This window comes from Methanoregula sp. (assembly GCF_003170075.1).
Lineage (GTDB): Archaea > Halobacteriota > Methanomicrobia > Methanomicrobiales > Methanospirillaceae > Methanoregula.
Map to the genome: position 1 here is coordinate 1 of NZ_PMZU01000042.1, position 52,190 is coordinate 52,190.

Here is a 52,190-nt window from a genome sequence, read left to right on the forward strand (position 1 = left end):
ACTGGGAATGAGAATTATTCCGAATGATAAGATAAGAATCCCTATTAATAGGTCATTTGGAATTGAACTTCCATTTACGTTACGGAGTAACTCAAATGTTGCATTCACAAACATGTTCCCAAAAATTCCAAGAGTAACACCGATTGCTATTGGCATTAAAAAATGAATGTCTTCCCTTAAATTTGCATTAAGATCCGGTAAAGGTCGTTTCCCTTCTGTTTTTTGACCATTTGACATAATTTTCATGGGGTAAATGATTATTAAATAATTTCCGACAAGATTGAAAATCGTCAATATTTTTACAATAATACACAATTGGCTGTGAGTTCAACTAAAAACTATAATGTAACCTTGCCATTGAGTTTCTTTTGGCGTTTCTCCCGTTCTATTACGGTCATCTCCTCTTTTGTACAGTAACACCTTCCGCCGTAATATTTGTTGATAATCTCCGTAAAATACTGTTCCGAGTGCTCTCGATTATGAATAGTTTTTGTATGGCATGATGGACATAGGGGGACGAACAATGGAACCCTATCATTGCAGCAACTTTGCTTATCGAAGTTCACATGATGAACTCCTAATTTAGTTTCTTTTTGGGGAGTGCCACATTCTACACATTTATAGTCAAAGAATGCTCGAACTCTCTCTTTAAATTCTTTATTAAATTTTGGGCAATATGGCTCAAATGACTTCCCCCCTCTCCAGTGAACACTCTTTTCACCCTTTGGCATATTCTCTCTCATTTTCCTAACTGTTTCTTCGGAACGGGGTTTTCCAATTCGAGCTGCGCTTAGTTTCCTGCGAGTTTCTTCTGAAGGGGGCGCACGTGACTTCCACGCCTCTTTTATTTTCCTGCGAGTTTCTTCAGACGCCGGTTGACGATGCTTCTGCGCTTCGCTTAGTTTTCTGCGAGTTTCTTCAGAATGCTTTCTTCCTTTCCAAACCTCGCTTAGTTTTTTTCGAGTTTCTTCTGAGGGGGGTGCACGTAGTTTTGCAGCCTCGCTCAGTTTTCTACGAGTTTTTTCAGAATGTTTTTTCCCGAAAAACGGGTTTTTTTCACCTTTTCCCGCCACGCTTAGTTTTCTACGAGTTTCTTCGGATGGATTTTTATGGGATTCGCTCATTTTTCTACGAGTTTCTGCTCCTTTAATCGGGTCTTCAAACAGTTTCCTGATTGCCTCACTATGTTTCTTACGAGATTCTTCACCTTTGATCGGGTCTTCAAACAGTTTCTTCAATGACTCGCTCTGTTTCCTGCGAGATTCTTCTGATTTGGGAGCACGTAGTTTTGCAGCCTCGCTCTGTTTCCTGCGAAATTCTGCTCCTTTAATCGGGTCTTCATAATGTTTCTTCTGCGCCTCACTCATTCTCCTACGAGTTTCTTTCCCTCTAATCGGGTCTTCAAACCGTTTCTTTGCTGCCTCGCTTATTTTCCTGCGATATTCTTCATATTTAATCGGGTCTTTTGGTGGCGGCATTTTATCACCATACAATAGTATCTAGTATTTTTTCTCTCGTGACTCTTTCAATTTACGGGCTCAATATTCGCGTTGCATCTGTTTGGTGTATTCTTTTTGTGCTTCTTCAACATTATGATGATTTTTGATTTGCGGACTCCCCTGCAACAAAGAACCGCCTGGTTGTGGGGTAGTTCGATTTGTGGGGGTTGGGGGGCGTTCCTATCTGTTACCAGACAAGCGAGCTAAAGACGAGTTGCGCGTTTGTCCAAGTGCTGTCCCGGCAGATTGAGGCGACAGATGCGGCGAAGGATAAACTTGTACATAGTTTATACGGGCTGATGGAAGAGGAAATTAAGATCGTGGAAGGATCGGGGAAATGATAATCCTCTTCTGAACAAAACACAGTGACCCAATCCTTTACATGAACAAACGGCTGCAAACCGCACGACCGGGACGCGTTGTATGAAGAAGGCCGGGTGAGCACCCCACAATGATGTATTTATGCTCCCTGCGGACAAACATATCAGAAAGATCCAGTTACCCGCAATGGAGAAAGGGAGGCAGAAATCTTGGTAGCATCACAACCCATGGACCAACGCGAATTTGAGACACTCCAGTACTACCTCAAGGAATACGGACAGCAGGCAGAGGTTTTTGCCGGCCAGCTCGAACTCATGGAGAACGGGCGCATGGAGGCGCTCGCCGCGATCGAGGCGCTTGAAGCGCTTGTGGCTGCGGACGACGGTACCGTGCTCCTCCAGATCGGAGGCGGGGCAAGCCTCCGGGCGAAGATCCTCGAACCGGAAAAAGTGCTTCTCAATATTGGTTCCGACGTGATCGTGGAAAAGACAAACCCGGACGCAGTCGGGTACCTCAAAGACCGGATCACCGAGATGGAAGCCTCGCAGAAGAAAGTCGCCGAGGCACTGGAGAAACTACAAAGCCAGATGAACGAGATCGCAAAACGGCTCGAACAGGGCTATTCCCAGGCATCAGCGGCAGAAAGCCATGCCGGCCATGCTCACAACCACTCGCACGACCACGAAGAGAATGACGAAGAATAACCGGGGAACTTATCTACATGTTTTCGGGTCTTAAAGAACGTCTGCAGGCCGCACGGAACCGGCTGACCGGCAGCATCGGGGCAGCAGCGGAAACTGCACCACTGGCGGCTGAACAGCCTGTTCCCGAAAAAACGGGTGCCGCCCCCTCCCTCCCCATAACCCCGCAAAAGAGCCCGACCCTTGCCGACAAGGTCAAGATCCTCATCATCGACCGCGAACTGGTCGTCTCGGAAAAGGATATTGCCGCGGCTCTCGATGAACTGGAGATGACGCTCTTGGAAAGTGACGTTGCCCTGCCGGTCGCCGATGCGATTATCACAGATATTCGCACCGGCCTCGTGGGAAAACACCGGAAGATCGGCGAATCTGTCGATGCAATTGTCGTCCGGGCCCTTAAAACCGCCCTCTTGAACGTGCTTGGTAATGGTCTGGACCTTCCCGCCTATATCCGGGCCCACGAGCGGCCGGTAAAAATTCTCTTTACCGGGGTGAACGGGACCGGCAAGACCACGACCGTTGCAAAGATCGGTGCGTATCTCAAGAAGCAGGGCTTCTCGGTCGTGATCGGGGCTGGCGACACCTACCGGGCCGGGGCCATCGAACAGATCGGGGTGCACGCCGAACGGCTCGGTATCAAGATCATAGAGCACCAGACTGGCGCTGATCCCTCTGCGGTGCTCTTTGATACCGTGCAGTACGCCGTCTCCCACAAAACCGACGTGGTGCTTGCGGATACCGCAGGCCGGTTCCATACCAAGGCAAACCTCATGAGTCAGCTCGACAAGATCCGGCGCGTGATGAAACCTGACCTCATCATCTATGTCGACGAAGCGGTGGCGGGAAACGATGCGGTCGTCCGGGCGGCGGAGTTTGACAGGACGGTCGGGGCCGACGCCATCGTGCTTACTAAAGTCGATATGGACTCCCGGGGCGGGGCGGCGATCTCGATCGCCCACACCATTGGAAAACCGCTGCTCTTCCTGGGCACCGGGCAAGCCTATGAGGACATTGTGCCCTTCGAGCCCGGCGCGGTTGTCGAGGAACTTCTCGGGAGTGGTGCCTGATGATGGACACACTCTCCTCCTCGCTCAAGGACGCACTCAAGAAGCTCGCCGGCAAAGCCGTGGTCGACCGGGCAGCAGTCGATGAACTGGTCAAGAACCTCCAGCGGGCGCTTCTCTCATCGGATGTGAACGTCAAGCTCGTCATGGAACTCTCAAAAGCGATCCGCACCCGCTCGCTTGACGAGGAACTGCCGAAAAATACCAATGTCCGCGAACACGTCCTCCGCATCGTCTACCAGGAACTTGTCCGGCTTGTCTATGCCACGGCGGACCTGAAACTCGAGCCGCAGGTCATCCTGATGGCAGGCCTCCAGGGAAGCGGTAAGACCACCACGACGGCAAAGATCGCCCGCTACTTCCAGAAGAAGGGTATGAAGGTCGGCGTGATCTGCGCCGATACCTTCCGGCCCGGTGCCTACGATCAGCTTGCGACACTCTGTGCGAAGATTAACGTTCCCTGTTTTGGCGACCCGAAGGCTCCCGATGCAAGGAAACTAGTCCGGGAAGGACTGGTCGCACTAAAAGATCTCGAAGTGATCATTGTCGATACCCAGGGGCGTCACGCACTGGAGCCTGATCTCATCCAGGAGATCATCGACCTCAATGCGATCACGAAAGCAAACCACCGCTGGCTCGTGATCGACGCCGCTCTCGGCCAGCAGGCAAGTGAACAGGCACGCCGGTTCCACGAAGCGATCGGGATCGACGGCGTGATCATCACCAAGATGGACGGCACCGCAAAAGGCGGCGGCGCCCTTTCAGCCGTTGCTGAGACAAAGAGCGGGATCGTCTTTATCGGCGCCGGGGAGACCATCGAGAACCTCGACCGTTTCGATGCCAATGGCTTTATCTCCCAGCTCCTCGGGATGGGTGATATCCAGGCCCTCGCCGAGAAAGTCCAGGAAGCCCAGATGGCAAGCGAAGTTGACATGGAAGCGATGATGAAGGGCCACTTCACCCTCCGCGACATGTACAAGCAGCTCGAAGCCCTCAACAAGATGGGCCCCTTAAAGCAGATCATGAACATGCTCCCGATGGGCAACATGCAGCTCCCCGAGGGAGTCTACGATGTCACGAGCACCAAGATGGTCAGGTACCGGATCCTCATGGACTCGATGACGCCAAAGGAGCTTGACGATCCCGGTCTCATCAACAGTTCGAGAATGCAGCGGATCGCCCGGGGTGCAGGCGGCACTCCCGAGGAAGTGCGGGAACTTTTGAAATACTACAAGATGATGCACAAGACCCTCAAAGGCCTGCGGGGCGCCGGCAGCGGCGGGAAATTCAACATGCAGCGCCTGATGAAACGCTTCTCCGGAATGCAGTAACATGTCCTCGTTTGCCATTGTCGGGCATCTTGCCCGCACGGACGGGGACTTTTCCTTAAACGATCTCCCCGGGGCAGGGCGCATGGACGTGCTCTGCCGGTGCGCGAATGCGTCGCTCTTCCTCTCGCACGACCTGCGCAGGGATGTGGACTGCTACCTTGTCCTCCTCGGCGGGCCAAAAGTGCCAAAGACCGTGCTGTTTAAGGGGAGCGAGATCCGCTCGCTCTCGCCCGATGAACGGAGTGCCGGGGCGCTTGTTAAAAAGGCGCTTTCCATTCCCTGCGGGAGCGAGTTCCGCGAAGCATCGCCCGGGGTGTATGTGAGAAATGGCGGCCTTGAACGCCTGTTTACGGAGCACGCGTTTGTCGTGCTGGACGAGAAGGGCACCGATATCCGCACGGTTCCGGTTGTCCCGGAAGGATTCCTGCTCTCGGATCATCAGAACTTTTCAGACTCCGAGGAGGCGCTCATGAAGGACGCTCCCCGGTATTCGGTGGGGCCGGTCTGCCTGCATGCCGATGATACGATTACGGTCATCTCAAACGAGATTGACCGGAGGAAGAACGGATGGAAATAAACGAACAGGTCGAAAAGATCCTCGCATACGGGGACTGCTGTGACCACTGCCTCGGGCGGTTCTTTGGCAAGCGCTCGCATGGTCTCACGGACGATGAACGGGGTCGTGGGCTCAGGATTGCACGGGCGCTGACCCTAAACCAGCCGTACGAGCGGTTCTCCGGCACCTGCTGGATCTGTGGCAACTTCTTTGACGCGGTGCCCGAATGGGCAAAAAAAGTGGTTGCCGCGATGGAGGGATACGAGTACTCGACCTTCCTTGTCGGCTGCCGGGTCCCGCCGCTGGTCGCGGAAAACGAGGAGATGGTCTGGAGCGACCTGTCCCTCGGTGAACCCGAACCGTTCAAGTCTGAGGTGAACCGTGAGGTGGGAAAGGCGGTATCGGCGCTCACGGGAAAGACCGTGGACTTCAAAAAACCCGATATCGTCGCGCTGCTTGACCCGGCATCCGGCATGGTTGACATCCAGGTTAACTCGATCCTGTTCTACGGCAGGTATCAGAAATTCGAGCGTGGCATACCGCAGACACACTGGAATTGCCGGGCCTGCAAGGGAGCCGGCTGCGAGAAATGCAACTATACCGGCAAGCAGTACATGGACTCGGTGGAAGAACTGATCGGCCGGCCGGTGATCGAAGCATTCGACGCGGAAAATGCGGTACTGCACGGGGCTGGCAGGGAAGATATCGACGCCCGGATGATCGGGACCGGCAGGCCGTTTATCCTTGAAGTCATCGCCCCCAGAAAGCGTACGATGGACCTTGCCGCCCTTGAAGCGGAGATCAACCGGACCGCAGAAGGACGGGTTTCGGTCGCCATTTCGCGCTGGAGCGACCGGGCGGAGGTGGAAACCCTTAAATCAAGTAAAGCGCATAAAAAATACAGGATCCTGGTCGAGGTCGAAGGGCAATTATCTGCGGGAGAACTCGCAAATGCCCTGAAAACCTTAAAGGGCGTCATAATACAGCAGCGCACGCCCATACGGGTCGCTCACCGGAGAGCTGATAAGATCCGGGAGCGTAAAGTCCTCGATATTGAGTGTGTAGGGGAGCAGGACGGAAAGTTCGTCCTTGAAGTCCTTGGCGAAGCCGGCCTCTACATCAAGGAACTCATATCCGGCGATCAGGGTAGGACCATCCCGAGTCTTGCCGAGATCCTGCAACGATCTGCGCACGTCACCAGTCTCGATGTCGTGCTAGTAGAAGGACCAAAGGAGGGAGATTAATATGGCACACCACAACGGACCCAGAAAGAAGACTCGGTATAAATTCAAGAAAGAATTGAGACAGCGCGGGCTGCCGCCAGTCACCTCCGTTATCCAGAAGTTTGAGGTCGGCGACAAGGTTCATATTGTTGTGAACTCAAGCATCCAGAAAGGGATGCCGCACCGCCGCTTCCACGGATTAACCGGCACGGTCATTGGCAAACGCGGCCGTGCATGGATGCTCTCCATTCATGACGGCAATGCGGAAAAGACGGTCATTGCACGACCGCAACATCTAAAAGCACAAAAGTAAACTCATTTGTCAGGTGATTGGCATGAAAGTTAAGGGTATACTTAGCGAAGAGAAGGTTACGCTTCCCGAGCTCCGCGCAACTCTTTTAGGCGTGGAGGCAGAACGGATAGCTGCGGAAAAGGAGATGTCATATGAATTCCGGCGCAGCATGGATCATGCCAATCAGCTTGCGAAGACTACTCCTGAGAAATCCAAGGATCTCGTGGATAAACTCCTCAAGCTTGAGAAGATGAAGCCGGAGATCGCCTACCGGATCGCAAATATCATGCCCAAAAGCCGGGATGAAGTGCGGGCGATCTTCGCAAAGGAGCGATACACGCTCGCTCCCGAAGAGATTGATTCTATTATCGACTTAGTCATGGCACACTTCTGAGGTGTTCATTATGAAAGTCGAGAAAAAAGAGGTCAATGCGATCGTACTGGATGTGCTCATGAAAGGGCATGCCGACGACCCACGACCCCAGTTTAAGCGTGAACCTGTTGTGCAGGCGATGGGGCTTGAGCAGTTCAAGTTACTCGAGCTGATTCCCAAACCCGGCGTGGTCATCAACCTCCATGACAAGGTCTATATCGGCGACTCCGAGCGGGAAAAGATCGAGCGCGTGAAGCGCCGGATCAGTTACGACGAACTGACCCCGACGGCAAAAGGCGAACTGCCGTTCATGATCGAGCAGGTGGTGACTGAACGGGAACCTGATTTTGTCACGTTCTTTAACAAGGCGATATCGATCACGCCCAAGCTCCACATGCTGCACCTGCTGCCCGGTATCGGGAAGAAACTGATGTGGGAGGTGCTTGAAGCCCGGAACAAAAAGCCGTTTCTGAGTTTCACGGATATCTCCACACGGATCAAGTCAATCCCCCATCCGGAGAAGATGATCCAGGCACGGATCCTCGAAGAACTGCAGGACAAGGACGTCAAGTACCACCTATTCACGACGAAATGAAAGCGTATCACGACCAGCACTTCCTCATCGATAAAAACGCGATAAAACGGATCGCGGATCTTGTGGACGTGAAGGGGAAGATTGTTCTTGAGGTCGGGCCGGGGAACGGTGCGCTGACCCGGGCCCTGCTTGACCGGGGCGCCACTGTGCATGCGGTGGAACTTGACGGGCAGCTCTGCGAAGAACTGGCTGAACGTTTTTCCGAAGAGATTCATACGGGGACGCTCACCGTGACGCATGGGGATGCAACCCGGTGCGATCTCCCGCCATTTGAGATGGTCGTTTCCAACCTCCCCTACTCGGTCTCATCGAAGATCACCTTCCGGCTCCTCGATATCGGGTTTGAGGTGGCGGTTCTGATGTACCAGGAGGAGTTTGCCCGGCGTATGGTCGCCCCGGCAGGCACAAAGGAATGCGGCAGGCTCTCGATCATGGTGCAGACCTATGCGGCCGTGCAGCAGTGCTTTACGCTCCCGCCCACTTGTTTCTCGCCAAAACCGCAGGTGCACTCTATGGTTGTGAAGATCTTCCCCCGCCCGCCGATCTTTGGGTTCAACAACAAAAAACGGTATGCTGATGTCGTACGGGCATTGTTTACTCACCGGAGAAAGACGGTGCGAAATGGCCTCCGGGGATCTTCGGGGATGCTCGACCACGAATGGGCAACCCGGGTGATCGACGCACTGCCGGGTGAGATCCTCCAGAGCCGGCCGGAAGAACTGTACCTGGAAGATTTTGCGACTATTGCAAATTTTGAGTAAGGTACTTCTTACCGGTTTTTTCCCGGCGGGAATCTTTGCAAACAAGCTCATTTTTGAGACGCATTTTCCGGGGAATTGGATCCCCCACAATCCACAGGTCATCCCACGATCTCAAGGAGATGCGTGGGAAAACCACACTATCTGGTGTTTGCACCCGCTTGTATGATGAGAACGACATTTTTCAGAATATCCTCATTTTGTGTTAAAACGGGGTCATTGGCCCGCCGCGGGGGCCGCCCCGTCGGGGGCAGCGGAACCCCTCACAACCGGGGGTATGGGGGCATCAGCCCCTATCCATATTGCATAGAGAAAAGGAATCCAATTGAAAAGTACGAATTTTTCCCGTATAAATTGCCGGTGGGTTTATGATAATCCGGAGTTTGTGAAAGTTTGTCACGACGTTTGGCACCCCCTACTGGCGATCCCTTTTCAACCTCCCCGCCCCACTCTTTTCAGTTATGCCTTACGATCCTGCACAGGTATACCAGCCCGAGGCCGATACGTTCCTGCTTCTCGCGGCAGCCCAAGCCGAGGTGAGGCCCGGGGACCGGGTGCTGGAGATCGGCACCGGTTCCGGTCGTATCGCTGCGGCGCTGGTGCAGGACTGCGATGTCGTGGCAACCGACATCAACCCCCATGCGGTCTTCTGTGCACGGGAAAAAGGTCTTGATGTGGTGCGAAACGATCTCTGCTCCGGCCTCCGGGGTACCTTCGACCTGATCATCTTCAATCCTCCTTACCTTCCGACACAACCGGAGGAGCGGATCGATGACTGGCTGGAGTATGCGCTGGATGGCGGTGCCACCGGGCGGGCGGTAATCGGGCGGTTTGCCGATGCAGTCCGCGGGGTGCTTGCCCCCAAGGGAAGGATTCTGCTCCTTGTCTCATCGCTGACCGGGCTGTATGAAGTCAGGGAGTTGTTTGCCGATCGCGGTTTTATTGCAGAAGTGGCGCGGCAGCAGACCCTGGAAGGTGAGGAACTCTACGTCCTCCGGATTGTCAGAAAACAAGACGGATCCGTTCCAGTTTAACCGCAGTGCCGGTTTTTGTGCAATGGAGTGTCCGGTCCCTGCGTCGTTAAAATTATTTAAGGAAAAACCGGCAATGGTTAAAGCAGTTTTTCAATCCATTTCCCGTTTTACCCCGACACATCAGCGAAGGTAATCTCATGGATACAACCACCATCGATGATATCGGGCACCGAATGCAATGGTACGGCACTGCCGTGCAGGAGATCCGTGATCACGCATCTGAACGCAGCAGTTTCGGCAGGTACCGGGCCGGTGCGCCTTATTTTGAACAATATCCACTGCGTTCGGTTCTGGCCTCTTTTAAGGGTGACGCCGCGCTCACGGGGGCACCGGCAGAATACGAACGCATTACCCGTGAACTAAAAATCGTGGAACGTATGGGCGGCCGGGCCTGCCGCGAAGAACTCTTCCGTGATCTCTTTTGCGTATACGGAAGCGTACCGTACGATGCTATGCTATCACGAACTGGGTATGTACGGTACCGGGGGGATCACCGGTTTTCAGATCAGGGAGGAGATCGGCATCCTTCTTCTGGAGCTGCAGAGGGATTTTTCCCTGACCGATATAGAACGGGAGGTTGCCTTTCTTGACGAAGCGCTCCGGAACATACGTAAATCTGAACGTGCTGAACGTACGGTAACACCGGAGCAGGACACCTCCGGCAAAGCAACCGGCCCGTCCGGTATCCTCTGGCAGCAGTATCCCTCTTCCCGCCAGCAGAAGGAACGGGCCGGGCTCCGGTAATATTCTTTTGGACTCCCCAAACGTTACACGATCAGCCGGCGCCGCATAAGGTTGATCGAGATCACGCAGAAGATCACGGTAGCGACGAGTATCCACGCGAGGTGCAGGGGGAGCAGTGCACCTGCCGAGGGAAGCGTCGCCATCCGCATCAGCGCCACCAGATGGGCAAGCGGGAAGATTGCAAGGGCGATGTACTGGAAGATCGCGGGGAGGACTGAAAGGGGAAAGAAGGTACCCGAGAAGAGCATCATGGGCGTAATGAACAGGAATGAGGGGTAGTTGAGCGTATCGATACTTGGCGTGATCGCGGTAAAGCACATCGCGAGGCTGGCAAACGTGAGCCCGGCGAGGAATGCGAGCGGGATGGCAAGAAGTGAGAACGGAAGCGAGATGACCCCGAACACCACGAGCACCGGCAGCATGATCGCGACCGAGATCACACTCCGGGTCGCGCCCCAGAGGAGTTCTCCTGCGATCACGTCCTCGATAGAGAGCGGCGTCGCGATGATCGCGTCAAAACTTTTCTGGTAATACATCCTCACGTACGAGCCGTACGTGCACTCGAAGAACGCAGAGTTCATGACCGAGATCGCGAGGATGGCCGGCGCGATGTAGGTGATATACGGCACGCCATCTATCGCGCCAACGTACATCCCGATCCCCAGGCCAAAGGCAGCGAGGTAGAGAAGTGCCTCGATAAGCGGTGGGAAGAAATTCACCTTCCATGTCTTCCAGAAGACATTGAGGTTGCGCTGCCAGACCTTTATCGCACGCCTGCTGACCCGTGGAAGTGAAAAGACGGATGCCATGTTATTCCCTCAGATTCCTCCCGGTCAGTTTCAGGAAAACGTCTTCGAGTGTCGCGGGCCGGGTGCTCACCCGGCTTGTTTTGCACCGGTCGAGCAGGGTCTTTGCAAGCTCCCGGGACGCACCCGTTGCCACCTGCACCTGATCGCCAATGGTTTCATATGGTATGCCCATCTCAGTAAGGCAGGCGATCACGTCCGGGGTGTTATCCATCTCCACGATCTCGCTTCCTATCTGGTCCCGGACGAGATCGGCGGGTTTTCCCTCGACAAGGAACGTACCGTTGTCCATGATCGCGAGCCGGTCGCAGAGCCGGGCCGCCTCGTCGAGATAATGGGTGGTGAGCACGATGGTGTGTCCCTGCACCTGGAGGAGCCGGAGGCGTTCCCATATCAGGTGGCGTGCCTGCGGGTCGAGGCCGATGGTCGGTTCGTCCAGGATAAGCAGATCCGGGTTGTTGATGAGCGCCCGGGCAAGGATGAGCCGGCGCTTCATGCCCCCCGAGAGCTTGTCGATGGACACATCACGTTTCTCGGTAAGCGCCACGAACGCGAGCAGGTTATCAGTCCGTTTTTTTGCCTCGGCTGCGGGGAGATCGAAGTACCGGGCATAGGTGAGCAGGTTTCCCGCGCATGTGAAGTCCGGGTCGAGGTTACTCTCCTGAGGGACGACGCCGATCCGTTGTTTGATTTCGGCCGGATTGTCATCGGGATCCATGCCGAACACCCGCAGCGTTCCGGATGTGCGGGGCGAGACGCACGCGATCATCCGCATGGTTGTGGTCTTCCCGGCGCCGTTCGGCCCAAGGAATCCGAAGATCTCACCTTTTTTCACGCAGAACCGGATGTGGCTGACGGCAGCCGCACCGCTGTAGGTCTTGGTCAGATTGTCCGCTTCGATGATACCGGGCACCGGCACTCCTCCTCCGTATCCCTCAGTAGAGCATGCATCTATAAAATTCCCGTGATGGGACAAACAGTTGGTCGGTTCTGTGCATGTCGGGTGCACGAAAAAAGATCAGACCGGGGGTGATGTCACTTCGCTTTTTACAAGGACGATGCCGGCGATGAGAACCGCGAGCAGGGCTACGGCGGCAAACATCTGGAGTGCATCGGTTGTGCTCGATATGTTGAAGATCAGGATATGCCTGACCATACCCGTGAGGCCGGCGATGAGAAGCGCCCGCACCTCGACGTGCTTCGTCCGGAAATAGACGGTAACGGTCTCAAAGAGGACTATGATGGTGATCGTGAGGAGCAGGGCGTTGATCACCGCAACGATACCGTCTGCAAGGTCGTGGGTGACGATCATGGTAACGATCAGGTGCGCCGCATCGTAGACCGAGAAAACCGCGATGATTGTGAGCAGTGCAGCGACGATCATGTAGAGCGCCATCGGAACAAGCGCGAAGAACCTGATGACATACTCGACACCGGGCGGGTTTACCGGCGTCATTGAAGAGGGAGGATTTTCTGACATGACAAACACTCCATGGACAGGTACCAGTAGGTAGTCAACAGGGGGTTAAAAATTGTGTGCTGGTGCTGGTGTCCGGGCCTTATGCCTTTTTTTTGATGCGGGCAAGGGCGCGGCAGGCTGCCTCCCGGACAGCGTCAAAGGGATCGTTGCTCGCGTTCAGGAGCGGTCCTGCCGCCCTCTGGTCGCCAAGACTGCCCAGCACCTCCGCCGCCCCGGCCCGGATCCGGTCATCGCGGTCGTCCAGGCAGACGGTGAGCGGGATGACTGCCCGCCGGTCCTTCAGCCTGCCGAGCGCGGCGATCGACCCGGCTCTGACTTCCGGGTCTGGATCGGCCAGTAGGGTGATGAGGCCCGGCACCGCCCGTTCATCGTCCAGCCTGCCGAGCGCTTGTGCCACTTCCCGGCGGACGGCCGGGTGCGCATCGGAAAGCGCCTGAACGAGCGGCGCCACTGCCGAAGGGTCACCGGATCTGCCGAGCCGGGCGGCCGCATCGCGTCGTGTCTTTACCGTGGGTGAGCCAAGGGCCGCAAGCAGGGGGGCGATATCGGTCATGACAGGGATCGTTCCGGTAGAATGATCAGCGATCGCATTCGGCGCCGGACTCGTATGCCACGATCACTTTTTGGGCAATCTCCGGGGAGATCCGGTCGTGGATGAGTTTAACAAGCGCTTCTGCATCCTCGACCTCAACGCACCCAAGCCCCTCTTCCCCGGTCAGGATCTTTTCAGTGATGTAGGCCAGTTCCTCGTCGGAAAGTTTGCTGATCCGCCCGGTAAAATCCTCGGCACTCTCTGCAAAATGGTTGGAGACCGGGGGCAGGATCGCGTGGAACTGGTGTCCCGATCCGCCGCAGGTGAGATCTCCGCATTCGGGTGCGAGTTTTTTTAAGATTTCAATATCCTTTTCGCTGAGTTCGCGTGCCATAAAAGATCGTGCTTCCCGGGAAAGTATTTCCCGGTATCTCCAGATTAGTCTTTTTACACGTTTGCGGGTATACCCCTGCCCGGCGCCCCCCCATTCTTCCTTTTGGACCGTAAGTACCGGACCGCGCCGATTACACTGCGATATTAAAAAGAAACACGCCGTAAAATCTGCCGGTTTACCGGCTCTCTCTAAAAAGGAAGGATGAAGATCAGAAATATTTGTTGATCCAGTTTTTGATCCCTGCAATAATACCGTTCCCGCTGCCGGATGAAGATTTTTTCTGGGGGGACCGGGTTGGTTGGGGCTGCGGCCGGCTGGCCTGGATAGGCGGTGGATGGGACACCGTCCGCCTCTGGACCGGGTCTGCCCGTTCGGGAACATCTTGGATCATGCTGTGCTGTGCCTCTGCCTCGGGTTCAAAGCCCCATGAGAAACCGACCTTGTACGCATTTTCGTTCTGCCGTATCCAGTTTGCTGCCGCCATGTATCCCCGGTCTTCTGCCCGCCGTACTGTGTCCTGGGTGTCCAGCGTGAAATGGATCTCACGCTCAAGGGCGACCAGCTCTTCATACACATTACCTGGAACCTTGATCTTCTCCCTGCTCATAGTTCTTCGTATAGGGATATGCAGGGATACGATATTTAATGCTTCCTCAAAAAAAGTCGCAGATATGCGTTAAATCCACAAACCGGGTTGAAAAATGACTGTTAAAGACCCCAAAAACGATCCCCCGCAGATAATTGATACGTGCACCTGCGAAACAGTAGATATCCCGTGTGCATCTCTGATACAGGGAATGCCTGATGGGGAGTGTTCAAGGCAACAGTCGTTTTTGTGGATGATGATCTCCGGCGGATGTTCTGTACGGATATGGCAAAACTCGAGAGAATTATAGCATCTGGCAAATATGGCGTGCACAAGGTTTCGATTAAGGACAAGCACATCAGTGTGGAGATAAAAAAATAGGGCGATAAGATCCAGGTAAAAATCTCAAGGGTGACGTAAACCCCTTGAAAAATTATGCGCTGCACCATCACAATGCTTATAGCACTCTCAATATAACATCTGAATTATATACCGGCCGGAGGATGGGCTGGATGAAAGGCAGAAAGGTGCAGTATTTTACCGAGAATGAAACGGAGTTTGTCAATCTCCTGATCGGGATCGGTGTTCCTCGGACCGTTGCAAAAGTGCTGGTATTTCTGGCAAACACTCCCGAAACCACCTCCCGCGATATCGAACGGGGTGCCGACCTCCGCCAGCCGGAAGTCAGCATTGCGATGCAGTATCTCAAAGAGCAGGGCTGGATCACGAGCAGGCTGGTCAGGACAGAATCGATTGGCCGACCGCAGAACGTTGTCAGCCTTTCCCGGCCCATCGCTGAGATCATTGACCGCATCCAGACCGAGAAGGAAGGCGAGATTCAGAAGGAACTGGCCCTCGTGCAGAAAATCCGGGATTACATCGCTTAATGTCGGTGTGCCGGAGCGTACGGTGGGTTTTTTTCTATTCCCGTGGAGCCAGGTACGGCTTACAGGTCGGATTCGTGCTCCGCAGAATACAGCAGGGCTTTTACCAGAAAATAGGAGAGTACGGCAGCAATGCAGAGAAGGGCGATCGCAAGCAGGATCCGGTCCTGCGGAGGGATCACAAGGGAGAGGTATGCATGGTTGGACAGCATCAGATATTCATCTGCCGTAACGTTCTCTGAATGGTTTTCTCACTGTCTCTATCCTAAAAAAAGTGTTGATTGCACCAGCCGTACTCCCTCCCCGCTTACGTATCTCCCCTCGTCGCGCCACAATCTGGAACCCTGATTGGAACTGACGCGAAAACACGTCACTTCAGGGAAACCATACATACCGTTTAAGGAGTATAATACCCAAAATCCAGTACACGAACGGGAAATCCGTAAAACGGGAGCGTGGCAGCCATGAGTGCATTCATTATTTCCGCCGGTGTTTTTACCTTTGTTATCGTACCTCTCCTGATCTTTTGTGCGCGTATCTGCGATATGAGCCTGGATACGATCCGGGTCATCTTCATGTCGAAAGGGATCAAGTACCTCCCGTCGTTTATCGGCTTTTTCGAAGTGATCATCTGGCTGGTGGCCATCGGCCAGGTCATGAACAACCTGACCAACGCCGTCTGTTACATCGCGTACGGCGCAGGGTTTGCCACCGGGACGTTTGTCGGCATGGCTATCGAGGAGAAACTGTCGCTTGGCCTTACGAGTGTACGGATCATCACCAAGGAAGATCCCTCGGTCCTGATACAGTATCTCCGGGCCCAGAATTACGGTGTCACGAGCATTGATGGGGAAGGTGGAAAGGGCCCGGTGAAGATGGTCTTTACGATCATCAAGAGGAAGGATCTCGCCCACGTAGTCAGTATCATCAAGGAATATCACCCGAAAGCGTTCTATTCGGTCGAGGAAGTAAAATCGGTTGCCGAAGGGGTGTTCCCCGAGCGGAGGGCGTCGGGGATCTTCGGGTGGATCAGTTCGCTGCGGCTCCGCCGGGTAGGGAAGTAAGCCGGTGAAACGGTGGCCTGAACCCGGCTATTACGTTCTGACCTGCGGATATCTCATCCCCATTTTTCTGTAGGATAATCTTCCCTGCCCGCCCGTTGAGCCAGGATAAGGTGGGGTGGATGGAACCGCTTTTTTCAGGCATTCTGACGGAGATAAAAACAGCCGGCAGCGGTGCGTAAAAACGTGCCGATACGATAATAAAAAAGCATTGGCCCGGGAAAACTCCCTACCTTACTTTGGGTAGTTCTTCCCGACCGAGAACGCTTTCTCAACCTGCTTGCCCACACCAAAATAGGTGGCCTGGGCATAGACGATCGGATTGATCTTTGCGATATCCGGTTTCCCTTCTGTGAGGCAGGACTTGTCAGCATGAATCTCCACGACCTCGCCGATGTATAGCAGGTGGCTCCCGCAGTCAACGGATTTGAACAGCCTGCACTCGATATTGACCGGGCACTCTTCCGCGAGGGGAGCGGTCTTGAGTTTGCCATAGGTCGACCGGAAGACTGCTGACTTGTCCACCTGCGTACCGGAAACAAGACCGCAGTGGTCGGTCTCGACGACCTGCTTGAGGGACGGCACGTTCAGGCTGAAGGTCTTGTTCTCTTCGATGCCCTTTACGGTGTACCGCGTCTTGTTAAGCGCAACGCAGACCATCGGCGGCGCCATACAGGCGACCGTGGCCCATGCGGCGGTCATGTAGTTCGGTTTACCTTTCACGTTTGCGCCCACGAGCACGGTGGGCATGACACTCATGTACGGCATCGGGCCGACTGTTACCTTGGCCATGTGGATTCACCGGATTCAGGTTCGCGAGGGAGGGTTTTAAGGGTATCTCTGCGGTAACTTTCTGCTTTCGATAACAATCCAGAAAAGAGGATTTGACCATCAGGGTAAAAGTGAGATGGTAAAATTATTTGTCATTATCAGAATCCGTGGTGGGGTCATTCCGTATCACTTGCCGCAACAGCGTACGAAATTCATCATCATGACGTGCGAGATTAAAGAATACATTGCGCATCGTTTTAGGAAATCGCTCACTGTTCATATCACAGAACTGGCAATAATAGGCACACGCATCAATAATAATATCATCACGATTCAGGAACTTCTGTTTTGCAATAGTATCCAGTTTTTCAACCAACTCGGTTGGTATTTTCAACGAAACAGCAGTATCCTTATGAGTCATGTATTGTGTTATTTTTCAAGGGATTATTAAAACTGTTGCTTAAAAGTTCATGTATTTTTTTGTCTGTAGAATAGAACCATCGTCGAAAAGTGCTGCTAAGGGGATTCGAACCCCTGTCGCGAGCGTGAGAGGCTCGCATGATTGGCCGGTCTACACTATAGCAGCGTAATTGCCCAGTAACATAGGCGAGGGACTTACTTAAAGTTTGTCAGCTTTACCCCTGCCTTTTCAGCTGAAGGATCGGGCGGGTAAACCACATTGGGAAACGGGACGGGCAAAGCAGGGAATTTTATCAATCCGGGGGTTTTGCGGCTTTTTGGGCGGGATCGAAAGGATTCCCCATAAACAACTATATCCCGAACATGCATCGATTAATATGAGAAATGGTTAGTAGTCTTGAAGAGCAGATAGCTGAACTGGAAGCAGAGCTGTCAAAGACACCTTATAACAAGGCTACTTCCAAGCATATCGGGCGGATAAAAGCGAAGATCGCAAAACTCCGCGACGAAGCAGTCGCCCGTGCGATGAAGTCCGGCGGGGGTGGGGAAGGTTACTCCGTCAAGAAGTCGGGCGATGCGACCGCAGTGCTCGTCGGTTTCCCGTCGACCGGTAAAAGCACGCTCCTCAACAAACTCACCGGTACCGAGAGCGCGGTGGCCGCGTACTCGTTTACCACGCTCACCGTGGTGCCCGGCGCGCTCGAACACAAGGGTGCGAAGATCCAGATGCTCGATATCCCGGGACTTATCGCCGGCGCAGCCATGGGCAAGGGGCGCGGCAAGGAAGTCATCGGTGTCGTGCGGAGCGGCGACATCATCATCATTCTCGTGGACGTCTTCAACGGCAAGCACGTGAACGTCCTCATCAAGGAGCTTTACGATGCGGGCATCCGTATCAACGTCCCAAAACCCGACATCACCATTAAGAAGACCTCGGTGGGCGGTGTCCGGCTCTCGGCGGTCGGGACGCTTGACCTCGACATCGAGGACGTCCGGTCGATCCTCTCCGAGAGCAAGATGATGAACGCGGAAGTGCTGATCCGTGGCAACGCGACCCAGGAAGATTTAATCGATGCGGTACAGGGCAACCGTGTCTACGTGCCGGCGTTCATCGCGGTCAATAAAGTGGATCTCATCGACAAGGAGGCATACCTCGATATCGAGCACGATATCAAGGACCGGTTCGAAACCTCGCCGATCATGATCTCCGCCCATTCCGGGTACCACATGGAGGAGCTCAAGGACGCGATCTACGACTGCCTCGGGTTTATGCGAGTCTACCTCAAACCCCAGAGCGGCGAGGCCGATCTCGAAGAGCCGCTGATCGTCAGGACCGGGAGTACGGTCGAGACGGTCTGCACCAAGCTCCACCGGGATTTCGTCCGCCGGTTCCGGTATGCCCGGGTCTGGGGAAAATCCGTGAAGCACGGCGGCCAGCGGGTCGGCCTTACGCACAAACTCCTCGACGGGGATATCCTCACCATCATCATCGAGCACTGACCGTCCGCACGGGCGAGAACAGCAAAGACCGGCGGGGAATACTGCCGTTTGCAGAGAGAACGAGAACCCCTCACCTTTAAGTGATGTGGATCCTATCCGGTCTTCATTCCTTCTGGGATGGGATTTTACCTTTTTTATCCGGTGTACCGATTACTGCAAGAAGTGCAGGGAGCGGGGCGTTGGTTTTTACCCCGGTGCCGGAGAAATGGGTACGGCTTGCGGCGTACCCGGCAGAACGCAGCCGTTCAAGGACGGTCTCAATAGGCAGCGGGGATGTGGCAAGCGACCGGGCAAGGTGATGGTAATCGTAGTGGCTGGAGAGCGGAAGTTCCTCCCGGCAGACTGTTAGCAGTTTTGTAAGTTCCTTTTTTGTACCCAGGTCGCAGCCGGCAAGCCGGTCCTGCATCTGCCCGAGGATCTCGTCATTGACCAGTTTTCCCAGATAAAGCGGGCCGATGGGGTCGAGCGGTTTCTTGCAGTGCGGGCAGGTGGCAGAGGTGGGAAACATCCCGGGCTGCTCTTCCCGGTAGGCACAGGAGGGGCACTGCATCACAAAGCCGATCTTTGCAATCGTCCGGTCCGCAGCCTGTGCGCCCCGGGTGATCCTGAGGTTTAAGCGGACGAAGTGCTCCCGGGCAAAGCAGAAGAGCGGTTCGATACCCCGGTCGTATTTTACTGTTTCACGGACGACAAACCCAAGGAGGATACGGAGTCCAACCTCGCTATGGTACTCGGTGTTTTGCGGGTGGGCGAAGTATCGGCGGATGCCGGCCCGGAGATGCGCCCCGCAGAGTGGCGCCGTATCTGTGGCTGTCACGAGCAGGAACCTTCGGCAGCCCCGTACCCCGGCATCCACAAACGGGGCTGGCGTCCCGAACGGGTCAAGGTCGACCGCGTCAAAGGACCGCTCGGACAAAAGGGAACTGATATCACGGCAGGTGACCTCGATGGGAAGACCCGAACGGGCCACGTTTTTTTCGATTAAGGGGATTGCCTCCGGGTCCCTGTCGTTGATCGTGACCGGGATCCCACACTCGTTTGCGACCCGGAGCCCCCGGACACCGGTTGCACCCATCGCGTCAACGTAATCGGATGGTTTGAGTGCCGAGAGGAGAAGGACGGTGGCATCCCGGTTGAGCTCCATACGGCGGTTAAAAAAGACCGGGGCGGTGCCGGGTGGGAACTGCTCCCGGTTGTCCTGGACCGGGACAAAAAACGTTGTCTTTCCTTCCGTTGCCTGGATTACGTCCATTGCGGGAGAGATGTTGAAGCGCGCAAAACTTATACATATTCCCCTGCAATTGGTATGAGCAGTGGGCGAGTGGCTTAGTCCGGATAGAGCGTTAGCCTCCTAAGCTAATGGTCGGGGGTTCAAATCCCCCCTCGCCCGTAGGGGCATTTTTTAGGGCAGGTTAATTACCAAACGGCCAGATACGTGATCCTGCGTATGGGCATTGCAGGATTTTTCAGCATTATCCGGCCGGCAAACTCGGTTGTCGCCGGGCTTGCGGCTGTCGTCGCATACCTTATTGCCACCGGCACGCTTGTGCCCGGTGTCATCCTGCTCATGGCCGTTGTTACCCTTATTACCGCCGCCGGGAACGTGATCAACGATTATTTCGATGCGGAGATCGATGCGATCAACCGCCCGGAGCGTCCCATCCCATCTGGCACGGTAAGCCGGAATTCCGCCCTGGTGTACGCAGGGGTCCTGTTTTTACTGGGTATCCTGATCAGCGCGTTTACTGTGCCGCTCTGCCTGGCAATCGCCCTCTTTAATGCCTTCCTCCTGGTCGCCTACGCGGCCCGGCTCAAGAGCACGCCGTTTTTTGGGAATGCCGCCGTCTCGTATCTCGCGGCAAGCATCTTCCTCTTTGGCGGGGCGCTTGCCGGAGGGAACCGACTGCTGGACATGCTGCCGGTTGCCACCATCGCGTTCCTTGCCATGCTGGCCCGGGAACTCTTGAAGGATGCCGAGGACATTGACGGGGACCGTGCCGGGGGTGCCGATACCCTGCCCATCCGGATCGGCGTACAAAAGACTGCCCTCCTCGCATTTGTCTTTGCGATTGCGGCCGTTGCGGCAAGCGTGCTGCCCTATCTCTGGTGGGGGATGTGGTATCTCGCCGGCATCGCCCTTGTCGACATCATCGTCATCATTGCCGCGTTCAGTGCGCTCGGCTGCACGGATCCCGACCGGCTCAAAGCGGCCGGATCGACCGGCCTTCTCAAGATCGGGATGTTCGCCTCCCTTGTGGTATTCACGCTGTCAGCCGTGTACCTGTGAAGTACCGCCACAACAGGGGACAACAACCTTTATGCACAAGGTCATGCCTCATCTACCTTGATATTCCCATGGCAAACGTCATCCGGAAAGGCAGCACGTATTATGCCCCCAAAGGGTCGTATTACGAAGGCAATGTCAGAATTGATGGCGATTTTATCGTTCCCGCGAGGACCCATTTCTGGGGGCGACTTGTCGTGACCGGGAGGCTTGAACTGGGGATGAAGTCAAGTGTTGCCCTTGACGTGGAATGCAGGAGCGCGATCATCGGGAGCCATGCCCGGGTCAAGGGCCCCCTCGTTGCATCCGACGATGTTATCCTCCTCGATCACTGCGTAGTCTATTCGGTACAGGCCGGTGGCAAGGTCATCATCAGGCCCGACGTCCATGTAGGCGACGTAACCAGCAGCGATGCGATCGTTGTTCACGGCAAAATAAAAAGCGGGAAATTAACCGGCAAGAGCATGAAGGTCATCGGGAACTGATGCCGGATCGAGTCCCAGCGTTGCAACGTCATAGATATCCTGCCAGTTGACCAGCGTTTCCACGCACCCTTCCTTTAAGGTCACCACGCCCATCGCAATCAGGCCGATCTTATCGGCCATGTCCACCCCTTCTTTTACCTCTGCCAAGCATCCGACGCCGATGATCGCCTTCGGGTGGTATTTTTTAACCATCCGTTTGATAAACGACGATCCCGGTATAATGAAGACCCGGTATCCCATTTTTTCCAGAAGGAGCCGGGCCTCACCCACCGTACACTGCCCGCAGTTCACGCATTTGAGCCCCTCTGGGGTAAGGTGGGCCGGGCACTTTGCGGATCTCAGGCACTGGGGGACAAAGACCGCCCGTTCGGTCAGGGGAACACGGGAAAATTCATTCGCGTTCATCGTGTTGTGGATCTTGATTAAAAACGTGAGCATCTCCTTGTCTTCGAGGCCGAGAAGACGGAAGAACCCTTTCATGAATCCTTCAAGAAAAACGATACCTGCCTTGATGAGCCGGGGGCAGTACAGGCGCCCTTTTCTTATCGAGTAAAGGGAGATGATGACAAGGACAAACGATACGAGGATTGCCCCGAGAACAAAAATAACGGTCGCTTCCCCTATGATATACACAGCGCTGTGCCAGGGGCTGAGATCGAATGCCATGAGAGGTGTCCTTTTATGGTTCGTTATTGGATGCAGTGCGTGATAAGAGTGCGCTGATATTGAACGGCGGCCGGACGACGCCCCGTTCGGTGATAATCGCGCTGATGAGTTCCATGGGAGTTGCATCGAACGCGAAGTTCTTCACCGGCACGCCGTCCGGGATCAGGGTCCGGTTTCCCATAACCGCGAGTTCCTCGCGCCCCCGCTCCTCGAGAGGGACTTCCTGCTCTGTCCGGGTGGCATCGAAGGTGGAGAGCGGGGCGGCGACGTAGAACGGGATGTCGTGGTGAGAGGCGCAGACGGCATGCATGTAGGTGCCGATCTTGTTGAAGACCGCATCTCCCGTGATCCGGTCAGCCCCGACAATCACAGCGTCGATTTTCCCGGTGCGCATGATATGCGCCGCTGTGGAATCGGTGATAACCGTGACATCGATCCCGTCCCGGGCAAGTTCCCACGCGGTGAGCCGGGCGCCCTGAAAGAGCGGCCGGGTCTCGCAGGCGATCACCTTTACTTGTTTCCCTGCCTCCACCGCAGAACGAATCACGCCGAGCGCCGTACCCCACGAGGAGCAGGCGAGTGCTCCTGCGTTGCAGTGCGTAAGCACAGTGCATTGATCGGAGAGAAGTGCTGCCCCGTAGTTACCGATGGCATGGCAGCAACGGGGATCCTCAATGGCAATTGCCCGGGCTTCGGCAAGTGCGGCAGTTTTGGCAGAATCCGTTGCGGCCAGAAACCGGGCGAGCACCCGGTCGACCCCCCAACTGAGGTTGACTGCGGTCGGGCGGCTCTCCCGGATGCGCCCGGCCTCGTGCCGTACCGCCCGGACAAACGCGTCAGACGATGCGCCGGTACAGGTAATTGCCGCAAGGGCGACCCCGTAGCCACCGGCAACCCCGAGCGCCGGTGCGCCCCGGATCTCCAGCCGTTTGATAGCGGTGATCAGCCGGTCGACCGTGGTGCATTCTGCAATAACATACTGCGTGGGAAGCAGTGTCTGGTCAATGAACCGGATCCCCGCAAGCGTATCGTCCCACCAGAGCGTGGTTATCTCCTTCACCGGGATCGCGCCCTTGCTACCGTAGTTTTTTTCGTGTCAATAAACGCCCGCATCGCCGCCGATTCGCCCGAGGCTACGCTGTCGGGGATATCCTTTGGGGCAATCGCGGTACCTGCCACGTAAATACCCGGCCTCATCGTGCCCACGGTATCCATCGCGTCGTGCACTGACCGGATAAACCCGGTCTCTTCAAGCTGGAGGCCGAGTTTTCCGGCGAGCGCAGCGGTCGCATCCGTGGGCTGGATGCCCACCGAGAGCACGACAAGGCCCGGGTGGAGGATCTGCACCTCCCCGGTCTCGGTGTTCTCTACCTGGAACCGCAGGCTGCTACTGTTTTTGTCGGCAAGCACATCGGAGGGCATCCCCCGCACGAACCGGACACCGACGCCCTTTGCCCGCTCGTAGTACTCCTCATAACCCTTGCCGTAGGAACGGACGTCCATGTAGAAGATGGTCACCTCGATCTCCGGGTGTTTTTCCCTGATAAGCATCGCGTTTTTTATCGCCTGCATACAGCAGACGCAGGAGCAGTAAGGCCGGGAGAGGAGTATATCCCGTGAACCCACGCACTGGATAAAGACAATGCTTTCCGGCTCTTTTCCGTCACTTAAGCGTCGGATCTTCCCGCCGGTCGGGCCGCTCGCATTGATCATCCGCTCGAGTTCGAGGCTGGTAACCACATCGGGGAATTGCAGGTACCCGAGCGGGGACTTTTTCCGGGCATCGAAGACCTCGTAACCGGTGGAAACGACAATACTTGCGGCCTCGATAACGAATTCCTTTTCCGCATCCTCGTGCAGGATCGCCTGCGGTCCGCAGATATCGAAGCAGAGCCCGCACTCGATACAGTGCTCCTTGTCCTTAACCACCCGGTCGGGAACCGCCTGGGGATGGGGTTTGTAGATTGCCTTCCGGACACCCACTCCCGCATCGAACCGGTTGTAGACCTCGACCGGGCAGATCTCGATACAATCGCCGCAGCCGGTGCAGGCATCCGTGTCGATGTAGCGCGGGTGCTCGCGGATGGTAACCCGGAAGTGCCCGGCCTCGCCTTCGACTTTTTCCACTTCTGAAAGGGTATGGATCCGGATATTTGCGTGCCGCTGGACATCCACCATTTTCGGTGAGAGGATGCACATGGAGCAGTCGTTTGTCGGAAACGTCTTGTCGAGCTGCGCCATGTGGCCGCCGATGGTGGGCTCCCTTTCTACCAGGTGCACGATAACACCGTGGTTTGCGAGATCGAGCGCTGCCTGGATACCGCTAATCCCGGCCCCGATGATGACAACGTTACCCATGGACATATTCCCCGGCGAGCCTGACGTAAGACTGCGCATTTTCAAGGGTGTGCGCACGCTGGGCAGGGGTGGTCTCCTTGAGCACCCTTGCCGGGATCCCGAGCACGACCGATCCGGGCGGGACCTGCATGCCTTCGGTGACAACGGCCCCTGCACCGATCAGGGAATCCTCCTCTACCAGTGCGCCATTTAACACGATCGCGCCCATCCCGACCAGCACCCGGTCGCCGATGGTGCAGCCGTGGAGGATCGCCCCGTGCCCCACGGATACATCGTTCCCGAGTATGGTGGGGAAACCCTTGCTTGTGTGGATGACGCAGTTGTCCTGGATGTTCGTCCGGTCTCCGATGGTGATCCTGTCCTTGTCGGCCCGGATAACCGCACCAAACCAGATGCCCACATCTTTTCCGAAGGTGACGTTTCCCACCACCGTTGTATTGGATGCAGCAAACAGCGGTGTGCCAGCGATCTTCCTATCCATACCCATAATACTATAGGAACTTAACGTACAGACAGCATGAAGGTTATGGTAGGGGGCACCTTTGACCCGCTTCACGACGGCCATAAACGGCTCCTGACACGGTCGTTTGCTTTGGCCGGGCCTGAGGGGCAAGTCGTGGTTGGGCTGACGACGGACGCTTTTGCCAGAAGAAAAACACACCCGATTCATCCTTTTTCCGAGCGCAAAGCCGACCTTGAGAAGTTTATCACCGAAAGCATCGCCACAAACGCCGCAGGGAACAAGTATACGACGCACTGGGAGGTCGAGCCGCTCAGCGACCGGTTCGGCTCGGCGCTCGATGCAGATTTCGATGCGATTGTCGTCTCTGAAGAGACGCTTCCGGTCGCTGTCGAGATCAACCGGATGCGGCGCGAAAGGAAATTACGCAAGGTGGATATCCACCAGATCACTTGTGTGCTCGCCGAGGACGGCCGCTGGATCTCGTCCACTCGTATATGGCGCGGCGAGATCGACGTCCATGGCCACTTGATCCCTACGGCAAAATCCGGATAATAAAACACGGGAAAACAGGATGCATCAGGGGCGGGCTATCCTGCACGGACACCCCGTCATATGATATAACTGGGCAGGTCTTTTGTAATGACTGAATCGCAGTAAAGGCAGCGCAGGCCTTTCCCGTCGGGGAGTACCTCGAACCTACTCTTGATCGGCTCGTTTGTCCGGGTGATGCAACCGGGGTTCGGGCACCTTACGCTTCCCACAATCATCGTCGGGATCTCGACGCCCTGTTTTTCGCAGACCTTGAAGTTCCTGATAATATTGATGGTTGCCCGGGGGGAGATAAGCGCGATCCTGTCCACCTCTTCTTTTGAGAGCTCCCTGTTGGAGATCTTGACAATGTCCTTTTTGCCCATGTTCCGGCTGGGGACATTGGTCGCGATCGAGAGCGCCTCCGGGGTCGTTCCGACGATTCCGAGGATTTTTATCACATTGAGCGCCTCGCCACCGTCAATGTGATCGATCACGGTACCGTTTTTGATCCTCCGTACAAGGAGGCCCTCACCCTCGTCATCGCCGGTCTCTGCGGGTACGATGCGTTTCATCCCATCACATCCAGCAGCATGGCCATCCGCACCGGCACGCCGTTTTTCGACTGCTCAAAGTACCGGGCATGGGGCGAGGCATCGAGCCTTGGGTCGATCTCGTCCACCCTCGGGAGAGGGTGCAGGACGATCAGGTGCTTTTTTGCCCCGGCAAGGAGTTCGGGAGTGATCCGGTAACTGGAGGCGACGTTGAAGTACGAGGCCGAGTCCGGGAACCGTTCCCGCTGGATCCTCGTGACGTAGAGGACGTCCACATCGTTAATTACCTCGGCGATATCGGTGTGCATGATGATCTCCATGCCTTTTTCCGCGAGACTTGCGGCAAGGGAGGGTGGCAGTTCGAGCCCGGGGGGAGAGATCGTGTGGAGCCGGACGCCATAGAGGGAGAGGGCGGAGGCAAGTGAGTGGGCCGTCCGCCCGTACCGCAGGTCTCCCACCAGCGCCACATCGATCCCATCGATCGGCATCGAATGCCTGATGGTGTAGAGGTCAAGGAGCGTCTGGGACGGGTGCTGGCCGGCGCCGTCCCCGGCATTTATGACCGGCACTTTTGCAAACTCCGCAGCAAGCCGGGCCGCGCCCTCCTTGGGGTGGCGGATGACGATCGCGTCCGCGTACCCGCTTACCACCCGGATCGTATCGGCAAGAGTCTCGCCCTTTGACATCGAGCAGGCCTCGACACTGCTCACCGAGATGGAGGTGCCGCCGAGGCGCGCCATCGCGGCCTCAAAGGACATCCGTGTACGGGTACTGGGTTCAAAAAAGAGGACGGCAAGAATTTTACCGTCGAGGGCATTTTTGTTATATTTCTTCTTCTCGATCTGTTGTGCATGATCCAGCAGACGATCGATTGCGCTGCGGTCAAAATCCCCGATGGAAATGATGTGATGCGTGGCAACTCCTCCCGCGCGAGCTCCTTTCAGGATTATATGCACATCCAGACCTAATGTACCTATCTTCCAGAAAGCCGGTTTCCTGTATGAGAAGATCGTTTTTGATGTGGGTAAGAACGGGCATGCGATCCGGGAATAACCGAAAAAAAAATCATCTTTTTACACTGTATCTCTTACTTCCTCGAAATCGTGATATACCCCGAATGACTGATACTCGTCGAAGGCCGGGTCCCCCGCTTCGACCGGGTCATCTCCCGCTCGATCAGCTCGTGGGTATGAACTTCCGGGAACCGCTCCTGCGCCGCATCGACCACGATTGCCATCTGCTCCAAAAACGGCGTGTAACAGGCCATGTATCCCCCGGCCCGCAGGTGGTCGAACGCGAAGGCCACGTGCTCGGTTGCGATCTGCAGGTCGAGGTGGATCACGTCATAGATGCCTTCAGCGGTGAGGACATCTGCGGCAACCGCTTCCACGTTGTCGAGTTTTGCTTCCTTGATATTTTTCTGTGCCAGTGCGGAGAAGTCGGGCCTGACCTCGTAGGTCTTCACGTGCGCCGCGATCCCGCCAAAATAGATCGCCGCGATCCCGCTGCCTGTCCCCGCATCGAGCACCTCGTCGTTCCGGTTCATGCCGGTATACGCGATCACGAGACCGATGTCTTTTGGGAGCATCGGGGCGCCTGAGCGCTTCCCGTGCACGAAAAAGTCCGTGGGCCGGGGGATGCGGAGCACGAACCTGGCCCCGGTGTGCGTGGTAAACACGTCACCGGCCGCTGCCCCGACAACCGGCCCGAGATCCAGCTGGCCCTTATCGGTCGAGAGCGTGCCCTGGCCCGCCCGGACAAAAAATTCTCTTCCCTCGCCAACCAACAGGACGCGGTCCCCTGCCTCGATCATGGCGAGGAGAGTTTCACGATCGCTTCGGCGATATCGCCTTTTGTCGCGACAAGCGCTTCCTTGGCCTTCTCAATCGAAACCTGCGCCTGCTCGGCGACCATCGCGACATCATCTGCGGGGATCTCGACGGCTGCCGGCTCAAAACGCGGCGTTCCCGTGACCTGGTAGGTCGTGACCCCCTGCATGGTCATCGAGCTCACTTCGGCGGAATCAAACGTGTATGTTCCCTTCGGTGTCTTGATCACGATACTCTGGACGTCTTCAATCGGCTCGACCTGCATGCCGAGCTTCTTCATCATCGCCTTCATCTGGCGCGGGTTGATGTTTCCCGGAAGCATTTTTTTCACTCCCTTGTCGTACTCTTACCGCTACACCGTAATTAAATGCAAGCATCTCCGCGCCTGAAAGGAGCGCAGCGCCGCAGGCAATGAGCCGATCTCCACCTGCGACCACCAGCACGTCGTCCCCCGCGCGGATCTGCGGGTCCGCGGCGACCATGTGCTTTGCAAACGCATTTTTTCCCTGTGCCACAAACTCCGCGACATCGTCACGGATCACGACCCGGTAGCCGGGTGCAGGGAGGAGCGCGTGGAGCCGTCGTGCTCCCTCGATCCCGAGGGTGAGTCGGCCGTCCGATGCCCTGACGGTCGCAAGCCTCGTTCCGCCATAGATGATCTGGCGGATACGTCCCGTCGTCGAGAATAAAAACTCGCAGCCTTCGGGAAAGAGCCCGGTTCCTGCGAGGTTCCCGAACTGGTAATCAGCGATTGCCTGCACCCGCGCAAGCGAACTGTTCTCCGAGTATCCTGTTGACACGGTTGACAAACTCCTGTTCAGCGGACTTGGGGATAAACGCTCCGGCAGCGATCTTGTGCCCTCCGCCCCCGCCGCCATATTCTGCCGAGGCATCGCTGATCGCTTTCTGGAGATCGATGCCCTTTTCGATGACCCTCTCGGTCGTGCGCATCGAGACCTTGGTGAGATTCTTGTCCTCAGGCACCTCGCACATGATCAGGATTGGTTTCTGGGCGTTGAGCTTCGAGAGGGCCATGCCCGCCCCGATCCCGACAATGGTGTCCGGGAACTTATTCCCAACACTGATGTACTGGACGTTCTCCAGTTCGGTGACACCGGTCTCGATGATATACTGGAGCAGGTTCCGGATAATTGCCCGGTGGTTGCCGAGCATGTGCTCGGCCTCGCGGTAGGCCTGGCCCCGGTCACCCCGGAGGATCGCGCTCCCGATGCCGGGTTTTGTCCACCTTCCGCAGGCGTTAAGGACCGTCGCGTATTCCTGCGCATTCCGCAGGGGGGTCCTCGGGATCTCGTCCGGGAACCGGTAGGTCTCCGCGAGAAGACGTTCGACGCTATCGCCGTTTGCGATCAGCTGCTCGGCAAGTGCCGATGTGATCGTCCGCCGGTCATCGTCGCCGAGTTCCTCCCAGACATACCAGCGCCCGTTCTGGGTCTGCTGCACGATCCCGAGTTTCTTCAAAAACTGCTTTGCACCCTCGGGGTTGTTGCTAATCCCCTTCACAAACGGGTCGTCGTTGTACGCGAGCGAGAGGTAGACCGGCCGGGTCGCGGTGCCGTAGCAGTTGAGGTCTTTTTTACAGACCTTTACCGACCGGTGCCGGACGCCATCCTCGACAATCAGCTCCCGGGCCGGGCCGACAAGTCCGCGGGTCTCCCGGGCCATCATGTCACCGACATTTCCTACCACCGCGAGTTTTGCAAGGTCGATGTTTGCCTCGTCCATCTGCTTTGCGATGAAATAGGCGACTCCTGCAGCGCTCATTTTTGTGTACCCGTACGGGAGGCAGTTGACCTGCAGGAATGGGACATCGCCGGGCTGGCTTACGTGGTGGTCGACGATCAGCAAATCCTTCTCTCTGAGACCTCGATCGGCTAGGAGATTCTGCTGGCCGGCCCCGAGGTCGGTGAAGACCTTTAAGGAAGGATCGTCAGGCACTTGCGGCATGGTGAGCGGTTCGAGCTGCCGGACAAAAACGGAGCGGACGGTGATCCCGTGCCGGGAGATCGCCTGCGAGAGGATCGCTTCACTGGATATGCCATCCGCATCGATGTGGGAGATGATGGTTATCTCGTGCGCAGCCGTGATCTGTTCGGCGGCCGCCTTCACATCATCAGAGAAACCCATTACCTATTATTTATGGAGTCAATACAGATGAAGTGTGTCATAATGCCCGACCTGACAGCCTGTGCAGAAGAGTTTCTTGAGGACGGAATCATTACTTATGAGCGGATGCGTGCGGTGGATGCAAACGCACAGGCGCTCGGGGTAACCGGCCTTCAGTTAATGGAGAGCGCGGGAAAGGCCCTTGCGGCATCCGTGCTCGCACTTCGCCCGAACGCGGTGTTAATCCTCTGCGGCCGGGGCAACAACGGGGGGGATGGGATGGTGGCGGCCCGGTACCTCCAGCGCGGGGTGGATACCACAGTTTGTTATCTTGATTCAGGAACGCGCAGCCCATCCTGTACCCACCAGCTGGCGGCGCTCAAAGGCTGCCGGGTGACGCTCCACCCGTTTGTGTCCACCGATGATCTACGGGCACTCTCTTCCCTGTTTTCGAAGGCTGATGTGATCGTCGATGCCCTGCTCGGGACCGGGGCTGCCGGGACGCCAAAGGAACCCCTTGCGACCTGCGTGGCGATGGTAAACGCATCTAGGGCAAAGATTATCGCGGCAGATCTCCCTTCACCCGGCATGCGGGCCGACAGGATCTGCGCGTTCCACCGGCCCAAGGTGGACGGGTCGGAGGTCGTGGATATCGGTATCCCCCTTGAGGCGGAGATATGCACCGGGCCCGGGGACCTGACCCTGATCCCGGTGCGGAAGAGGACAAGCCACAAGGGGGTCGGGGGCGAAGTGCTCGTGATCGGCGGCGGGCCGTACCAGGGCGCACCGTACCTCTCCGGTCTCGGGGCGCTCCGTGCGGGAGCCGATATCGTCAGGATCGCGTCACCGGTCTTTGAGCCGGTGCCGGACCTCATCTACGAACGGCTGTCGGGAGACCGGATCGGCGATGAGCATACGGAACGGCTCATCGCGCTCGCGGAACGTGTGGACGTTGTCGTCTGCGGGAACGGCATCGGGACGGAGAGCCACGAGGTCGTGCTCGCGGTCGCCCCGCACTGTAGGAAAGCGGTCTTCGATGCCGATGCCCTCCGGCTCCCGCTCCCGAAAGCCTGCGGCGAGACTATATATACTCCCCATGCAGGGGAATTTACCCGTATCTCCGGCGTCCGGCTTTCGGGGGATGCGAGCGATGCCTGCGGGAGGGCGCGGGCGGCCAAGGCTGCGGCGGCTACCCTCAGCGGCACTATCCTCCTCAAGGGGCCGGTGGATGTCATCACCGATGGCAGCCGGGTCAGGTTTAACCGGACCGGCGACCCGGCGATGAGTGTGGGCGGGACCGGGGATGTGCTGGCCGGGGTAACGGGTGCGCTCCTCTGCCACCTGCCGGCATTTGAGGCAGCCTGCATCGCCGCGTACGCGGTCGGGAGAGCAGGGGAGCGCGTAGCAGAAGAGTGGGGCGAGGGGATGCTTGCGTCAGATCTCGTTGACCGGATCCCCGGAGAATTGTTCAGGAGGCAGATGTAATGGTCGAGTTTACCCATATTTCCGATGGCAGGGCACAGATGGTGGATATCAGCGCAAAGACAGATGTCGTGCGCGAAGCGGTGGCAACAGGGAGGATCTACCTGCGGCCGGCGACACTTGAGGCCATCCGGGAGGGAACGGTCATCAAGGGAAACGTGCTTGCCACGGCCCGCGTTGCCGCCACTCTTGCCGTCAAGGAGACGCCCCGCATCATCCCAATGTGCCACACGATCCTGCTTGGCGCCATTACCGTTGACTTTACCGAAGGCGACGGCTTTATCGAAGCGGTGGTCAGGACAAAATCCACCGGCAAGACCGGCGTGGAGATGGAGGCCCTGACCGGCGTCTCGGTCGCGCTCCTCACCATCTGGGATATGGTCAAGTCCGCAGAGAAGGACGAGCACGGCCAGTACCCCGTCACCCGGATCGAAGGCATACGGGTTGTGGAAAAGCGCAAAGGGGTAACACCGGCTGCCGCGTGATGGTGCAGTAATTTCCCATCCCCTTCCGTGTTTGCCCGCGCAGTGCCCGTGTACTTTAATACTCCCCCGGATCCATTTTATAAGAATGCGGGATTCGTCCCGTTAGAAAAGGAATGTAGCCTGTAATGGGCCGAACCTTGAGGTGTTATAACACATGGTAAAATCGATGTATGCGTATGTCAGGGACGCATGGGCAAGACCTGACAAGTCCGAAGTAAAAGCAATGCTCTGGGACCGGATGCAGGAGTGGCGCCGCGAGGGCAGCGTCACCCGTCTTGAGCACCCGACCCGTATCGACCGCGCCCGCTCGCTCGGATACAAGGCGAAGCAGGGTATCGCAGTCGTCCGCGTCCAGGTACGCCGCGGTGGCCGCCGTGCTTCCCGGTACGTCCGGGCACGCCGGTCCGCACGCATGGGCAAGAACAAGCTCACGCCGGGTAAAAGCATCCAGCGGATCGCCGAGGAACGCGCATCCCGTCGGTACCCGAACATGGAAGTCCTCAACTCGTACTGGGTTGGCCAGGATGGGAAACTGAAGTATTACGAGGTTATCCTCGTTGACGGCCACCACCCATCCATCCGGGCAGACAAGAACCTTGCATGGCTCGCAAACCCCGCCCACCGTGGCCGTGCAGAGCGCGGCAAGACCTCTGCGGGACGCAAGGGACGTGGTATGAGGACCCGGGGACGGGGCACCGAGAAAACCCGCCCGAGCATCCGCTCCCATGCCAACCAGGGCAAATAATCTTATCTTTTTTATGGCAATGGTATCTTCATGAAGATCACCGATGCCTGTGTTTATCCGTATCCTGTCGGTGACTCGTCGATCCGCAGGTTTGCGCTCGAAGCGCGCTCGTTTGGGTATGACAGTATTGTCGCAGCAGACACGCCGGCTGCCGAGGTCTGCGGTATCACTGTGATCCCCGGTATCTTCCTTGCCGGCATCCCGGCAAAGGACGTCCAGAGCCGGGTGAAAAAGTGCAGGGGCTCCGGGGCGGTCATTGCCGTACAGGTCGGGGACAACGGGTTCAACCGTGCCGTCGCGAGCACAAACGGCGTCCACATCCTGCGGGGCATCCATGCCGCCGACAAGCGTGCGTTCGATCACGTGGCGGCAAAGATTGCGGCGGACAACAACACTGCCCTTGACATTGACCTGTCCCCTCTTATTTTCGGGCGCGGGCACCTCCGGCAGAAAGCGATCCACCGGTATATCGACCTGATGATCCTGTACCGCAGGTTCGAGTTCCCGCTCACCATCTCGTCTTCGGCACGGTCGGTTCTCGGCATGAGGGCCGTGCGTGAAGCCACCGGCCTCTGCTCGCTCTTTGGCATGGATGAGACTGACGTCCAAGCGGTGCTTGCCGGGGTTAGCCGGGTGACCGGACCGACCGAGAGTGTCGTGAAGGTGATCACATGAGCATCCGACCCCCGACGCTCCGGGAAAAACGGCGGTATCTTCTCGCCCGTATCGACCCGGCAGGCATGCCTGTTGAGACAAAGGATCTCTATTACGCGGTGTACGAGGCGGTGGTCTCGCTCTTCGGCGATATGGCGGCGGCAGCCATGCAGCCTTCGGTGCTTGCGATTGAGAGTGGGCACGCGATCCTGCGCTGCCGCAGGGGTGCCGAACGCGAGTTTGCGATCGCCCTCTCGACGCTTTCCACATGCCGGGACTGCACCCTTGCCGTGAGAGTAATCGCGGTATCGGGGACGATCGAGAGCCTGCGGGAGCGGATTGCAACGCTCGTGCCGCAGGAACCCGATGTCCCGGCTCACGATGGTGCCGGTGAAGGAGTGCCTGACGCCGATCCCTGCGAATACCGGTTCGGCACGACCCCGGTCGAACCGGTCGTATGGCACGGTCATAAGGTTGATGTCATAGAAAAGGGATTTAAAAATACACGCCGATTGTTCTTAACAACAGAAGATCTGGAGAAAATACATGCAACCACAATACCAGATGGGCTATGACCGGGCGATCACCGTTTTTTCGCCTGACGGCAGGCTGTACCAGGTGGAATACGCCCGGGAGGCAGTAAAGCGCGGTACCACTGCGGTCGGTATCAAGGCACAGGACGGGATTGTCCTTATCGTCGACAAACGCATCAGTTCCAAGCTGCTTGAAGCAGCATCGATCGAGAAGATCTTCAGGATCGACGATCACATCGGGGTTGCATCCTCCGGTCTTGTCGGCGATGCACGTGCGCTTGTGGACCGGGCACGGGTCGAGTGCCAGATCAACCGGGTCTCCTACGATGAGAAGATCGAGGTCGAGGCGCTCGCAAAGAAACTCTGCGACCACATGCAGACTCTTACCCAGTACGGCGGCATCCGCCCGTACGGCACGGCACTTTTGATTGCCGGCGTCAGCGATGGCGAGTGCAGGCTCTTTGAGACCGACCCCTCCGGCACGCTCCTTGAGTACAAGGCGACCGGTATCGGTATCGGCAGGCCGGCGGCAATGAAAATCTTCGAGGAGGAATACACGGCAAGCCTCTCTATTAAGGATGCGATCCTTCTCGGCCTCAAGGCACTGCACTCGGCGACCGAAGGCAAATTCGATGTCGACACCGTGGAGATCGGCATCGTTGAAAAGAGCGATGCAGCCTTCAAGAAGATGACAAAAGAAGAAGTCGCATCGTACGTCGAACAGTTCAAACAGTGATCCGGTATGATCTCTCTTGAGAACGCGGTGGTAGCCCGTCTGGAAAGTTTCGGGGAACGGTTTGAAATCCTGGTCGAACCCCACCTTGCCGCCCGCGTACGACAGGGAGAGAACCTCAACATTGAGGACGTAGTCGCGGCCCTCGACATATTCGGGAATTCATCAAGGGGAACCCGGGCATCCGATGAATCGCTTGAAAAGGTCTTCCACACCACGGACTTTGCAACGGTGGCAAAGAAGATCATCGAAAAAGGTGAGATTCACCTTACTGCTGACCAGCGTAAGGAGATGACCGAGGAGAAGCGCCGGCAGGTCATCACGTTTATCGCCCGGAACTCGATCAATCCCCAGACCGGCCACCCTCACCCACCGGCCCGTATCGAGAGAGCGATGGAAGAGGCCCGGGTCAATATCGATCCGTTCAAGCACCTGGACGAACTGGTCAAGGAGACCGTCAAGGCGCTGCGCCCGATCCTGCCGATACGGTTCGAGGAACTTCGTCTTGCAATACGGATCCCCCCCGAAAACGCTGCCCGCGCATACGGGGATATTGCGGCGGCGTGCACTATGGAGAAAGACGAGTGGCAGAAAGACGGGTCATGGGTCTGCGTCGTGCGGATCCCGGCCGGCATTCAGGGCGAATTTTACGATCTGATAAACAAGATCAGCAAAGGCGAAGGACAGGTAAAGATCCTCAATCAAGTATATTAATTACGAGGACAAATATAGAAAGTCAATTCGGTGGATACTCATCATGGCAAGCTCTGAAAAATCAGCAAAAGGAAAAGTAACCGGTAGTGCAGGGCGTTTTGGCTGCAGATACGGAAGATTTGTGCGCAAGCGAGTCGCAGAGATGGAAAAGATCTCCCGGGCAGATCACCTGTGCCCGAAGTGCGATACGATGTCGGTTCAGCGCAGAGGCACGGGTATCTGGGAATGCCGGAAATGCGGGTTCAAGTTTGCCGGCGGCGCATACCAGCCCGAGACCCCGGCCCTCCGTGTTGCCCTCCGTGCCATCGACCGCACTAACGTCGTTGAAGGAAAGACCCAGTAAGTGGGATTTATAATGGCAAGTACCTACAAGTGCGCACGGTGCAAACAGAAAGTGGAGATCGACGTCAACGTCCGGTGTCCCTACTGCGGCCACCGCATTCTCTTTAAAGAACGCGGCGCAGCAATAAAAGAGCTGAAAGCCAGGTAATGTTATGTAGTGCCGGAAGAACCGGCAGTTTCCTTTTTTATCCTTGTTTTTCCCATATACCTTATGAGGTAATCCTGTGCCGCAGCATGAAGCCCTGTTCAGGTTTACGACCGATCACGCCGATCAGATCTACCGCTCGCTTCTTCCGGAGTTACAGGAGGATGTGAATCCCCGTTCTGCGACGCAGGCCTGGGTCGAGGGGACCGATACGCTGGTCCTGCACGTTGAGGCGCAGGATCTCGCGGCGCTCCGGGCGGCGCTCAATATGTTCCTGCGCCTCGTAAGCGTTGCTGACGAGATGCAGCAGTTCTCCTGAAAATCCCTGGTATCTGCGCAGTTTTCGTCCTGAACGGAAATTTCTGGATATTACCGCTCCAATGACACGTGCGGAATCATTTTTATCGCTGGGAAATGAAACTTGATACGGAAGATACGATTATGCAGAACATTCCCCCAAAAGTCCAGAACCAGTTTGCGATGCTCCAGCAGGTGCAGCAGCAGCTCCAGACCGTCCTTTCACAGAAAACCCAGTACGAGATGGCGGTACGCGAGGCCAAGCGTGCACAGGAAGAGGTCACCGACGCTGGCGACGAAACCCCCATGTACATGAGCATCGGGACGGTCATGGTGCAGAAGAAGAAGGAATATGTCACCACAAAACTCACCGAAAAGGTGGAGACCCTCGAACTCCGGATTAAATCGTTAGAGAAACAGGAGAAGATGCTTCAGGGCAAGTTCGAGCAGCTCCAGAGCCAGATTAAGGCAGCACTCGAGGGCAAGAGCGCCCCGAATGCCGCATAACTTTTTTACCGGCGTGTGACCCGTCACAGGGCAGCATTGGTTTTTTCAGTCATCTTCATGTGCAGGATCTTCTGATAAGCGGGTGGCTGCTGATCCTGCCGTACCTGTCTGAACGCCGTTTTATAAAAAAGGAGACGGGTGGTTTTAGTCCCTGTTGGTCAGGTTGATCGCGTTCACGAGCGCATCGACCGAGGCGAGCACGATATCGTCGCCGCTCCCGCTTGCATCATAGATATGCCCGTGCTCGTCCTCGACGGCAATCGTCACGTGGCACATCGCGTCCGAACCCCCGCTGATCGCCTCGATGTTGAACTCGGTAAGCCGGATCCTCACCGGCAGGATCCCGATGATCGCATTGAGCGCCGCATCAACAGGACCATTCCCGACACTTGAGAAGACATGCTCGGTGCCGTTGACCTGCGCCCGCACGCTTGCTGTCGGGATCACGTGGTTGCCGGTCATGATCGCGATATCGTCGAGCTGGAGCACCTTTTTCCCGATCTCGATGCCCATGATACTCTCGGCGATCTCGTAGAGATCGGCATCGGTCACCCGTTTCCCCTTGTTCGCGATTACTTTCACGCGCTCGACAATTGCATCGAGCTGTGCATCGTTGGGTTCGATGTGGACATCGACAAGCATCTGGCGCACTGCATGCCTGCCCACGTGTTTGCCGAGCGTGAGCCGGCGCCGGTGCCCGACCATCTCCGGGGTCATGATGCCGGGCTCGAACGTCGCGGAGCACTTTAAGACGCCCTGCGTGTGGATGCCGCTCTCGTGCGAGAAGACATTCTCCCCGACAACCGGCTGGGTAGGCGGGATGCCAAGCCCGGAGAACCGGGAGACAAGGCGCGAGGTCTCGACGAGACGCTCTTTTGTGATCCCGGTATGGATGCCGTAGATCGCCTCCATGATCATCACGGTCTGGGCGAGGTCTGCGTTGCCGGCCCGTTCCCCGAGGCCGTTAACGGTCACCTGCACCTGAGAGGCGCCGGCTTCAACCGCTGCGATCGTGTTTGCGACCGCAAGGCCGAAGTCGTTGTGGCAGTGGACATCAAGCGGGCAGTCAACCTCACGGGCGAGCCGGCCCATCAGGGTTTTCATGCCCGACGGGGAGATGACCCCCACGGTGTCCGGGATGTTGATGATCGTCGCCCCGGCCGCGGCTGCGGTGCGGCAGACCTCGACAAGGTAGTCGGCATCCGTCCGCGTCGCATCCATGGGCGAGAACATGCACTTGTCCACATGCCCGCGGATGTACCGGATGATCTCGCTTGTGATCGCGAGCACCTGCTCCCGGCTCTTGTTGATGGTGTTCTCCCGCTGGATGTCCGATGTCGGGATGAACACGTGGACCATGTCGACATCGCAGTCGATGCATGCATCCACGTCGGCCACAACCGACCGGGCGAGTCCGCAGACGTTCGCGGAGAGGCCGAGCTTCTTGATGGCAGACACGGTCTCTTTCTCGGCCGCTGACGACGCAGGGAATCCTGCCTCGATCGTATGCACGCCGATGTCAGAAAGCTGACTGGCAATCTCAATTTTTTGTTCAAATGTGAAGGCAATCCCCGGGGTTTGTTCCCCGTCACGGAGTGTCGTATCAAAAACGGTCACGTCTTCATGCGCACGGCTATCGGTGAAGAAGACGATCCCCCGCAAAATCCTTGCGAGCCATACTAACTCATAGGCCCCCGGATTATTTAAAGAAACCCTGCATCGCCCCGGTTTTTCCCGTTTTCACCCCATGAAAATGGGCGATCGTACGATATGTTTAATAGGAAACTATCCCTACATTATTAGGCAGAGTGCCCCGCCTTAACTCAGCCTGGTAGAGTGCGCGGCTGTAGTATGGTTTGCCTATAAGAGGCAACTGCGCGGCTACCGCGATGTCCCCGGTCCGAATCCGGGAGGCGGGATAACTGTAAATGAGTGCCCAGGTAGTGTAGCGGCCTATCATGATTGCCTGTCACGCAATCGACTCGGATTCGAATTCCGACCTGGGCGTCGCTTTTCTCGGGTTAGAATCCCGACAGATCCACAAAGTCCGTCGGCATCCGCTACCTTTTTGAATATGCCGGGGGCACCCATCCGGCATGCAACCAAAAAAACAACCGTCAGCACGCACCCACCACCAGGGACCGTGCCTTTCACATTCTGAAGCCGAATGCGGTAGAGAAACGTCTCGATTTCGCGATCGAGAAACAGTGGATCACACCGTACGACTGGGCCCTGATCACCAAGTACATCGACGAGCAGAGAGTGGTTGCCAACATCCAGGCCCCCCGGGCCTTCAAAATCATGTCCGTCCTCGTGAACTGGCGCCGGTATATCGGTCTGTTCGAACAGAACACGGCAGACGACATCTACCCGGGGATTACCAAAAGGAAATCGACCGTTTCCGTGGCAAACCCATCAAACAGAACTCGTTAAGGTATTACGTCACGTTCCTGAAGCGGTTCTATCACTGGTTGATGGAAAGGAAAAATCGGAAAAAGACTAATTTTTTTGTTTTTTCAAGACCCGGGTTTTTCCGGATCGAGCGGGGGATCGTCCGTTTCCTGTTTCTGATCGCCGCCAATTTGGTGCCCACAGACAGGGCAGATCACCACTTTTTTTTCCTGCATCTCCTCGATAAACCCGGCAGAGAGGATGGCGGTAGGGAGGGCAAAGATCGCAATCCCGGTGATTACCACTATGCTCCCGATCACTTTCCCGAGCATAGTAACAGGATAAACATCGCCATACCCGATCGTGGCAAGTGTGACGATTGCCCACCACATCGCCGCCGGGATACTCGCGAACTTCTCCGGCTGGGCATCATGCTCTGCATAGTACATCAGGCTGCTCGCCAACACGAGAACGATAAAGAGGATCGAGAGCACAAGGATCAGCTTTTCTTTCGACTTTGCGATCACCACTTCGAAGGTCTTCATCGCTTCGGAGTAGCGGCCGAGCTTCATCACCCGGATGAGCCGGAACAACCGCAGGATACGGAGGAACCGGAGGTCGACCGGGATAATGGCCGGGATATAGAACGGCAGAAATGATAAGAGATCGATCAGGGCGTATGGTGATACCATATAACGGAGCCGGCCGGTAACCGGATGGGAGTAGGCCGGGTCGAGGGTGCAGATCCAGAGCCGGATGAAGTATTCGACCGTAAAAATGGCGATCGAGATGATGTCAACAACTATAAAGAGAAGGGCATATTGCTGGTAGAGCGGCTCGACCGTCTCCAGGATCACCGCCAGTACGTTGACGATAATCAACACGGTCATGAAGTAATTGAAATGCAGGGCCGCCCCATCACCTTCGGGGGATTGTCCCATCTTCAGGTAAAGGTATTTTTTCAGGGAAAGGAGCGTGGAAATAGGATCACCTGTTTATGAATACAATACGGGATTCCGACAGGGAATATTCTGCCAACAGGGAGGCGGTAGCTGAGGAGGGATGCCGGCTGCTCCCGGGATGATCTGCCCGACTACTTGCGTCGGGCAGTACTGGTTGTTTCATGCGTGTTTTCTCATCGTGCTGTCAGAACTGTGATGGTGTCGTTACTCCACCGGGTCTCCGTGATAACCGTGCGCAGCGAGGATGGTGATCACTGCGGAAACCCATTCCTTGTCGTCGCCATGGCCCAGATCCTGGATGTGGGCAAGGATGTGGCTGTCATGACCGTGGACAGCCGGGGATCCGGCCCCCGTGGCGTTTCTCAAAGAAGCGTGAGTGTCATTAAACGGGTGAGGGATGTGCGCGATCTTCTCCTTCCAGATCGCGGCCAGGATCTCGTCGTTGGTCTTGAGTTCGTTAATGCCGATCACCTTTCCCCGTGTTTCGCCGCTCTGGGGATGGTGGATCAGCATCCGGTAGCACTCGAACTCCCGGCAGATAGCGGGCCGGTTTGGATAAATCGCGCAGGCAAATCCCTTCCCGGCAGGGTTCTTCCGGCTGAAGATACACCCCTTGCGGGCAGGATCGGCTTCTTTGGGATCAGAGTCGATGAAATCATCCGCGATTTCATCTGCAAATTCAGGTTGTACGTGGACGGGAAAGATCTCGTTGGTAATGCCGTACCGGCAGTAATAATCCCGTTCCGTGAGCTGCCTCTCGATTTTTATAAATTCGCCAAAACTTGCACAGCACTTCCCGCACCAGTTGCAATCAAATTTCGCCATACCAATTGTCAATCTCATATTGGGTACTTTATAAAAATTGCGAATTACTCCTAATTATACCCAAATGGGAATATTCTGCCGTTTTCCGCTATTTGTTATTCAGATCTAAAATTACTTAAGATCTCTTACTTATTATTTATTAAAATAATAACGTTTATAATTATGTAAATAAATTTAGCATAGTATGAAGTACCTGACTTGATAGGGGTTGCTTTGTATTTTGGCGAAACAGGTGCAGGTACATCGCAGGGTTTTGTGCGCGTCTCTTTCTTTTTTAATTCTGATGCTGATAATGATCATTCCGGTTTCAGCAGCTCCGACCGTAACCGGCATCACGCCGGCAAGTGGAGTCAACACAACAACGGTTTCAATTACGAACCTGACTGGTACGAACTTCGTGTCCGGTGCCAGCGTCATGCTCACCCCAAATTCAAACCCCGTCCATAAGGGAAGCATCGTAAACGGTGCCGGCGGCGCTATCCTATCTCAACCGTGGAGCGTGTACGTGTCAGGTAATTATGCGTATATCGCAGATGCTGGTAGCAACGCGCTGGAGATCGTGGATGTCTCGAACCCGGCAAACCCGATCCATAAGGGTAGCATTAGTAACGGAGCTGGCGGCGCTCTTATTCAAGAGCCATTTAGCGTCTACGTATCCGGTAATTACGCATATTTAACTTCGATTAGCAATGCGCTGGAGATCGTGGATGTCTCGAACCCGGCAAACCCGGTCCATAAAGGAAGTATCGTTAACGGAACCGGTGGCGCTCTCCTGAATGGACCGGAAAGCGTCTACGTATCCGGCAATTACGCATATGTAGCAAGTTCGCAGAGTAACGCGCTGGAGATCGTGGATGTGTCGAACCCGGCAAACCCGGTCCATAAAGGAAGTATCGTTAACGGAACCGGTGGCGCTCTCCTGAATGGACCAATTAGCGTCTACATGTCCGGTAATTACGCGTATGTCGCAAGTTTCGATAGCAACGCGCTGGAGATCGTGGATGTCTCGAACCCGGCAAACCCGGTCCATAAGGGTAGTATTAGTAACGGTGCCGGCGGCGCTCTCCTGAATGGACCAATTAGCGTCTACATGTCCGGGAATTACGCGTATATCGGAAGTGCCTATAGCAACGCGCTGGAGATCGTGGATGTCTCGAACCCGGCAAGCCCGGTACATAAGGGTAGTATTCGTAACGGAGTTGGCGGCGCTCTCCTGAATAACCCTAATAGCATCTACGTGTCCGGGAATTACGCGTATGTTGCAAGTTTCAATAGCAACACGCTGGAGATCGTGGATGTCTCGAACCCGGCAGGCCCGGTCCATAAGGGTAGCATTAGTCACGGAGCTGGCGGCGCTCTTCTGCATTCTCCAACGGGCGTTTACGTATCCAGCAATTACGCGTATGTCGTAAGTCGGGACAGTAACTCCCTTGAGATCGTGGATATTGGAACGGTTACCGGAACCAGTGTTACGTGGCAATCATCGACGCAGATGACCTGTACGTTTGATTTGACGAATAAGACAGCCGGGCTGTATAATGTGGTGGTTACCAATCCGGACGGGTCGTTCGGCACGCTCGCCAACGGATTCACGGTCATATCACCCCCGATCGTAGCCAGCATCAGCCCGACATTCAGCACAACAATCGGTGGAACCTCAGTTACCATCACCGGGACAGGTTTTACCGGAGCAACTGCCGTGAATTTTGGCACTACAGCTGTAACCTCATTTACGATTGACAGCGATACCCAGATCACAGCGACTTCGACGGCAGGTTCGGCAGGAACCGTTGACATCACCGTCATGGGTCCTTACGGCACATCCGCAACTTCATCCGCCGACACGTTCACTTATGCTGAAAACCCGACAGTTACCGGCATCAGTCCGACATTCGGCCCGACAACCGGTGGAACCTCAGTTACCATCACCGGGACAGGTTTTACCGGAGCAACTGCCGTGAATTTTGGCACTACAGCCGTAACCTCATTTACGATTGACAGCGATACCCAGATCACAGCGACTTCGCCGGCAGGTTCGGCAGGAACCGTCGACATCACCGTTAACAATCCATATTACGTATCAGCGACTTCATCAGCTGATCAATACGTTTATATGTTGGGAGAAGTCCACAACCTTAATTCCGGCCTGATCTATCCAACTATTCAGGGAGCGATCGATGCTGCAACCGCCGGGGATACACTGATTGTTGACAGTGGGATATACCCGGAACGTATCACAATCGATAAACAACTGAATATACAGGGAAATGACACCGGCAGCGGTTTTCCCGTGATTGATGGCGGCGGAGCCGGAGATGTGGTCACGGTCAACAGCGATTATGTCCTCCTCAACGGGCTTGTCATCACAGATTCAGGAAGTTCCGGGTGGTACCCGGATGGAATTCATGTCTTCTCTTCGAACAACATCATCACAAATATTACTGCTTACCAGAACTCTGATGGAATTACTCTTGATAACGGGACAAACTCCAATACCCTTGCTTACAGCAATTACTCCGGAAATTCTGAAGACGGTATCGAACTTATAAATTCTTACAACAACCAGATCTTCAATGTCAATTCCTCGAGCAATGGTGCTTCCGGGATTTATTTACAGGCATCCGGCAATAATGGCAATACCATCCGGAATAGTATCTTCCTTGGAAACTCGTGGGGAATATACAATCTCTATCCCAACTCCAATACTTACTATAATAATATTTTCAGGAACGGTGTGAATGTCGTCGAGCCGGATGGCAACATCTGGAATACGACAAAGACAGCCGGTCCCAACATCATAGGAGGCCCGTATATAGGCGGCAATTATTGGAGCGATTACACCGGGGTTGATCTGAACGGCGACGGGTTCGGTGATCAGCCGTATACGAACGGTATGACGACCAGCGCCGATTATCTCCCCCTCATTAATTATAGCGTCTCTGGATCACCAACCGTTACCGGAATCACGCCGTCAACAGCTCCCAACACTGGGCCCGTCACGATCACTGATATCGCCGGCACTAACTTTGTCAACGGTGCGAGCGTGATGCTGACCCCGGTAATTGCGAATCCATCTGATGCCGGCAGTATAACAACCGGTGAAGAAGGTCCTCCCTACTTGGATCAGCCATCGAGTGTGTACGTTTCCGGCAACTATGCGTATGTGACAAGTAAGGTTGACAACGCGCTGGAGATTGTGGACGTCAGCACTCCTACAACTCCTGTCCATGTGGGAAGCATAACAAAGGGTGAAGAAGGTCCTCCCTTCTTGGATCAGCCATCGAGTGTGTACGTTTCCGGCAACTATGCGTATGTCACGAGCATGGGGGACAACGCGCTGGAGATTGTGGATGTGAGCGATCCCACGAATCCTGTCCATGTGGGGAGCTTAACTGCGGGTGATGGCTCCCCACCCTACCTAGATCAGCCATCGAGTGTGTACGTTTCCGGCAATTATGCGTATGTGACAAGTGTCGGGGACAATGCGCTGGAGATTGTGGATGTGAGCGATCCCACGAATCCCCAGCATGCAGGCAGCATAACCGCCGGTGGGGGCGGAGAAGAAGGCGGCCCCTACCGATCCTTGGATCAGCCATCGGGCGTCTACGTTTCCGGCAACTATGCGTATGTCACGAGCATGGGGGACAACGCGCTGGAGATTGTGGATGTGACTGACCCCACGAATCCTGTCCATGCGGGGAGTTTAACTGCCGGTGAGGGTAGCCCACCCTACCTGAATAATCCCTCAAACGTCTACGTTTCCGGCAACTATGCGTATGTGACAAGCGAGGGTGACAACGCGCTGGAGATCGTGGACACAGGAGCGGTCACTGCAACTGGTATAAATGTCGCATCTTCCACGGATATTGACTCAGCCACATTCGACCTGACCGGCAAAACGCCGGGCCCCTATAATGTTGTGGTCACAAACCCGGACGGACAGTTCGGTGCGCTCGCCAGTGGGTTCACGGTTACATCGCCGCCTCCCGTCGCTGGTTTCATTGCAACGCCTACTTCCGGCACAGAACCGCTCACCGTGGATTTCACTGATACTTCTACGAACAATCCGACGAGCTGGAACTGGGACTTTGGGGATGGTGGATCCTCAACAGACCAGAGCCCGGTTTATACTTACACTACCCCTGGCAATTACGTTGTTTCCCTCACGGCATCAAATTCAGCGGGTTCAGACACCCTGAATCAACCTGATTATATTACCATTGCCGAAAACAACCCGAACGAGACCTATAGTTATGTCCGGCAATGGGGATCCGGTTCTCAAGGTCCGGGAATGTTGGCTGATCCCACGTCGGTCGCTCTCGATACTGTCGGAAATGTATATGTCGCAGATACTTTTAACCACCGGATCCAGAAGTTCAGTCAGGATGGCACGTATCTTGCCAAGTGGGGATCCGTCGGAAGTGGCGACGGGCAGTTTGAATATCCATATGGGATAGCGGTCAATTCATCAGGGTACGTGTATGTCACGGATGCAAACAACAACCGAGTCCAAATATTCGATCCGTCAGGCACGTATCTCTCTCAGTGGGGATCCACCGGAAGTGGCGACGGGCAGTTTGAATATCCATATGGGATAGCGGTCAATTCATCAGGGTACGTGTATGTCACGGATGCAAACAACAACCGAGTCCAAATATTCGATCCGTCAGGCACGTATCTCTCCAAGTGGGGATCCGGTGGAAGTGGCGACGGGCAGTTTATATATCCAAATGGGATAGCGGTCAATTCGTCAGGGTACGTGTATGTCACGGATACAAACAACAACCGCATGCAAATATTCGATCCGTCAGGCACGTATCTCTCCCAATGGGGAGCATATGGCAGCAATCCCGGGCAGTTTATATATCCAAATGGGATAGCGGTCGATTCTTCCGGAAATGTGTATGTCACGGATACAAACAACAACCGCGTGCAAATATTCAATCCGTCAGGCACATATCTTTCCCAGTGGGGATCCGGTGGAAGTGGCGACGGGCAGTTTGAAGATCCAGAAGGTATCGCGGTCGATTCAGTGGGAAATGTGTATATCGCAGATACTGTAAACAGCCGGATCCAGAAGTTAGATCTTTCGGGCACATTACTGGCGCAATGGGGACTTCCAAGGGGGAATGGCCAGTTCTCGGGTCCAACCGACATTGCGGTCAATTCGTCAGGGTACGTGTATGTCATGGATACAAACAACAACCGCGTGCAAATATTCGATCCGTCAGGCACGTATCTCTCTCAGTGGGGATCCACCGGAAGTGGCGACGGGCAGTTTGAATCTCCGGGAGGTATCGCGGTCGATTCAGTGGGAAATGTGTATGTCGCAGATAGTTACAACAACCGCGTGCAAATATTCGATCCGTCAGGTATGTACCTCTCCCAATGGGGATATTATGGCAGCAATCCGGGGCAGTTTGGGTTCCCAGAAGGTATCGCGGTCAATTCTTCCGGAAATGTGTATGTCATGGATACAAACAACAACCGCGTGCAAATATTCGATCCGTCAGGCACGTATCTCTCTCAGTGGGGATCCACCGGAAGTGGCGACGGGCAGTTTGAATATCCAAAGGGGATAGCGGTCGATTCAGTGGGAAATGTGTATGTCGCAGATACTGGCAACTGCCGGATCCAGAAGTTCAGTTCAGACGGCACGTATCTTGCCCAGTGGGGTATACCAGGCAGTTACAATGAGATCTCGCTACCCATCGGTGTCACGGTGGATTCTTCCGGAAATGTGTATGTTACAGAAGATAACAACAACCAGATTGTGAAGTTCAGTTCAGACGGCACGTGTCTTGCCCAGTGGGGAACATCTGGCAGCAATCCCGGGCAGTTTGAATATCCAAATGGGATAGCGGTCGATACTGCTGGAAATGTGTATGTCGTAGATAGTGGCAACGACCGGATCCAGGTGTTTTCCCAAGGGAATTTAACTATGGTCGCAGGGTTCACGGCCAATGTCACCTATGGTTCTGCCCCGCTGACCGTGCAGTTCAACGACACCTCAACCGGTTCTCCTACATCATGGAACTGGTCATTCGGTGACGGTAATTTCTCCAACTCACTGAACCCGGTTTATACCTATGGATATACCGGAACCTTTAACGTCAGCCTGAACGCGACTAATGCCTTCGGATCGAATACACTGCTCCGAACAAATTATATTGTCGCTACGGTACCCCGGCCAATCTCCGACTTCACGGTTAACGTTACCTCCGGTACAGCACCACTGCCGGTCTCATTCACCGATCAATCGCTGAACAGCCCCACCGGCTGGGCCTGGTTCTTCGGCGACGAGAATTACACGCAGCCGTGGACGGAGATGAACGGGAGTGCCGGGTGGCCGGCACGATTTGGTCACAGCAGTGTAGTGATGCCGGATGGCAGTATCGTGCTGATGGGCGGTTTTTCATCGAATGACGTGTGGCGATCAACAGATAATGGCGCTACCTGGGCGCAGCAGACCGGGAGCGCCGGATGGTCAGCACGTTCTGAATTCAGCAGTGTAGCGATGCCCGATGACAGTATAGTGCTGATGGGCGGTACTGCCGGGGGCTCCCAAGTGAACGATACGTGGCGGTCAACAGATAAAGGCGTGACCTGGAACGAAATAAATACAAGTTCCGGGTGGTCGACACGTTCTGAATTTAGTGGCGTAGCGATGCCTGATGGTAGCATCGTACTGATGGGCGGTTGGGACATCGATGGTTCTAAAAATGACACGTGGCGGTCAACAGATAAAGGCGTGACCTGGAACGAAATGAATACAAGTTCGGGCTGGACAGTTCGATCCGGTCAGAGCAGCGTGGCAATGCCAGACGGCAGCATTGTTTTGACAGGCGGTTATTACGGTCCCCTCAATTATAATGACACGTGGCGGTCGGCAGATAACGGTGCAACCTGGACGGAGGTAAATGCAAGTTCAGGTTGGACGGCGAGACACTATCATAGTAGTGTAGCGATGCCTGATGGTAGCATCGTGTTGATGGGCGGTTCTGACGCAAACGGTAATACGAATGACATGTGGCGATCCACGGATGATGGCGCAACCTGGACGCCGATAAACGCGAGCGCCGGGTGGTCGGCACGATTTGGCCACAGCAGTGTAGCGATGCCTGATGGCAGTATTGTGCTTACAGGGGGGTATGATGGCAGTACAAGAAATGACGTATGGCGGCTCCAGCCGGCCGGGTCATCGGATCAGAACCCGGGCCACACGTACACCACAGCGGGGAACTACACCGTCGCGCTGCAGGCATATAACAGCGGCGGGTACAACAGCACTCTGAAGGTCGGATATGTCAATGTAACAGGAGGCATTACCACCCCCATTGCCAACTTCATGGCCAACGTCACATCAGGCTCAGTCCCACTGACCGTTCAGTTCAACGACACCTCAACTGGATCTCCGACTTCGTGGAACTGGAGTTTCGGCGACAACAGCTTCTCAACGCTCCAGAACGCGACGCATACCTACACCTCAGTTGGCAGCTATACCGTCAGCCTGAATGCCACCAATGCCGGTGGGTCGAACCTCTCTGTACTGACGAATTATATCACGGTCCATGTTCCGGCACCCCTCCCGAACTTTGTTGCCAACGTCACTTCCGGTCCAGCACCACTGTCGGTCTCGTTTACCGATCAATCATTGAACACTCTAACCGGCTGGGCATGGTTCTTCGGTGACGAGAACTACACGCAGCCGTGGACTGAGGTAAACGCAAGTGCCTTTGGACCCCCGGGAGGAATAGCCCAACAGACCAGCGTTGCGATGCCAGACGGCACTATTGTGTTGATGGGTGGTGCTGACAGCGGCTCTAACGTTCGTGGTGACACCTGGAGGTCGATGGATAAGGGTGCTACATGGACGGATGTAAATGCTGATGGCGGGTGGAAACCTCGACAAGATGCCACCAGTGTAGTGATGCCGGACGGCAGCATCGTGCTGATGGGCGGTTATAGCAGTAGCGACGGTAATAAGAATGACACGTGGCGGTCGACGGATGAGGGTGCAACTTGGACAGAGATGAACGCGAGTGCCGGGTGGTCGGCACGGTCCGATCTCACCAGTGTGGCAATGCCTGATGGCAGCATCATTCTAATGGGAGGTAATGACGGCAGCAGCTTCCCCCCCAGAAGGAATGACACATGGCGGTCGATAGATAATGGTAAAACATGGACGGAGATAAACGCGAGTTCGGGATGGTCGGGACGACAAGATCAAAGTAGCGTAGTGATGCCGGATGGCAGCATCGTGCTAATGGGCGGTGATGCCGACATGGGCTATGCAAATGACGTGTGGCAATCGTGGGATAACGGCGTTACATGGACCGAAGTGAATGCGAGTGCCGGGTGGTCGGCACGAGCCGGTATGAGTAGTGTAGTGATGCCGGACGGCAGCATCGTGCTTATGGGCGGTACTGACGGCGGCTATCCATCTTTCAATGACGTGTGGCGGTCGACGGATGACGGAGCTACGTGGACCCGGGTGAACGCGAGTGCCGGGTGGCCAGGACGTCAATTATTCGCTTCTGTGCCGATGCCGGATGGCAGCATTGTACTGATGGGAGGAAGGGGTGGTATTGGCATGTCTACGTACTTTGATGACGTGTGGCAGCTTATGCCAACCGGATCATCGGATCAGAACCCGTCGCATACCTACACCACACCGGGGATCTACCCGGTAGCGTTGCAGGCATACAACGCCGGCGGATATAACAGCACGCGGAAAGTCGCGTACATCAATGTAACTCCGGCCGGATGGGACGGAGCAAGTTGTACCGTGATCACTTCGCCGGGAACCTATCTGCTTCGCGGTGACGTCCAGGGCACACCGGGAAGTACCTGCATTAATATCCAGTCATCCGATGTCCTGATCAGCGGAGGCGGCTATACGCTCAACGGGACCCCGGACAGTCTGGGTATCGGAACAACTGCATACCCTGCCATCATCAGCAATGTCACGGTGAGGAACCTGACCCTCACAAACTGGAACCGGGGCATTGCGTATGAGAATGTGATGGGAGGGACCATTGAAAATGCAACTGTCCTCTTCAGCGAGATGGAAGGGATAACGCTTGACAATACATCCTCGATTACGCTGGTTCAGGACAATGCATCCTTGAACCGTGTTGGTGTTGCAATTCTTGAGGGATCCGACTATAACACCCTGAACGGCGTCACTGCTAACGGGAACAGTGCCGTCGGTATCTGGCTCTATGCTGCAAGAGATAGCACCGTCCGGTCCAGTACATTTGAACAGAACAACGGGACCGGGTTGGTACTGGAGGCAGAATCCATTAACAACACCCTATGGGGGAACACGGCAGACTTCAACATCAATGGGATTGTTGTCCGGGCAAATTCCGACGGGTTTACATCCACGTATCCCTATGGACCCTCGGACAACAACACAATCTCATCGTGTGATGCAAGTTTCAACTCGAACAATGGTATTACGCTCTACGAGGAAGCCAACAACAACACGCTCTCGGGCAACACTGCCTTCAACAACACCAATAACGGGATCAACCTGAACGGCCTGCCTGCAGATCTTCAGGACAATGAGATTCTCGCTAACAACGCAAGCCTGAACTACAATCACGGTTTTGCTATTATCAATGCAACCGGTACACGGATCTTCTCCAACATAGCTGTCAATAATACAGCCCATGGTATTGCTGTCAGGAATTCAAATGAAACAACCATTGGCGGAAATGTTCTCATCGGCAATGCCCAGCGGGGCCTTTCGCTGAATGCGTCATTCAATTCCACCATCTACGGCAACACGATCGAATTCAGTCCTGTCGGGCTTGGCATATCGGCGGGTGCATCCAACGCGACGATTTACAATAACTATTTCAATAACACGCAAAACGTGCGGGATCCTGTCGGTATGAACATATATAATACAACGAGAACTTTGGGCACCAATATTATCGGAGGCCCCTATCTCGGGGGTAACTTCTGGAGCGATTATGCCGGTGTCGATACCGATAGCGACGGGATCGGGGATACACTCCTGCCATACTCCGCCAGTGGCAATATTACCACCGGCGGTGACTGGCTGCCGCTGACAAACGTTACCGGATCAATACCGGTCGCCAGCTTCACCGCCAACAGCACCTCCGGCACCGTCCCGCTGACGGTCCAGTTCAACGATACTTCGACTAACACCCCGACTGCATGGAACTGGAGTTTCGGCGACGGTATTTTCTCCACTTCACAGAATGTGACCTATACCTACACTACCGCCGGCCTCTACACGGTCAACCTCACGGCAACGAACAGTGCCGGGAGCGACATGACGACAAATGTTGGGTCAATCAACGTCACTACGGGAATTAATTACCTCATCACCGGGCCCGGCTACATCACCACGCCTGGCATATATTACCTGCAGAACGACATTTTGGCGGATTCATCGGGAACGAGCATCCAGATCACGTCCGGCAACGTGGTTTTCGACGGTATGGGTCATACGGTCCAGGGTCTTGGGAGCGGCGGGACGACCGGGATCCTGGTCACGAAGGCCAATGTCACCGTGCGGAACGTCACGGTAACGGACTGGTATTATGGCATCTCGTACCAGAACACCCAGTACGGCACGATTGAAGGTGTCAATGCCAGTTCGAATGCCTATGGGATTGGGCTATCATCTACCAATGACATGACCCTGACCGACAGCCGGGTGACGGGAAACTCGCAGTCCGGGATTTATCTCAACTCCGCCAATGATAACACGATCTATAACAACTATTTCAACAACGTCAACAATATCGCGAATGGGGGAACATCCGGGGATATCTGGAACACCACGCTGACTGCCGGCACGAACATTGTGGGCGGGTCATGGATCGGCGGGAACTACTGGGCGCAACCGGACGGTCTGGGCTTCTCGCAGAGTCACGGGGATTCCGATAACAACGGTATCTGTGACGATGCGTATGACCTACCCGGCGGAACCGACCAGTTGCCGTTACATGTTCCGGCATCCGTGAACCAGGTGACCGGGCCCGGATACATCACCACCCCCGGCATATATTACCTGCAGAACGACATTGTCAACATCACGTCACCGGCGATCGGGATCACGGTCGACAACGTAGTGTTTGACGGTATGGGTCACGTGATTAACGGGAATGGAAATGGTG

At 55.5% G+C, this 52,190-nt stretch carries 55 protein-coding genes and 4 tRNA genes; 33 read left to right on the plus strand and 26 right to left on the minus strand.

Annotation, left to right across the window (positions count from 1 at the left end):
- Together QZN75_RS04840 and QZN75_RS04845 are read right to left on the minus strand one after the other, a co-directional pair.
- Positions 1–237: hypothetical protein (locus QZN75_RS04840; RefSeq protein ID WP_292425504.1), on the minus strand; the 237-nt coding region annotated here is incomplete at its 3' end.
- A 101-nt stretch (positions 238–338) separates the two neighbouring features.
- A complete protein-coding gene (locus QZN75_RS04845; protein WP_292425506.1) occupies positions 339–1,478 on the minus strand; it encodes an NUMOD3 domain-containing DNA-binding protein in 1,140 nt (379 codons plus the stop codon).
- Positions 1,479–2,047: 569 nt separating this feature from the next.
- Between QZN75_RS04845 and pfdA the strand changes: the two genes are divergently transcribed.
- The 11 genes from pfdA to QZN75_RS04900 all read left to right on the plus strand — a co-directional run bounded on the left by pfdA (position 2,048) and on the right by QZN75_RS04900 (position 10,491).
- Positions 2,048–2,524, plus strand: a complete 477-nt coding sequence (gene pfdA / locus QZN75_RS04850) for a prefoldin subunit alpha (RefSeq protein ID WP_292425508.1) — start codon at positions 2,048–2,050, stop codon at positions 2,522–2,524.
- Between the two features lie 17 nt (positions 2,525–2,541).
- The gene (ftsY, locus tag QZN75_RS04855) at positions 2,542–3,588 is read left to right on the plus strand and encodes a signal recognition particle-docking protein FtsY (protein WP_292425510.1); all 1,047 of its coding nucleotides are present in this window, start codon (positions 2,542–2,544) and stop codon (positions 3,586–3,588) included.
- The gene (locus QZN75_RS04860) at positions 3,588–4,916 is read left to right on the plus strand and encodes a signal recognition particle protein Srp54 (RefSeq protein ID WP_292425512.1); all 1,329 of its coding nucleotides are present in this window, start codon (positions 3,588–3,590) and stop codon (positions 4,914–4,916) included. The genes ftsY and QZN75_RS04860 overlap by 1 nt, the downstream gene beginning before the upstream one ends.
- Position 4,917: 1 nt before the next feature.
- A complete protein-coding gene (gene trmY / locus QZN75_RS04865; protein ID WP_292425514.1) occupies positions 4,918–5,493 on the plus strand; it encodes a tRNA (pseudouridine(54)-N(1))-methyltransferase TrmY in 576 nt (191 codons plus the stop codon).
- A complete protein-coding gene (locus QZN75_RS04870; protein ID WP_292425516.1) occupies positions 5,484–6,716 on the plus strand; it encodes a tRNA pseudouridine(54/55) synthase Pus10 in 1,233 nt (410 codons plus the stop codon). The genes trmY and QZN75_RS04870 overlap by 10 nt, the downstream gene beginning before the upstream one ends.
- Before the next feature lies 1 nt (position 6,717).
- The gene (locus QZN75_RS04875) at positions 6,718–7,008 is read left to right on the plus strand and encodes a 50S ribosomal protein L21e (RefSeq protein WP_292425518.1); all 291 of its coding nucleotides are present in this window, start codon (positions 6,718–6,720) and stop codon (positions 7,006–7,008) included.
- Positions 7,009–7,030: 22 nt separating this feature from the next.
- Positions 7,031–7,381 (plus strand): RNA polymerase Rpb4 family protein, encoded by a 351-nt coding sequence (locus QZN75_RS04880; protein WP_292425519.1) that lies wholly within the window; start codon positions 7,031–7,033, stop codon positions 7,379–7,381.
- Positions 7,382–7,391: 10 nt separating this feature from the next.
- A complete protein-coding gene (locus QZN75_RS04885; protein WP_292425521.1) occupies positions 7,392–7,955 on the plus strand; it encodes a DUF655 domain-containing protein in 564 nt (187 codons plus the stop codon).
- On the plus strand, positions 7,952–8,716 hold the full coding sequence (gene rsmA, locus QZN75_RS04890) for a 16S rRNA (adenine(1518)-N(6)/adenine(1519)-N(6))-dimethyltransferase RsmA (RefSeq protein ID WP_292425523.1): 765 nt from the start codon (positions 7,952–7,954) through the stop codon (positions 8,714–8,716). Before QZN75_RS04885 ends, rsmA begins: the two co-directional genes overlap by 4 nt.
- 458 nt (positions 8,717–9,174) lie before the next feature.
- On the plus strand, positions 9,175–9,747 hold the full coding sequence (locus QZN75_RS04895; RefSeq protein WP_292425525.1) for a HemK2/MTQ2 family protein methyltransferase: 573 nt from the start codon (positions 9,175–9,177) through the stop codon (positions 9,745–9,747).
- A 447-nt stretch (positions 9,748–10,194) separates the two neighbouring features.
- The gene (locus tag QZN75_RS04900) at positions 10,195–10,491 is read left to right on the plus strand and encodes a hypothetical protein (RefSeq protein ID WP_292425527.1); all 297 of its coding nucleotides are present in this window, start codon (positions 10,195–10,197) and stop codon (positions 10,489–10,491) included.
- 23 nt (positions 10,492–10,514) lie between these two features.
- Here QZN75_RS04900 and QZN75_RS04905 read toward each other — a convergent pair whose 3' ends face one another.
- From QZN75_RS04905 to QZN75_RS04930, 6 genes are all read right to left on the minus strand, one after another.
- Positions 10,515–11,300 carry an ABC transporter permease gene (locus tag QZN75_RS04905; protein WP_292425530.1) on the minus strand — a complete coding sequence of 262 codons (786 nt, stop codon included), beginning with the start codon at positions 11,298–11,300 and terminating at the stop codon, positions 10,515–10,517.
- A gap of 1 nt (position 11,301) precedes the next feature.
- On the minus strand, positions 11,302–12,210 hold the full coding sequence (locus QZN75_RS04910; protein ID WP_292425532.1) for an ABC transporter ATP-binding protein: 909 nt from the start codon (positions 12,208–12,210) through the stop codon (positions 11,302–11,304).
- A 105-nt stretch (positions 12,211–12,315) separates the two neighbouring features.
- Entirely contained in the window at positions 12,316–12,777 is a 462-nt protein-coding gene (locus tag QZN75_RS04915; protein ID WP_292425535.1) for a phosphate-starvation-inducible PsiE family protein, read from the minus strand.
- Positions 12,778–12,856: 79 nt separating this feature from the next.
- On the minus strand, positions 12,857–13,330 hold the full coding sequence (locus QZN75_RS04920) for a HEAT repeat domain-containing protein (protein ID WP_292425537.1): 474 nt from the start codon (positions 13,328–13,330) through the stop codon (positions 12,857–12,859).
- A gap of 25 nt (positions 13,331–13,355) precedes the next feature.
- A complete protein-coding gene (locus tag QZN75_RS04925; RefSeq protein WP_292425540.1) occupies positions 13,356–13,703 on the minus strand; it encodes a hypothetical protein in 348 nt (115 codons plus the stop codon).
- A gap of 208 nt (positions 13,704–13,911) precedes the next feature.
- Positions 13,912–14,310 (minus strand): hypothetical protein, encoded by a 399-nt coding sequence (locus tag QZN75_RS04930; RefSeq protein ID WP_292425542.1) that lies wholly within the window; start codon positions 14,308–14,310, stop codon positions 13,912–13,914.
- A 204-nt stretch (positions 14,311–14,514) separates the two neighbouring features.
- Between QZN75_RS04930 and QZN75_RS04935 the strand changes: the two genes are divergently transcribed.
- Positions 14,515–14,670, plus strand: coding sequence for a hypothetical protein (locus tag QZN75_RS04935; protein WP_292425544.1), 156 nt, complete (start codon positions 14,515–14,517; stop codon positions 14,668–14,670).
- Between the two features lie 131 nt (positions 14,671–14,801).
- Positions 14,802–15,176: a MarR family transcriptional regulator gene (locus tag QZN75_RS04940; RefSeq protein WP_292425547.1), complete on the plus strand. Its 375-nt coding sequence runs from the start codon at positions 14,802–14,804 to the stop codon at positions 15,174–15,176.
- A gap of 59 nt (positions 15,177–15,235) precedes the next feature.
- Here QZN75_RS04940 and QZN75_RS04945 read toward each other — a convergent pair whose 3' ends face one another.
- Positions 15,236–15,385, minus strand: a complete 150-nt coding sequence (locus tag QZN75_RS04945; protein WP_292425549.1) for a hypothetical protein — start codon at positions 15,383–15,385, stop codon at positions 15,236–15,238.
- Between the two features lie 252 nt (positions 15,386–15,637).
- Here QZN75_RS04945 and QZN75_RS04950 point away from each other — a divergent pair, with 252 nt between their 5' ends.
- Positions 15,638–16,237 (plus strand): DUF2179 domain-containing protein, encoded by a 600-nt coding sequence (locus QZN75_RS04950; protein ID WP_292425552.1) that lies wholly within the window; start codon positions 15,638–15,640, stop codon positions 16,235–16,237.
- Positions 16,238–16,468: 231 nt separating this feature from the next.
- Here the strand turns inward: QZN75_RS04950 and QZN75_RS04955 are convergent, their stop codons facing one another.
- The 3 genes from QZN75_RS04955 to QZN75_RS04965 all read right to left on the minus strand — a co-directional run bounded on the left by QZN75_RS04955 (position 16,469) and on the right by QZN75_RS04965 (position 17,591).
- Positions 16,469–17,026 carry a flavin reductase family protein gene (locus QZN75_RS04955; RefSeq protein WP_292425555.1) on the minus strand — a complete coding sequence of 186 codons (558 nt, stop codon included), beginning with the start codon at positions 17,024–17,026 and terminating at the stop codon, positions 16,469–16,471.
- A 124-nt stretch (positions 17,027–17,150) separates the two neighbouring features.
- Positions 17,151–17,426 carry a hypothetical protein gene (locus QZN75_RS04960; protein ID WP_292425558.1) on the minus strand — a complete coding sequence of 92 codons (276 nt, stop codon included), beginning with the start codon at positions 17,424–17,426 and terminating at the stop codon, positions 17,151–17,153.
- A 90-nt stretch (positions 17,427–17,516) separates the two neighbouring features.
- Positions 17,517–17,591, minus strand: a tRNA-Glu gene (locus tag QZN75_RS04965).
- A 218-nt stretch (positions 17,592–17,809) separates the two neighbouring features.
- Here QZN75_RS04965 and QZN75_RS04970 point away from each other — a divergent pair.
- Positions 17,810–18,925, plus strand: a complete 1,116-nt coding sequence (locus QZN75_RS04970; RefSeq protein WP_292425560.1) for a GTP-binding protein — start codon at positions 17,810–17,812, stop codon at positions 18,923–18,925.
- 103 nt (positions 18,926–19,028) lie between these two features.
- Here the strand turns inward: QZN75_RS04970 and QZN75_RS04975 are convergent, their stop codons facing one another.
- The gene (locus QZN75_RS04975) at positions 19,029–20,177 is read right to left on the minus strand and encodes a tRNA (guanine(10)-N(2))-dimethyltransferase (protein WP_292425563.1); all 1,149 of its coding nucleotides are present in this window, start codon (positions 20,175–20,177) and stop codon (positions 19,029–19,031) included.
- A 63-nt stretch (positions 20,178–20,240) separates the two neighbouring features.
- Between QZN75_RS04975 and QZN75_RS04980 the strand changes: the two genes are divergently transcribed.
- The 3 genes from QZN75_RS04980 to QZN75_RS04990 all read left to right on the plus strand — a co-directional run bounded on the left by QZN75_RS04980 (position 20,241) and on the right by QZN75_RS04990 (position 21,694).
- Positions 20,241–20,315, plus strand: a tRNA-Arg gene (locus QZN75_RS04980).
- A gap of 57 nt (positions 20,316–20,372) precedes the next feature.
- The gene (locus QZN75_RS04985) at positions 20,373–21,212 is read left to right on the plus strand and encodes a geranylgeranylglycerol-phosphate geranylgeranyltransferase (RefSeq protein WP_292425565.1); all 840 of its coding nucleotides are present in this window, start codon (positions 20,373–20,375) and stop codon (positions 21,210–21,212) included.
- Between the two features lie 68 nt (positions 21,213–21,280).
- Complete coding sequence (locus tag QZN75_RS04990; RefSeq protein ID WP_292425568.1) at positions 21,281–21,694, plus strand: polymer-forming cytoskeletal protein; 414 nt, start codon at positions 21,281–21,283, stop codon at positions 21,692–21,694.
- Here QZN75_RS04990 and QZN75_RS04995 read toward each other — a convergent pair.
- Genes QZN75_RS04995 through QZN75_RS05010 form a run of 4 tightly spaced genes read right to left on the minus strand, consistent with a single transcriptional unit; the run spans position 21,659 to position 25,199 of the window.
- The gene (locus tag QZN75_RS04995) at positions 21,659–22,360 is read right to left on the minus strand and encodes a DUF116 domain-containing protein (RefSeq protein WP_292425571.1); all 702 of its coding nucleotides are present in this window, start codon (positions 22,358–22,360) and stop codon (positions 21,659–21,661) included. The genes QZN75_RS04990 and QZN75_RS04995 overlap by 36 nt on opposite strands.
- A 13-nt stretch (positions 22,361–22,373) precedes the next feature.
- Entirely contained in the window at positions 22,374–23,420 is a 1,047-nt protein-coding gene (gene mtnA / locus QZN75_RS05000) for an S-methyl-5-thioribose-1-phosphate isomerase (protein WP_292425573.1), read from the minus strand.
- Positions 23,417–24,718: a CoB--CoM heterodisulfide reductase iron-sulfur subunit A family protein gene (locus QZN75_RS05005; protein WP_292425575.1), complete on the minus strand. Its 1,302-nt coding sequence runs from the start codon at positions 24,716–24,718 to the stop codon at positions 23,417–23,419. Before QZN75_RS05005 ends, mtnA begins: the two co-directional genes overlap by 4 nt.
- On the minus strand, positions 24,711–25,199 hold the full coding sequence (locus QZN75_RS05010) for a gamma carbonic anhydrase family protein (RefSeq protein WP_292425578.1): 489 nt from the start codon (positions 25,197–25,199) through the stop codon (positions 24,711–24,713). The genes QZN75_RS05005 and QZN75_RS05010 overlap by 8 nt, the downstream gene beginning before the upstream one ends.
- Before the next feature lie 36 nt (positions 25,200–25,235).
- Between QZN75_RS05010 and QZN75_RS05015 the strand changes: the two genes are divergently transcribed.
- Positions 25,236–25,733, plus strand: coding sequence for a phosphopantetheine adenylyltransferase (locus tag QZN75_RS05015; RefSeq protein WP_292425581.1), 498 nt, complete (start codon positions 25,236–25,238; stop codon positions 25,731–25,733).
- 56 nt (positions 25,734–25,789) lie between these two features.
- Here the strand turns inward: QZN75_RS05015 and pyrI are convergent, their stop codons facing one another.
- From pyrI to QZN75_RS05045, 6 genes are all read right to left on the minus strand, one after another.
- Positions 25,790–26,284, minus strand: coding sequence for an aspartate carbamoyltransferase regulatory subunit (gene pyrI, locus QZN75_RS05020; RefSeq protein WP_292425584.1), 495 nt, complete (start codon positions 26,282–26,284; stop codon positions 25,790–25,792).
- On the minus strand, positions 26,281–27,219 hold the full coding sequence (pyrB, locus tag QZN75_RS05025) for an aspartate carbamoyltransferase (protein WP_292425586.1): 939 nt from the start codon (positions 27,217–27,219) through the stop codon (positions 26,281–26,283). The genes pyrI and pyrB overlap by 4 nt, the downstream gene beginning before the upstream one ends.
- A gap of 131 nt (positions 27,220–27,350) precedes the next feature.
- Complete coding sequence (locus tag QZN75_RS05030; RefSeq protein ID WP_292425589.1) at positions 27,351–28,076, minus strand: rRNA adenine N-6-methyltransferase family protein; 726 nt, start codon at positions 28,074–28,076, stop codon at positions 27,351–27,353.
- On the minus strand, positions 28,073–28,414 hold the full coding sequence (locus QZN75_RS05035) for a nascent polypeptide-associated complex protein (protein WP_292425592.1): 342 nt from the start codon (positions 28,412–28,414) through the stop codon (positions 28,073–28,075). Before QZN75_RS05035 ends, QZN75_RS05030 begins: the two co-directional genes overlap by 4 nt.
- On the minus strand, positions 28,338–28,892 hold the full coding sequence (locus QZN75_RS05040) for a PUA domain-containing protein (protein ID WP_292425595.1): 555 nt from the start codon (positions 28,890–28,892) through the stop codon (positions 28,338–28,340). The genes QZN75_RS05035 and QZN75_RS05040 overlap by 77 nt, the downstream gene beginning before the upstream one ends.
- The gene (locus QZN75_RS05045) at positions 28,837–30,237 is read right to left on the minus strand and encodes a DHH family phosphoesterase (protein ID WP_292425597.1); all 1,401 of its coding nucleotides are present in this window, start codon (positions 30,235–30,237) and stop codon (positions 28,837–28,839) included. The genes QZN75_RS05040 and QZN75_RS05045 overlap by 56 nt, the downstream gene beginning before the upstream one ends.
- Positions 30,238–30,264: 27 nt before the next feature.
- Here QZN75_RS05045 and QZN75_RS05050 point away from each other — a divergent pair, with 27 nt between their 5' ends.
- The 11 genes from QZN75_RS05050 (at position 30,265) to QZN75_RS05100 (ending at position 36,853) form a co-directional block, all read left to right on the plus strand.
- Complete coding sequence (locus QZN75_RS05050; RefSeq protein WP_292425599.1) at positions 30,265–31,701, plus strand: NAD(P)H-hydrate dehydratase; 1,437 nt, start codon at positions 30,265–30,267, stop codon at positions 31,699–31,701.
- Entirely contained in the window at positions 31,701–32,183 is a 483-nt protein-coding gene (moaC, locus tag QZN75_RS05055) for a cyclic pyranopterin monophosphate synthase MoaC (RefSeq protein WP_292425602.1), read from the plus strand. The genes QZN75_RS05050 and moaC overlap by 1 nt, the downstream gene beginning before the upstream one ends.
- A 154-nt stretch (positions 32,184–32,337) precedes the next feature.
- Positions 32,338–32,928, plus strand: a complete 591-nt coding sequence (locus QZN75_RS05060) for a 50S ribosomal protein L15e (protein WP_292425605.1) — start codon at positions 32,338–32,340, stop codon at positions 32,926–32,928.
- Between the two features lie 30 nt (positions 32,929–32,958).
- Complete coding sequence (locus QZN75_RS05065) at positions 32,959–33,603, plus strand: RNase P subunit p30 family protein (protein ID WP_292425607.1); 645 nt, start codon at positions 32,959–32,961, stop codon at positions 33,601–33,603.
- Positions 33,600–34,157, plus strand: a complete 558-nt coding sequence (locus tag QZN75_RS05070) for an Rpp14/Pop5 family protein (RefSeq protein ID WP_292425610.1) — start codon at positions 33,600–33,602, stop codon at positions 34,155–34,157. The genes QZN75_RS05065 and QZN75_RS05070 overlap by 4 nt, the downstream gene beginning before the upstream one ends.
- Positions 34,129–34,851: an archaeal proteasome endopeptidase complex subunit alpha gene (psmA, locus tag QZN75_RS05075; protein WP_292425614.1), complete on the plus strand. Its 723-nt coding sequence runs from the start codon at positions 34,129–34,131 to the stop codon at positions 34,849–34,851. The genes QZN75_RS05070 and psmA overlap by 29 nt, the downstream gene beginning before the upstream one ends.
- Positions 34,852–34,857: 6 nt before the next feature.
- Positions 34,858–35,562, plus strand: coding sequence for a ribosome assembly factor SBDS (locus tag QZN75_RS05080; RefSeq protein ID WP_292425617.1), 705 nt, complete (start codon positions 34,858–34,860; stop codon positions 35,560–35,562).
- Between the two features lie 43 nt (positions 35,563–35,605).
- On the plus strand, positions 35,606–35,905 hold the full coding sequence (locus tag QZN75_RS05085) for a 50S ribosomal protein L37ae (protein ID WP_292425619.1): 300 nt from the start codon (positions 35,606–35,608) through the stop codon (positions 35,903–35,905).
- A 12-nt stretch (positions 35,906–35,917) separates the two neighbouring features.
- Positions 35,918–36,052: a DNA-directed RNA polymerase subunit P gene (locus QZN75_RS05090; RefSeq protein WP_012107386.1), complete on the plus strand. Its 135-nt coding sequence runs from the start codon at positions 35,918–35,920 to the stop codon at positions 36,050–36,052.
- A 76-nt stretch (positions 36,053–36,128) separates the two neighbouring features.
- Positions 36,129–36,368 (plus strand): KEOPS complex subunit Pcc1, encoded by a 240-nt coding sequence (locus QZN75_RS05095; RefSeq protein WP_292425620.1) that lies wholly within the window; start codon positions 36,129–36,131, stop codon positions 36,366–36,368.
- 122 nt (positions 36,369–36,490) lie between these two features.
- The gene (locus QZN75_RS05100; RefSeq protein ID WP_292425635.1) at positions 36,491–36,853 is read left to right on the plus strand and encodes a prefoldin subunit beta; all 363 of its coding nucleotides are present in this window, start codon (positions 36,491–36,493) and stop codon (positions 36,851–36,853) included.
- 144 nt (positions 36,854–36,997) lie between these two features.
- Here the strand turns inward: QZN75_RS05100 and QZN75_RS05105 are convergent, their stop codons facing one another.
- On the minus strand, positions 36,998–38,515 hold the full coding sequence (locus QZN75_RS05105; RefSeq protein WP_292425623.1) for a 2-isopropylmalate synthase: 1,518 nt from the start codon (positions 38,513–38,515) through the stop codon (positions 36,998–37,000).
- 150 nt (positions 38,516–38,665) lie between these two features.
- Between QZN75_RS05105 and QZN75_RS05110 the strand changes: the two genes are divergently transcribed.
- Positions 38,666–38,772, plus strand: a tRNA-Tyr gene (locus QZN75_RS05110).
- Positions 38,773–38,787: 15 nt separating this feature from the next.
- A tRNA-Asp gene (locus tag QZN75_RS05115) sits at positions 38,788–38,860 on the plus strand.
- Between the two features lie 509 nt (positions 38,861–39,369).
- Here QZN75_RS05115 and QZN75_RS05120 read toward each other — a convergent pair.
- On the minus strand, positions 39,370–40,185 hold the full coding sequence (locus tag QZN75_RS05120; RefSeq protein WP_292425626.1) for an ion transporter: 816 nt from the start codon (positions 40,183–40,185) through the stop codon (positions 39,370–39,372).
- 225 nt (positions 40,186–40,410) lie between these two features.
- Positions 40,411–41,031 (minus strand): YkgJ family cysteine cluster protein, encoded by a 621-nt coding sequence (locus tag QZN75_RS05125; RefSeq protein ID WP_292425629.1) that lies wholly within the window; start codon positions 41,029–41,031, stop codon positions 40,411–40,413.
- 292 nt (positions 41,032–41,323) lie between these two features.
- On the opposite strand from QZN75_RS05125, the gene QZN75_RS05130 reads away from it, so the two are divergent.
- Positions 41,324–52,190, plus strand: a 10,867-nt coding sequence (locus QZN75_RS05130) for a NosD domain-containing protein (RefSeq protein WP_292425632.1), incomplete at its 3' end; no start/stop codon positions are given.

Bases quoted from the DNA above. Each gene is read 5' to 3' on its own strand.
- QZN75_RS04845 (WP_292425506.1), bottom strand. From the start codon at position 1,478: ATGCCGCCACCAAAAGACCCGATTAAATATGAAGAATATCGCAGGAAA.
- pfdA (WP_292425508.1), top strand. From the start codon at position 2,048: ATGGACCAACGCGAATTTGAGACACTCCAGTACTACCTCAAGGAATAC.
- ftsY (WP_292425510.1), top strand. From the start codon at position 2,542: ATGTTTTCGGGTCTTAAAGAACGTCTGCAGGCCGCACGGAACCGGCTG.
- QZN75_RS04860 (WP_292425512.1), top strand. From the start codon at position 3,588: ATGATGGACACACTCTCCTCCTCGCTCAAGGACGCACTCAAGAAGCTC.
- trmY (WP_292425514.1), top strand. From the start codon at position 4,918: ATGTCCTCGTTTGCCATTGTCGGGCATCTTGCCCGCACGGACGGGGAC.
- QZN75_RS04870 (WP_292425516.1), top strand. From the start codon at position 5,484: ATGGAAATAAACGAACAGGTCGAAAAGATCCTCGCATACGGGGACTGC.
- QZN75_RS04875 (WP_292425518.1), top strand. From the start codon at position 6,718: ATGGCACACCACAACGGACCCAGAAAGAAGACTCGGTATAAATTCAAG.
- QZN75_RS04880 (WP_292425519.1), top strand. From the start codon at position 7,031: ATGAAAGTTAAGGGTATACTTAGCGAAGAGAAGGTTACGCTTCCCGAG.
- QZN75_RS04885 (WP_292425521.1), top strand. From the start codon at position 7,392: ATGAAAGTCGAGAAAAAAGAGGTCAATGCGATCGTACTGGATGTGCTC.
- rsmA (WP_292425523.1), top strand. From the start codon at position 7,952: ATGAAAGCGTATCACGACCAGCACTTCCTCATCGATAAAAACGCGATA.
- QZN75_RS04895 (WP_292425525.1), top strand. From the start codon at position 9,175: ATGCCTTACGATCCTGCACAGGTATACCAGCCCGAGGCCGATACGTTC.
- QZN75_RS04900 (WP_292425527.1), top strand. From the start codon at position 10,195: ATGCTATGCTATCACGAACTGGGTATGTACGGTACCGGGGGGATCACC.
- QZN75_RS04905 (WP_292425530.1), bottom strand. From the start codon at position 11,300: ATGGCATCCGTCTTTTCACTTCCACGGGTCAGCAGGCGTGCGATAAAG.
- QZN75_RS04915 (WP_292425535.1), bottom strand. From the start codon at position 12,777: ATGTCAGAAAATCCTCCCTCTTCAATGACGCCGGTAAACCCGCCCGGT.
- QZN75_RS04920 (WP_292425537.1), bottom strand. From the start codon at position 13,330: ATGACCGATATCGCCCCCCTGCTTGCGGCCCTTGGCTCACCCACGGTA.
- QZN75_RS04925 (WP_292425540.1), bottom strand. From the start codon at position 13,703: ATGGCACGCGAACTCAGCGAAAAGGATATTGAAATCTTAAAAAAACTC.
- QZN75_RS04930 (WP_292425542.1), bottom strand. From the start codon at position 14,310: ATGAGCAGGGAGAAGATCAAGGTTCCAGGTAATGTGTATGAAGAGCTG.
- QZN75_RS04940 (WP_292425547.1), top strand. From the start codon at position 14,802: ATGAAAGGCAGAAAGGTGCAGTATTTTACCGAGAATGAAACGGAGTTT.
- QZN75_RS04945 (WP_292425549.1), bottom strand. From the start codon at position 15,385: ATGCTGTCCAACCATGCATACCTCTCCCTTGTGATCCCTCCGCAGGAC.
- QZN75_RS04950 (WP_292425552.1), top strand. From the start codon at position 15,638: ATGAGTGCATTCATTATTTCCGCCGGTGTTTTTACCTTTGTTATCGTA.
- QZN75_RS04955 (WP_292425555.1), bottom strand. From the start codon at position 17,026: ATGGCCAAGGTAACAGTCGGCCCGATGCCGTACATGAGTGTCATGCCC.
- QZN75_RS04960 (WP_292425558.1), bottom strand. From the start codon at position 17,426: ATGACTCATAAGGATACTGCTGTTTCGTTGAAAATACCAACCGAGTTG.
- QZN75_RS04970 (WP_292425560.1), top strand. From the start codon at position 17,810: ATGGTTAGTAGTCTTGAAGAGCAGATAGCTGAACTGGAAGCAGAGCTG.
- QZN75_RS04975 (WP_292425563.1), bottom strand. From the start codon at position 20,177: ATGGACGTAATCCAGGCAACGGAAGGAAAGACAACGTTTTTTGTCCCG.
- QZN75_RS04985 (WP_292425565.1), top strand. From the start codon at position 20,373: ATGGGCATTGCAGGATTTTTCAGCATTATCCGGCCGGCAAACTCGGTT.
- QZN75_RS04990 (WP_292425568.1), top strand. From the start codon at position 21,281: ATGGCAAACGTCATCCGGAAAGGCAGCACGTATTATGCCCCCAAAGGG.
- QZN75_RS04995 (WP_292425571.1), bottom strand. From the start codon at position 22,360: ATGGCATTCGATCTCAGCCCCTGGCACAGCGCTGTGTATATCATAGGG.
- QZN75_RS05005 (WP_292425575.1), bottom strand. From the start codon at position 24,718: ATGGGTAACGTTGTCATCATCGGGGCCGGGATTAGCGGTATCCAGGCA.
- QZN75_RS05010 (WP_292425578.1), bottom strand. From the start codon at position 25,199: ATGGATAGGAAGATCGCTGGCACACCGCTGTTTGCTGCATCCAATACA.
- QZN75_RS05015 (WP_292425581.1), top strand. From the start codon at position 25,236: ATGAAGGTTATGGTAGGGGGCACCTTTGACCCGCTTCACGACGGCCAT.
- pyrI (WP_292425584.1), bottom strand. From the start codon at position 26,284: ATGAAACGCATCGTACCCGCAGAGACCGGCGATGACGAGGGTGAGGGC.
- QZN75_RS05030 (WP_292425589.1), bottom strand. From the start codon at position 28,076: ATGATCGAGGCAGGGGACCGCGTCCTGTTGGTTGGCGAGGGAAGAGAA.
- QZN75_RS05035 (WP_292425592.1), bottom strand. From the start codon at position 28,414: ATGCTTCCGGGAAACATCAACCCGCGCCAGATGAAGGCGATGATGAAG.
- QZN75_RS05045 (WP_292425597.1), bottom strand. From the start codon at position 30,237: ATGGGTTTCTCTGATGATGTGAAGGCGGCCGCCGAACAGATCACGGCT.
- QZN75_RS05050 (WP_292425599.1), top strand. From the start codon at position 30,265: ATGAAGTGTGTCATAATGCCCGACCTGACAGCCTGTGCAGAAGAGTTT.
- moaC (WP_292425602.1), top strand. From the start codon at position 31,701: ATGGTCGAGTTTACCCATATTTCCGATGGCAGGGCACAGATGGTGGAT.
- QZN75_RS05060 (WP_292425605.1), top strand. From the start codon at position 32,338: ATGGTAAAATCGATGTATGCGTATGTCAGGGACGCATGGGCAAGACCT.
- QZN75_RS05065 (WP_292425607.1), top strand. From the start codon at position 32,959: ATGAAGATCACCGATGCCTGTGTTTATCCGTATCCTGTCGGTGACTCG.
- QZN75_RS05070 (WP_292425610.1), top strand. From the start codon at position 33,600: ATGAGCATCCGACCCCCGACGCTCCGGGAAAAACGGCGGTATCTTCTC.
- psmA (WP_292425614.1), top strand. From the start codon at position 34,129: ATGCAACCACAATACCAGATGGGCTATGACCGGGCGATCACCGTTTTT.
- QZN75_RS05080 (WP_292425617.1), top strand. From the start codon at position 34,858: ATGATCTCTCTTGAGAACGCGGTGGTAGCCCGTCTGGAAAGTTTCGGG.
- QZN75_RS05085 (WP_292425619.1), top strand. From the start codon at position 35,606: ATGGCAAGCTCTGAAAAATCAGCAAAAGGAAAAGTAACCGGTAGTGCA.
- QZN75_RS05090 (WP_012107386.1), top strand. From the start codon at position 35,918: ATGGCAAGTACCTACAAGTGCGCACGGTGCAAACAGAAAGTGGAGATC.
- QZN75_RS05100 (WP_292425635.1), top strand. From the start codon at position 36,491: ATGCAGAACATTCCCCCAAAAGTCCAGAACCAGTTTGCGATGCTCCAG.
- QZN75_RS05120 (WP_292425626.1), bottom strand. From the start codon at position 40,185: ATGGGACAATCCCCCGAAGGTGATGGGGCGGCCCTGCATTTCAATTAC.
- QZN75_RS05125 (WP_292425629.1), bottom strand. From the start codon at position 41,031: ATGGCGAAATTTGATTGCAACTGGTGCGGGAAGTGCTGTGCAAGTTTT.